The following is a 57671-nucleotide window of genomic DNA, read 5'->3' on the forward strand; positions in this document are numbered from 1 at the left end:
GGGCTGGCTGAGTGCGCAAGTCAACGACGACGATCCTCCTTGTCGCGGCACTGTCGATCGGAGGGCTCATGGTCACTCCCGCGTCCGCTGCCGCCTCCGCCATCACCCCGGAGCGGGTGTGCGGTCCCGGCTTCGCCCGGGTCGCCCACAGCAAGCAGGCCGTGAAGACCCCCTCCAAACGCGTCCTCGGCTACGTCTACCTGCTGTACAACCGCAGGACCGGCTACAACTGCGTCACCACGTTCAAGACCTCGAATGTCGGCATCCCCACCTTCACCATGGCCACGATCACGACCCAGACGCGAGGGGCCCACCCACGCGCGAGCGGGGAGAACGAGGGCCGGAGCGTGAAACACTACTTGGGCCCGGTGAAGACCTACGGCAAGGGCCGGTGTGTCAAATACATGGGGAGGATTCAGGATGACGGCCGCAATGCCGTCGAAGGCAAATCCAGCTGGAAGCGCTGGGGCAACTGCAGCTGAGCCGGGTGCGGCACCCGGCCTGGCCGACCATGTCACGGTCTGCCGTCGGCCGCGCGACTGACGCTGACCTGGGATCAGGGCGCGGAGATGGCTTGCCACGACCAGATCGCCCCCTACCTCAGTGAAGGCGTCTTCTTCGCCCATCCAGGCAGCCCGTGGCAGCGCGGCACCAACGAAAACACCAACGGGCTGCTCCGCCAGTACTTCCCCAAGCGCACCGACTGTCCGCTCACACCGAAGCAGATCTACGCGCCATCGAGGAACGCCTCAACAACCGTCCCAGGAAGACGCTCGGCTGGCGCACACCCGCTGACATCTTTCACGAATGTCTGGCACTATGACTGTCCGTCACCGTTGCGATGATCACTCGAATCCGCCCTAGAACCCGAGCGTCCATAGAGGGTCAGTTTTCAGCCGTCGCCGTCACCAGAGCGGCTGCCGCCCTCAATGTAGAGACCCGGCATGTTCACAGAACCTCGATGACCTCATGACCGCGCTGGCACCGGTCTCCAGCAGAATTGACCCGCGGCTGCAGGCCACCAAGTACGTCCGAGCTGTCATATCCGAGTTGCCCAGGGCAACGGCTGGACCATCGCCGAAGGGATCGGCGACCGTCGCCCGGACGCCACTCAGCGCCTGCTGAACCGTGCCCGCTGGAACACCGGGGACGCGATGAGCACCATCCGCCGGGTCGCCGTCACCCGGCTTGATGCGGCCGCCCGGCCGGGTAACTTGGCCCTCAGCGTGCTGGACGAGTCCGGCCAGGAGAAACGGCGTCGCCACGACGGGCGTCAAGCGTCGGCGGCATCAACACCGTCCACATGGTCTACGTCCGCGCCGGAGCCGGGCACGCTCTGATCGGCGCGCGGTAATGGATCCCCGCCGAGCAGATCAGCGACCTCGCCACTGCCATCACCACCGGTCTTCCGCTGCATCTGACCTTCGCCACCAAGGGCGAACTGGCCATCGACCTGCTGCGCGAGGCCTACGCTGACAACATGCGCCTGGACCTCGTGGCCGGTGACGAGGTCTACGGCACCTGAACCAAACTGCGCGCCTTCTGGAAAAACAAGGTCAGGCCTACGTCCTGCGCATCCGCGCCACCTTTGCCCTCACCCTCGGCGACGGCAGCTGCCCTACCTGCGAACAGGCCATGGCCAAGTCCCTGAGGCCCAAACGAACCTGGACCACCCGCTCAGCCGGTGACGGCTCCAAGGGCGAACGCACCTACACCTGGACCTGGATCGCCACCGCCAGCCCTGCCCAGTTCCTTCTGGTCCGTAAGCACCACACCAACCAGCGAACTGGCCTTTCACTAATGCTTCGCCCCCGACGGCCAACCGGTCACGCTGCCCCGTCTGATCGCCGCTGCAAAGCCGAAACGGTCGGTGAAGGAAAGTTTTGAGGCAGGCGAAAGCTGTTCGGCCTGGACGAATTTCAGGTCCGCATCTATGAGGCTCTCCTGGGGCATCTGGTGCTGGTCATGGCTGCCCTGGCTATCTGAGCGACCAGTGCCGCAGCTGCCCGGCACCACACCAGAGTCTCCACCGATCCCGGCGCGGTTCAGTCTTGATCTTGCTGAGGTCGCTGAGATCAAGCACCCGCCCAACTCGCCCGTGTCAGCGTCGACGGCCAGAACGGCCTCGTCGAGCTCGACAAGGAGACCGGTTTGCCTGACGAGACGCTCGAGTAGCCCACTGATGCGCACGATGCCCGACTTCAACAACGAAGTGACACTCACTGTAGGAGAACGGTTGCTGTCCAGCTGGGTTACCTGCTGACGTACAGACGCTACGCCTAGCCCGCATCGTCCCTAAGATCATCTCGTGCGTGTCCCGTGCCGGAGGGAAAGCGGCGGCTGTACCATTCGCGGCAACTGGGCTGCACAATGCGACAGTGTCTGCAACGCGACGTCGCGTTTCACATGGCTGGTGCCGGATCCATCGCCTTTGACCGCTCCTCGACGTCGTGGGGCTGGCCAAACGTGTATTCGATCGAATCAACCGCAGCTTTGGTGAGAGCCCGAGGTTTTGGGATGGTGGTCTCGGCCCATCGCGGCAGGTAAGGGACTCTCAAGTTGGCGAGAAGTTCGGTGTCCATCTCGAGTGCCGCAACAAGAACATGAGCGGCTAGCAGCGGTGGAATGGCGTTGCCGATTTGCTGGGCGATGGCGCCGCCACTCCACGGGTAGTCGACAGGGAAGGTTTGGAGCTGGCCCATCTCAGGAGGAGTGAAACGGGGGAGTTCATCACCTCTGGAGGTGACCACCCGGTTGCGAGAGATCTTTCCGGTGACAGTGGCAGAGGGCTCGTCGGACGTCCGTCGGCCCCGTGCCTTAGGGTCTCCTCCGGTTCCGTAATTGGAGACGACGACGAACCGAGTGGTCCGATCGAGCGCGTCATGCATCGTCACCCACGGCAGGAGACTGGCGTCTCCCAGACGACGAGAAACCCCTCTGCGGTACTGCCGGTATTCGGGTCTGGGCAGGGCCACGCTGCCTTCTCTACGAAGCGCGGCTTCGTGCGACCGGCGGGCGATCAGGATCGCGCGTCGGCGAGTCTGCGGCACTCCGTATTGCTCAGTGCGTAGAACGCCGTGAGCCACGGAGTAGCCCTCGGCCTCGAGGATTTCGTGCATCGCCGCCCAGACGGGCAAGACGGCTGGCACCTGCTCCAAGACGATCGCACCGTAGGGACGACCAGCGTCTTTAGCCTGAAGAGCCCACCGCAGAGGTTCGAGAACCAAGGCCGTTCGCTCGTCCGGCAAAGTCGACAGGTCCCTGGCCACGCTTTTGTCGCGGGCGGCCATGCGCTTGGCGAAGCCGAGTACGTCCTCGAGGGCACGACGTCCCGTACCGGTCCCGGCCACGGTATAGGTCTGGCAGGGCGGTCCGGCCGCGAGGACATTGGCCGTCGGGAACTTCTCGGGCCCAAAGTTGCGTACATCGCCCTGCTTAGTGTGCAGACCGGCTGCATATCGGGTGGCACACGCGTTTGCATCCCATTCGATGCCGACCACGGGTAGACCCAGCCATGTCGCTGCTACGTCGAGTCCGCCGGGGCCGGCGAACAAGTCCACTATCTCGACGTCGGGCACGTGATCTCCTGGTTATGGGATGCGCAGGGCCGCGGAGACTGTGTACACCCGCAAGCCTCCGAAGCCTCACCATGATGGCAGTAGCCACGGTGACGGGCTACTTGTGACGGGAACATGATCGTCAGAGAACATAAGGATCGTCTCTGGACGGCACTGGCTCAGGTTCCTCCGTGGCGGGATCGGATGGCCGACTCTGATTATGGCACGTGTGTTCGGATTTAGTCTGGTGGAGATCACATGTCGAAGCCTGCCTGTGCGAAGGGAGTCGGATGTCCGCCGCGCTGAGGATGCACGTCCCTGGACTCATCTCGGTCCTCGCTGTAGCCAACCGCAGGAACAAGTGGTGAGGTCTGAATCTTGGCTCATCGGTTCTCTCGGGTGGGAAGCCATCCCCCCAGGGCTTACGCCGTCGTCAGTCTGCCAAAGGGTCCTTCGGATAGATTGGACATCATGGGTTCGAAGGCAGACTCGTGGGCTTCGAGCGAGGCCGTGCGGGCGAGCATGCGGTCCAACAAGGGCCGTGACACCAAACCCGAGCTGGCCCTGCGGCGGGCGGCTCATGCTCTAGGGCTGCGTTACAGGGTTGCTGTCCGTCCCCTGGCCGGGGTTCGCCGGACAGCTGACCTGGTTTTTTCTCGCGTTCGGGTCGCGGTCTTCCTCGACGGTTGCTTTTGGCACGGTTGTCCCGAGCATCACAGTGTGGCCAAGACCAACGCTGCGTACTGGGCGGAGAAGGTCCGGCGAAATCGTGAGCGAGACGCGGAGACCGACCATGCGCTTGGAGAGGCAGGCTGGACGGTCATCCGGGTCTGGGAGCATGAGGACCCCGTGGAGGCGGCGCATCGCGTCGAGGAGGTAGTCCGCGCCGCGCGTGCTTCCCGCGCCACGGACACGCTCGATGCTCGAAGTGTCACGGTAGGAGAGCTTCAGTAGGCTTACTTTAAGCCCCAGGTCACGATGCAGCTGGCAGCACCATGCTGATCCACGTTTGCAGCGGCCATCGAGCATCACGGCAAAGGCGGCTGAGATGGCGAGCGGGATGAAGTATTTTTGGGCTTGCCTATCGGCGAAGTGGTGCCGCGGGCCGTCCGCAGCCCATGGGCCCAGCCGCCACCGGCGGATCGGCTTGTTGAGCGCCCCGGCAGGTGTCGTGCGAATCAGAAGTGCGAGCGTCCTGACACCACAGGGAGGGTTTCGTTCGCGCTCTGATGCGCACGCGCGAGTTCCTCAATCACACGCCTGTCCTGCGCCGAACTTGATCGAGTACTCGGTCGAGGAGGCCGGGCACATTTCCTCCTCCGAGAACAAGTTGACGGTCCAGCAGACGGTTAGCTGTCTCGCATGAGGTCTCGCTGACAAGCGCGCATCCGTGGCATGCCGATAGATTGAGCTGCGACGACCCTTGACGGTCACTCTCGATGCACACCGGATCATTCGAACAGACATCTGCATCACTCAAGGCTGCCAACAGTAGTGAAAGGATCTTGTCAGGCTCGCCCAGCCGAACGAGTCCGCCGAGAGTTCCCTGCGCATCTCCAGCAGCTGTATAGATCAGGATGCCTGCGGTGCGGTCGGGCCGATCAGAGTTGGCGTAGATACGCTCCTGGAGAGATGCTGATGAGTAGCCGCTCGCGAACGCGAGCCTGCGGATGAGTAGATGAGCGATTGTGTGCAACGCTATGAAGCGTGGCTCAGGCACATCCAAGCGGTGAGCCCACTGACTGGAATTTCGCCTGTTTACCAAGATACCGGCCCGTGCTCGGACTTCGGGCAAGCTCTCCCACTCGGACATCCGGTCCTCGTCGAACCGGAGAAAGATGCCCTCACCGAACATCTCGACGGATGGATATACCGGCTTTCGTTTCCGATCGGGACCGAGATCCGAAGGGATGAAATCGGCCTCGGCGCTGTGACGTCGAAAGCCCTTAAGTGCTCGAACTTCACGTACGCGGCGAACTTGGCCCACGCTGACGAGTCGACTTGTCAGAGCCGCGGGCCACACCGAGTCGGTAGGCACCTTCCATCCGTCGACGACGAAGTCGCCGTCGCTGTGGTCCCTACCGCCTTCGAGCTTCTTTAGGAACGCTGCCCACTCGCCGTCCTTCAGATCTAGTAGGGGAGCTTCTGCGGAGTCGTCACCACCGGCTGCGAGGCTGAGGACATCGTCCGCTGACACCCCGATCTCATCAGCGATCCACCCAGCCACCAGTTCTGCCTGTGGGCCGCCGTTGTCGGCGACCACCTTCTCGAAGTAGACGTGGTTGCGGATCTGATCCGCCTTCTCCATGGACTGCGGGCGCTCTTCGGGGATGTCGAGCGCTGAGAGGTGTTCGGCAATGTAATTACTAGTGGCACCGCGTTGGACAGCGCTGAGACGATGCTGGCAGACGTTGCCGGGCTTCGGCTCCTCCCATGGCTGGGCACCTTCGCATCGGATGCCGTCACGGTGTAGCGAATCGCCGCCGGCCAGCTCCGAGAGCGGGCGAAACCGTTTGCACCCGCCGCAGTGAATACGGAGCGAACCCAAGCCTTCCCCGCGTTGTGATGAGCGTACGAACTTCAGTTCCTTATAGGCGCGGCAGAAACGAACAGTGTCGGTGACGCCGGCATCATTGCCGCGGTGCGCCCACTTGAACCAGGGAATGTCCTGGATATGGCTACCTTTCTCACAGACAGCGACATAACGCATCGGTACAAGCGCTCCGCCGCATTCGCACCTGTTGGTCCAGCGGCCCTTGTTTCTGCCGGTGAGCTGCGAGAGCTTGGTGCATCGCTCGCAGAACCGCCAGGCCGGAAAGCGCCAGTAAAGCAGATGCGCCGTTTCCTTGGCCGCGCGTCCCGAGTGTGCGGGTGCTTGCCGAAGAACGCCCGCGCCCAAAGGGCCTCCGGCTCGCAAGCGTGCGCGGAGTCTTTCACAACTGATCTCGGGAGCAGACTTGCGGTCCCACCAGGAGGTGTCGGGCGCGATCAGGGACTCCCCGAGCACGTCGACGATCGCTCCCACACCGAACGGTGTGATCGTCTCGGACAGGCGCAGGTCATGCAGGATTCGTTCCACGGGTGCCTCCTTCCAGCGGCTCACGGACGTGGACGGCGACGTTCGGCTCGACAGACCGCATCGAGTCGGCTACGAGCCATCCTTCTCCGCGCTGGCCGAACCGCTTCAGCAGCGCTTCGTCGTCTGCTTTCCGACGGTCGTACACCAACGTGACTCCCTTCTCGCGTGCCAGCTTCGCTCGGCGATCCCAGTCATGTAGGAGTCTCCACACCTCTTCTTCGGTCTCCTCGGCCTCGATGTGTTCCGAGCGGGTCACCACGTCGACGAACGTCGCGACCAGCTTCTGTATGGCGCCACGCATCCGATCGTCATCAAGATCTAGACGCGATGCGGAGTCGTTCTCGGCAAGAGCTGAAAAGGACTGCCGCAGCAACGCCACTAGAGCCCCGGCCAGCGACCGTGCGCGGGACGCCAACGACCAAGGAGTAACACTCGTTGGTTCAACGCTGCGGTAGAGCGCTTCGTGATAGGTCCGGAAGGTCTCGAAGTGCGACCGGTCGCGCGCTCGATTCGACCTGAACAAGGTCGTGACGATGCCATTGTTCTGGCCACGACCGACCCGGCTGGTGGCCTGGATGTACTCGGCGGTCGTCTTCGGCTGACCGACCATCAGCATCAACGCCAGGCGAGGGATGTCGATGCCTACTGACAGCATGTTCGAGGAGAGGACGACGTCGATCGCTTGTTCGGTGTGATCGACGCTTCGTCCGAGCTCACGTAGGTCATTGGGGAGTTCCTCCGGCCCTCGCCGGCTGGTGAGCTCCAGAACTCGGTCTGCGCGGACACGGCGCAGCGGTAGGCCCAGCCGATCTGAACGCGGCTCCAAGCGCCCGTTCACATCGTCGACCACCAACGTTCCCGTGCGGCCGAGTTCACGAAGGCTGTTGTGATACATCACAGCAGTCCAATAGGAATCTCGCGTCGCACCTGCATCGGCGTGCCTGGCCAAAACCTCCGGAATCTCGATCAGTGGCGCGGTCGCGGCGATGACTGCTGACATCTGCGAGAGGGACTGCGGCATCAGTCCGACATATAGGCGACCCTCGCCACTCTCGACCGGGCGAGAGAAAAAGGTTCGATCGCCGTTGAGTCCTGTAGGTGGGTACAGTGCCACGCTTCGCCCGTACAGTCCTTTGACCTGCTCTTCCGATGCCCGGATCGTGGCCGTGGAAGCAACGATCTTGGGAGTCGCCCCCTCTCTACTCAAGAGCATCTGGATCACGGCGTCGAAGACGGAGACCGTCGTGCCGAGCGGTCCTGACAACAGATGCAGTTCATCCTGGATGATTAGCGAAGGTTGTCGGAACGTCGTGTCGAGGCCGAGGAGACTTCCCGCCTCCGGCCTGAACTGGAGACGAGCGAACTTGTCCACAGTCGCAAGCAGGATCGTCGGCGGCTCTTCATAAAGGACGTCGTCGACCACGGCCACGGGAAGCTCGTCACTGAACAGGCAGCTCCCATGGGTGCAGTGGATGGCGACATCACGACCGACGGCCCGAAAGCCGTATCGGCCTGAGTCGTGGACTCTGGCCTCAGGCAGAAGCGGCGCATCACACCACGGACAACTCTCGATTTGGAACTGGTTGGCTTCCTTGGGTTTGGCAGCCTTATGCAGGCGCTCTAGGGCGGCTTTCGCCTCGCTTCTCGTGCCAGGAGTGACCTCGTTGCCGACCCAGAGACCGATGGAAAACCGAGCCATGCCCTTCGCCCGCGGGTCATCGCGTCGGAGAATCTCCATCGCGCAGACGAGCGAGGCCGCACGCTGAAACTGCTGTGACGTGAGAAGGCGGAGCGTGTATCGAGTGATCACAGCTGTTCCGGCCCCTGCAATCCCGTGATCGATCCGGCGACGGAAGATCTCGATTGCCGCCAGGCCTAGGTAGGCCTCAGTCTTTCCACCACCTGTGGGAAACCAGATCAGATCGACGAGTTCTCGGTCGGCGTGCGTCTCGTCGACCGTCGACGCCAGCGCCACTAGAAGGAAGCCGAGTTGGAATGGGCGCCATTTGGGTTCGTTCACTCCGTCCGGGTTATCGCCATGTTTGATCGCGGTCTGACGCATCTGCAGTCGCATCGCGGCCATACCGAGCGCGAATGCAGTCCGCAGCGGCTCCTGTTCCTTCTCACGCAGCAGATTGACGCCGGCTTCCATGCGGCGTACAGCGGTGCGTGCACGGTCCGTGATCGTTCGTGCGACCGGTGCGTCAGGCCCGAACCTACTGACGCAGTCCTCCTGCTTGAAGACCCAGCTGGAAAAGGCCTGGACGAACACGTCCAGCATCGACAAGACCTCGTCCGGCTCTGTGTCGATCCGTAACAGATTGTCGAGCCGAAGGGCCTTGGCGGCGTCGGATCCGGGATCGAACCCCGTAGTCTCGATTGCGGGGACGACGAACGCTGGCACTGGGTCGAGGAAGACACGTGTGCACTCACTGTCGTTGAGATCCCAGTCGGCCGCCATGCCATGGCCTACCGCATACACCTTCCGGTCCCGGTAGCGGAGTCGCAGTTCTGCGGACTCGACGTCCGGGTCGAGCGACCTCGATCTGTCGTACTCGAGGATCTGCCCGTCAGGCGCGGGTGTCACGCTGAGCGCGACTTGAAAGAGCATCCGACCGATGTCGAGCCGATCATCGCCCGTGGATTCTGACAACACACGCACGTGCACCGTCACGAGGTGGGCGTCACCGTAGGGGCGCCATCTCGATCCGATCTCGATCGGTATGTCACCCTCTGTGACTTGGTGCAGGGGACGCTTGTGGGAAAGCTCGACTCCTTCGAACCGGAATGGGCGACGTTGCCAACGCGGAGGACCGTCTCCTTTGATCGGATGGTAGGTCCCTCCTGAGAAGTCGCAGGAGACGATGGTCCTGTCAGTGACGAAAGAGATCGCGACCGACGAGGGGCGCCAGTCCTCGGCGAGCGGCACGCCTGCGCCGTCCTCCTCCACATCCCCTAGGGTCACGTCAGCTTCAACCTCCGCCTGTTGGTCGGAGCCCTCGGGGTTAGGCACTGACGACTCGTAGGGGAACAACATCGCGACGGCGTACTGACGGTCTGGCATGTTGAAGACGGTCTCGTTGTCGCCACCATCTGGTCCGACGTATGCCGTTCGAAGGTGCTTCAGTGCGAGTTTCTGCGCCTTGGTCAGGGTCACGTCGTCACCTGCCGCTGTTGGAGTAGTTGTTGAAGGCGGCGTCTGTCGTCCCTGGACGCGACGATATGGAGTGAGACGCGAGCGCGTGTCACGGCGACATAGAAGGCCGCGGTCCCGGCTTGGCTGAAGGACGGAGGCAGGTCGCAGACGATGACGTGCTCCGCTTCGAGGCCCTTCGCATACTTCGGGCTCGTGACGACGAATCCGCGAGGCGTCAAACGGGGAGCGGCATTTGACGTTGTGCTGATGATCCAGATGCCTTCTTTGCGGACTCCGTCTGCCGCCAGCTGCTGCGCAATGGACTCGGCCTCGTCGACGTCAGGATCCCCGTCGGGGGTGTGCCATTGAACCCTGTCCCCGTGGACGATGCCCGGGTCTCCGACGTCTGCCCCGAGGTACTCCTGAACCATGTGGACGATCGCTTGAGTGTTTCGGACGTTGAGATCCAGGTCGACCGAGAGCGCCTCAGGGGCGATGATCTCGAAGACATCCTCGTCGAAGCCACCGTCGACGTGCGCTTGGTTGTTCATGTCGAGGAACATCCGCCACCGGCCCGCGGCTCGTCCACCGACGACGAGCGTGTCAAGTGTGTCCATTCCTTCAGCAGTCATCAGGTCCTGCGCTTCGTCGATGAACACGGCGTCGTAGACCTTTGTCGGCTTCAGCTGATCAAATGGGACGACGTCGATGTCACGATCGATCACATGTGCGGCGAAGAAGTCCCGCAACTCCGGAGACTTGAAGGTGATCAAGACGGATCTATTCTGATCCGCTTCCTGCTTGGCCGCCTCGACCAGGACGAGCGATTTACCCGTGCCGGCGCCGCCGAACGCCATGACTCTGGGGTTGCGCGCCAGCGAGGCGAGGACCCTGGCCTGGCTCGCTGTCGCACGGTTCTGCTCCTCGATGACCGCTCCACGCTGTGCGTCGATCACGGGCATGCGCGTGAATTCTCCGAACAGGCTGGTCCGCAAGTCATCGGTTCTCGCGCGTTTCCGGTCGGTGGGCGGCGCTTGTGCCACCGCCGCTATCGCATTGAGAGCTCGGGCCATCCTTTCAACGCTCATGTCGTCCTTCGCCAGCCAGTGGGTCGGCTGCCATTCGAGTGAGTGCGGGGGAGTTTCGATGTCAGGTGTGACGACGATGGCCTCTTGCACGAACCAGCCGACACCTTCTTGGCGAAGGATGTTCCTCAGCGCGTACATGGCGGACCGTGATTGTTCCATCGGCGAGCCGGCCAGCTTGTGCCAGTCGTTACGTCGGTCGATGCTGTACCAGACGCCGTCGTACTTTCTGACCCCTCCCCCCTTGACCTCGACGACGATCAAAGCCTTCTTCCACAGAATGACGAAATCCGCTTCCGCCTGTTGCTTGTAGGCATGGGAGCGCAATTTTACCGAATGGAAGGCCACCGCATCGTTGTCGCCGTCGATCTCTCGCAGCAACCGGGCGACCCGACGCTCGGCGTCGCTGCTTGCGCTTATTTCGATGTCCGTCAGGTCGGGAACAAGAATCACGCGCGCTGCTCCTGCCAGAGGTCCTCATACTCGCGGTATCCGAGCAACTCGTTGACGTCTCCGAAATTGTCAGCCATGTCCACGATGAGGCACTCGTCCTTCCCGCCGTTGGCAGGGCCGCGCAGGCCACGGCCCGCCATCTGAATATAAGCGTTCGGGCTGAAGGTCGGGCGCGCGATGTAAAGCGCGCGCACGCCCGGGGCGTCGAAACCCTGGATCAGCAGGTCGCAGTTCGCAAGGACGTGGATCTTATCCTTTTTGAATCTATCGATGATGTCTCGGCGCTCCTGTCTACCGGTCTGTCCGCTCACCGCCGCCGCCTCGATACCGCGATATCGCAGTGTCGCGGCGAGCACCTGGGCTGAAAGGACGTTCGGAGTGAAAACCAGCACAGGCCAGTTCTCGTCCAGGCTCATGATGTGGTTGACGAGGATCGACATGCGAGCTTGGTCCTGGCCGATGCGGTCCAGGACCGTTTGACTTACCCTCCGCTGTTTTGTGGCTTCGGCGATCTCATCCGGCCGGAGGACAACCTCGATACCGGGCAGCACCTCATGCTGGACTCGCGCAAGCACTCCGAGCTCTGCCAGTCGCTTGTACGCGTCTGCCTCGAAGGCATCGAGCTTTCGATTACCGAATCGGCTCGCAAGCGCAGCGGTCGCTGTCTCGGACGTGCCTTTGAAGGGAGTCGCGGAGAGTCCGACCAGAGGGCGTTCCCAGCCGCGGCCGGCCACGCCCAGCCAATTCAAGATTCGTGTGTACCGCTCGGAGCCGCCCGCGCGATGTCCCTCGTCGACGATGACTGCTGACGCGCTGCTCAGCCACTCGTATTCGGGACTGTCGAGGATGACATCGAGCTTCGCGTCCGTCGCGACGATGGCGCTGAACTCCGTGTCCGGCTCGTGCACGATGTTGCTCTCCCACAGACGCCCGATCGTCAGCGGACGCTCGTCCCCGAGCGCTCGCCAGACCGTGCTCCAGGTCTGCACAGCCTGTTCACAAAGCTCCAGCGACTGCGCGATCCACAGGACGGGGCCACGAAGGCTCCCCTCCATGAAGAGCTTGAGAACGGTCTCTGCAGCGACGCGTGTCTTGCCCGCGCCGGTTGGGAGTTCAACCATCGCCTTGAGATGACGACCGTTCGCTTCACGCAGCGTGAGCACGTCTTTGAGCTGCCGACTTATTTTTTGCTGGAACGGATGAAGGGGGTTGAGCTTTACGGCACCAGGGACGATGAATTCGTGGTCTTGGCGCTCATTGCGGCGGCCAGCGTATTCGCTACCGAATCCCATCTTTCGCAGCCATGAGATGGTCGCCGCGCCACCCGCCCATGTCGTCGGGACGTCGGGGAAACCCTCCTGCCGGAAAAGGTCGGCGAGAAGCTTGATCGAGTCCGATCCGTACACCGTCAGGAAGAGAGGGGCGACGGAGGTCTGGTCGGTGATCAGACTCTGTGCCTCGAGCGCCTGCCAAAGTCCCTTAGGTAGCGCATCCCGTAGGTCATCCGGACCGAAGTAGACATCAAGTCGGTCTGCGTCGGTCGTGGCCGCCTTCGCTTCCTGGCGAAGTGCTTGAAGGTGGTGGTCGAGGCCTGTCTTGAGAATTTTGTCGAGCTCAGCATTTGTGAAGCGCAGATCGAAGGCGTCATTGATGAAGCCGAGGAGTCGACGCTCGTCGGCGTCGCCGCGCACCACTAGATTCAGTCCGTCGAGGTGCCACGCGAGCGACTGCTCCTCGACACCGTCCTCGGTGGTCACCCGCTTGACCACTTGGATTGCCCGTGCGACCGTTGCGTTGATCAGCTTGTCGGCGGCGTGCGTGTTGCGAAGTCCGGTGAAGACGTCGACTACCCGCTCGCTCTCCTGGTCTCCCTCGATCACTATTGAGAACGCGAAGCTGTCTTCGAACCGGTGGCAACCAACCGATTTCACGAGTTCGACTGCCTGATCGTCCGTCACTCTCAGATACGGGCGCTGGCGTGACGAGAGGAATTCCTCCTGCTCGTCCGTCGTGGCGAGGTACACCGACGTCGGAGGCCGCGGCTCCGTCGCGCGCCTCACTTTGGCAGGAATGGTCGGGGGCTGAGTTCCCGGATAGGCGATGCGGCAGGCCGTCGTTATGAAATCGACGAGCACGGAATCCTCGATGCCCGGCGGGAACAGTTCCGCCTCGAGCGCTTCCTTGAGCACAGGAACGGGTATCGCGTCGAGCTCATCCGGGAGTTCCAATGCATCGGAGACCTGTCGCGGTCCACGGAACAGCGGTAGGAGCTTTTCATACTTGATGAGGGACGGCGCGACGACGTCGGTCGGCGGTCGGAACCCTCGGTTCGACCGCAGCAAACCGGCACGTTCCACTGCCCAACGAACCGGCGACGCCACAGGATAGGTCCTGCCCGTGCCGAGATCCTCACAGGTCCAACGGGAGTCGTCTGCTCCGAGTAACCCGACAGTCCAGTTCTCACGCAACTGCGGTGACGCCCCTGCGGCACGCAAGATGAACAACGTGGAGAACGGGCCCGGTCCTTCCCCGGGATAGAGGTCGATGTTGTCAATCGGTCGCTCGCCAGGACCCTGCTTCTCGTTGAGCATCGCTGTGACCCACTCTCGGTACTGTCCGAAAGATGGTTCATCCTCTGCGGAGTAGCCCCTTACGGGTCCGCGAATGACCCCCAGCCGATACGCCACGTCGGGCATGCAGCGCCGGCGGTCGAGGGTCCTCACCGCATGTTCGTCGCCTATGGACTCGTCGAGATCGAAGACCTGGCGCGGCCATGCCCATCCGCCGTCGCAGGTAGGGACCTTGACCGTGGCGGAGTGGCCGGTCAAGACCTTCGCCGCAAGGGAAGCGGGCACTCCTAGAACGGCGTCCCAGAGCTTGGAGAGTTCCTCGTCACCCGACGTGTCCGAGAGCCTTGCAAGGCGCGCGTTGAGAATCGCGAGCGGGTCGAGGTCTCGAAATCCGACTTTCCTAAGGCCGTCGTCCACCCCGCGTTGTGCCAGAAAGTCGGGTGAGACGAAGATCGCCCCTTCTATCTGGATACCCTCCTCCTGATGGAGGAAGACGACATCTTTATCCCTCAGGGTCCGCATGCCTTTGGTGGTCGGAATCACCTTGGCCTGATCGATATCGGGCAGATTCCCGTTGCCGCACACGAATTTGAACGCGTTGGCGGCGGACACCGCATCCACTCCTTCGGCCCACTCACGCAGCCAGGAAAGAAGCCCCCGTTTCGGCAATTCCTCCAGGGCGCGCTTCATGTCCCTGTCGTTGCCGTCGATGCGGCCGTGAGAGGCCGATGCCGCGAAGAGCTGCCGCAGACGAGTGACTCGCTGCTGCGAGGTGTAACAACGCCAATGCGGAACGTCCTTACCGGTATGCGGAGAGATGGTCCAGGCCCGATGGACATCTGGATGGACCCCGATGGAGAAGTCGAGGGGGCGAAGTTGGGATGCGCACGTCAGGGTGCCCGTAGCGTCGGGTATCAGCTCGCGGTTCGCTGACATCTGCGGTACGTGTGCGCAGAGCAGCTCGTCGCCGAACGACAGCGGCTCCCTTCCTCGCGCGGGCATGTAGTCGAGGTGAGCCGCAGGGTCGTCGGGCTCCGTCACCCGCGACAACATGCCGACGAACATGTCCGAGAGCGTCCCGAGTATCTCTCGGTTGTAGTCATTTTTAAGTAGGGTGGTCCTGTCGTCGTTCACGCTCCAGGGAGCGTTGAAGAGAGCAGAGGCCGAGGTCTGATCCTGAAGTGGAAAATAGGACCAGAACCGCCCGATGCGTTGCCTCGCATGTCGTTTCGGAATCGCGACGGTAACCTTGACCTCCGCGCGCGAAACGGCTTCTCCGACTTGCCTTCGAGCATTCGAAGACGGCGCGTGCATCCGATCTTCCACGAGCCACTCATCGCCGCCGCCGTCCGGATTCTCAATCTTGAAGACGCCATCACCGAAATCGCGAGACGTATGACTCGTCTCGAATGCGTCGGAGCCGAGCACCCTAAGCTTGACCTCCCGCACGGCACCGACGAAGAGGAGGAACTCCGATGAGAATCCCTCGATTTCTCCGCGAAGCCGCTCCAGGCTTGACGCATGCGGAAGTCTCACGACGGTAGCCGCCCACCCGGCAAGCTCCGCGAGAATGGCGTCTTCGGCGAACGCGGCGAACGGGTCGACGATGGTGGGGGTCCGAAGGATCGGGCGACGCTTCGCGGTAGACGCGATCTTGCTGATCTCGGCCCGAGCTGCGGACGAGTTGAACTCGAACGACACCGAGCGGCTGAAGACCTGCGGAGCATCCGAAACAGCAAGGACGGACTTGAACCCCAGTCCGAAGCGTCCGATCTCGTCACCTCGCTTGCCGCTGAGGTGTGCGTGTGTGATCGCGGTGAGCCCGTTCTTCGAGAACGGACGACCCGCATTGGCGCAGTAGAGGGTTCGACTCTCCGTGTCAAGTACGATTTCGACCCGGCCAGCGAATCCGCCTTGGTCATCGCTGATCCCCGACATGGCGTCGGCGGCGTTCTGCACGAGCTCGAGGAGTGTCCGATTGGCATATCCTCCGACCCGAATGGACTCCTCATGGTTCGCATGCTCGGAGATGAGGTGGGGGTTTGCCCGATAGGAGGCGATTGCCCGATCGAACTGATCCCCTACCTCTTGGGCAAGGCTTGCGTCCGACGTCCAAGACTGACGTGTCGTCACGGGCGCGCACTCCCCGCATCTGAGGTCTCCGCACCGGGACCGGTAGATCCGCTCGGAGCGGCTTCAACTTCTTCGGAACTGTGGACTGTTGGGCTTGGTGTCGTCTGGCACGCGAGGCCTAGGGACTCACCCGCGTGGTGGGCATGCAGGTGGGCATCGGACGGTTCGGCAACGACGCCGGCATCCCGCAGGCCGGCTCTATCCCAATCGTGCAAACCAGACTCCAACGTTGACTCGTTTTCAGCCAGACGTGCGCGGCGCCGCGAATCCGACTGCATAGGAATCTAGACGACGCGAGCGACAAAGACAGTCTCAAGGACGTCTCTTTTGGCTCTGGCGCTCATGCCGTGAGCTTCGGTGGGGCCCGGGGCAGCCCTTCAGTCATGTCAGGTGACCCACCTGGGGCCGGTTGGGATCTAGCCCCCCTTGCTGACCCTGTTCGCCTGGACCGCTTTTCCGTTCTGGTGCATCAGTGCACATAAAGACCAGAACGTACACATTGCAGGCGTTCTGTCCTTTCTGCGCCGCCCAGCTAGGCCCGCGTTTAAGCGGTTACTTCACTCACCCCCTATCGGGCACCTCCAGCCCATATCGGCGCACCTACTCCGCTTCCTACCCATTCCATGGGATATGGCAAGAGGAGACCAGCGCAACAATCTCCGACCTCGACTCGAGCCTGTAGGTCCTCCACCAGCCCCCGTTCGCGGCCTTGGGCGCTTGAACAAGGGGACAATCTACACAGGCTGATTGCCTCTGTCTAATGGGACAGAAGGCATTTCTATGGAATTATTCTGCACAATATAGTGATATACGGCCGCATAGGGGAGGGCAGGGTTCACAGAATGGTTGACCCGAACAGTGCCCTCGGTATAGATTCGCTCTCAATGCACGCCTTGTCGGCAGATCCCCAGGTAGTAGAGGCATTGGCGAGCGAACCGGCGTGTAGGTATTTCGGCGTGCCTCATATATCAGGGCTAAAGTCAGCTTGAGACGATCCTTCGTTGCTTTGGGGCATATCAGTTGAGGGCGAGAGCATGCAGTCAGATGGTTATGGTAGGCCAGCTGCTTAAGCGATCTGGGTAGGGGAATAGGGACGCGCTTCCCTTTTCTGAAGTTAATAGTTTTTGTAGCCTCGATACAGTCGTGCCGAGTGATCGTATCGTTGTACTCTTCGGCACAGCGAAGAGCCTTTCCAGGCGGGATTCGTACGGCTATTGGATCAATAAAAGCCGTGCCCCGGGCGGCATGCAGAGCAGAGGCGGACCCGGGGCTTACGACGTCCAGCATACCCCGGGGCGCCGCCGCACGTCAGCCATGCCTTCGGAGGTGCCGTCTTGCATATCGAACTGCCCGGATGGGTTGAGCGGGTGATCTCCGTACCGCGCTTCGCTCCATACCTCGGCGCGCTCCCAGGCGATCATCTCGTCGCGTTGGACCTGTATCAGTGGAACGTCCGGGCGTCCGAGGCGTTCTACGTGCCGCTGCACTACCTGGAGATCTGCTTACGCAACGCCGAGCACGACCGACTGCGGAACCGGTTCGGGACGGAGGATTGGTGGCGGGTGGCTCCCCTGGACGAGTACGAAACGGCCAAGATCACTGCGGCGAAGCAGAAGCTTGCCAGGAAAGGCGTCAGCCTGCCCTCCGCCGATGACGTGGTCACCGAGCTGTCATTTGGCTTCTGGGTGTCGCTTCTGAGTCGCAGGTACGACCGGCACTTGTGGGTCCCGGCCTTGCACGAGGCGTTCCCGCACTATTCGGGCAGGCGAGAGCCGCTGCGTGACAATTTGCAGGCCATGGTCCTCCTGCGTAATCGCATCATGCATCACGAGCCGATCCATCACCGGCATTTGGCAGCGGACCATGCCAAGATCTACAGGTTGCTGGCATACGTGGAGCCGCAAGTCATCGGCTCGCTGCAAGCCTTCGACCGGGTCCCGGAGGTCCTGGCCCAGCGACCGGCGGGAACGAAACCTTGACCTCGCCGCAGGTTTTCGCCTCGCGGTTGGAGATCGCGCGGCTGGCTCAGGCGAAACGCTCCACCGTGGGCAACTGGGAGCGCCGTCACCGAGATCATCCCGGCCGCTGCTCGTCGAATGAGAGGAGTTGTTCGCGGTCGAGGCGGTGTCGGAGCATTGCACCCGCTGGATCGCTTTGCCACGTTGGAGGGAAGACGTGGTGGGGGAGTCAGTGTAGAAATGATTATCCACAAGCCTGCGGCGTGGCGATTGGGTCTACTGTTCAGCCGCGAGGGTCACGAGGTACCCGATGAGTTTTTGGTCGCCCTGCGCTGGATTCCACCCGTCGGCGAAGGTCTGTGAGGACAGGACTCCGTTGACCGGGTGATATGCGTTCTCGTCGGGGACGCGTTCCAGTTGGGCGTGGACTGCGGAGATGTGGGTGACTTGGGCTTCGACGTGGAGTTGGTCAGCGGACGGGTCGCTGTGGTGATCCTCGCCCCAGTCGATCGTGGCGGCGGTCTCCTCGCCCAGCACTCGGGTCAGCCAGTCGCGGTCGACCGGGCGGAGGGTCCAGGAGACCGTTGCGCCGATGCGGAAGGGATCGCCGCAGCACTGCATCTGCCACTCGTCGACCCAGACGTTCCACTTCATCTCGCCAGTCTTGGCAGGACGGCGGTCCATGACAACTCCAGGTGGACAAACGACAGTTCATAAGATCGCCTCGCCCGTGAGGATCAGGGTCCACATGCGCTCCGCCTCGCAGCAGGCCCAGGGTCCGGCGTACGTCTCCTTCCGAGGCGCAACCTGGTGCGAACGGCGGATTACGTACGTACCGCCGGACGCGAGCAACTCGTACACGATCGCGCGGCACGAGCAGGTGTAGGCCAGGACGCGGACGCGGTACGGTCTCTCGGCCGTCCAGTCGAGTCTCGTCATGCGTCGGCCGGTGCGGGTGGGAGGGTGCGGGGCGAGCTGCGGGCAGGGCCAGATGTCCGGGTCGGTCATGGGGATACGGCCAGCATTGCCCAGACGATCTTGCCGCCGGTCTTCGGCCATCGGTAGCCCCAGCTCGTGGCCAGGTCGTTGACCACTTGCAGGCCACGGCCGCCGACCTCCCATGACTCGGGGGCGCGCAGTTTCGGGGGGTTGCGGTTGCAGTCCCAGACCTCCAGGACTACGTCGTCGCTCACTTGGTGCAGGCCGAGCCACGGGTCGCATTCGTACCCGGCGGACATGCCGTGCGTCAGGTCGTTGGGCTGGCGAGCGCTCTGGGTCGCCTTGATGGCGTTGGTCAGCAACTCGCTCATGACGAGCTGGGCGTCGTCAGTCAGTTCCGCGCGTTCCCAGTCGGCGAGGATCCGCGCGACGTACGTACGGGCGATCGAGACCGAGAGGGGGTGGGCCGGCAGGTCCGTGTACGTGCGGCGGGTCAGTGAGGTCTTCATCGCGCCGCCCAACGGGCAATGTGGGAGACGACGCCCTCGGCGCCCACCCAGGCCGACTGCTTGCGGCCGTGGCCCCAGGTGAAGAACCAGACCTCCTTGCGCTGGACGACCGTGATCTTCAGTCGAGTGGACGCCTGGTGGATCACCACGGCCGGCTCCGCCCGTACGGAGAGGTCGAGCAGCGAGCCAAGTCCCAGCTCGCGGAGGTCCCAGGCGAGACGTACCAGGTAGAGATACGCCTGTTGGCCATCGGACAGTGGCGCTGCGGTCATGCGATCACCGCCAGGCTCGTCGCCGGCGATGAGCACCGCACCAAGGTCACGTTCGTCACGCCGACCTCCCTCGTTGGAGACGCATCCGGCCGCTTTCGCGACAGGCGTCTCGTCTTGTACGACTGAGTGGAGTATCAGCATGCGCATTTGCTTCGGCGGATGGGGCATTTACCTGGAGAAATATAAAAGACAAAGAAAGACGCGATAACTACGTTGAATGTCATAGGGAAGTAGCGATATGGTCGCAGAGAGTAGTCGACCGTATCGGACGACGACGCAACCCCCCGAGGAGTGGCATGAGCGATAAGACCGGCAACCCGATGTCCCCTCGGGCTCGTTTCGCCTCTGACCTGGAACATCACCGTAAGGATGCGGGTCTGTCCCAGATCGCGCTGAGCACACGGATGCAGTGTCACACATCTCTTATCAGCCACATCGAAAGAGGACGTCGGACGCCTACACGCGAATTCGCCGAGGCCCTGGATCGGGTCTTTCAACTGGACGAGCATTTCGCGGGCCTATTGAGGGAGATAGCTCATTCACCCACTATTGGGTGGTTTGCGCGATGGGTGGAGGAGATCGAACCGCAGGCGGCCATCCTCCAATCCTGGGATCCGTTGCTGGTCCCAGGCTGCCTCCAGACACCGGAGTACGCGCGGACTCTCTTCTCCAAGGCCTCCCCCGCAGAGCAGGTGGAGGAGCAGGTCTTGGCTCGGACGCAGCGCCTGCAGATCTTCGACGGCCCCTCCCCTCCCGTCTACACGGCGCTGATCGACGAGCATGTGCTGCATCGTCCTGTCGGCAGCCCGGCCATCCTGGTCGATCAACTTCGTTACCTGCTCGAACTCTGTCGTCATCCTCGAATTACGATCCAGGTGGTGCCTGTCGATGCCGGTTGTGTAGCCGGTATGTTGAGCGCGTTCACGCTCGCTCGCCTGCGCAACGGTGCTGAGATCGTTTCGACCGACTCGTTCCTGTCCGGACATGTCACCGGTGATTACGATTCGGTCATGAACCTCAAGGTGAGATATGAAACCATCAGAGCGGACGCACACCCCCAATCAGTTTCCCAACGGGCGATAGAGGATGCGGTGACCAAATGGACGAATTCAATCTAGAGATGGCGGAATGGCGCAAAGCGACCGCCAGCGCGGACGTCGGTCAGTGCGTTGAAGTCGCGACCAACATGCCCGGCATCGTGGCCGTACGCGACAGCAAAGACCCGAACGGACCCGCTCTGGTCTTCACCCCCCAGGAGTGGAAGGCATTCCTCCACGGAGCCGGCCGCGGCGAGTTCGATCTCTGACCGATGACGGCCGCGACCAGGCATAGGAGCCTGCCTGGGAGCGGCCGACACACCGGAGGAGCTACAGGCCGGTCATCACCAGGCCCATGTAGTACCAGTAGCCGTTGCCGAAGATGTGCTGCGGGATGTCGATGACCTGTCCGGTGGCGAGCGTGGCGCAGGTGAAGCCCCACGCGGTGACCGAGCCGAGCACGTCGCCCTGGCCGACGGCGGGCGGGGTGACCTCGCGCAGGCTGAACAGCGCTGACCCGGTGGTGCCGATGGTGGTGGTCGGGTTGGCGAAGTTGCCGGAATAGGCGCGATCACCGTTGTTCATGGCGACGTACCGGTTGCCGCTGGGGTACATGTACCCGGCGAGGTTGATCCGGATCTCGTCGCCGTTGTTCTCGTCCGTGTCGTAGGCGTCGACAAAATTCACCTCCACCCTGCACGTGGAAGCCCTGGTCGTCGCGTCGGCGGGTGAGGCCGCGGGCACAGCCGCCGGGACGGCCAGGCCCGCCGTCAGTGCGAGCGCGAGTACGAGCTTGTGAGATCGCATGCCGTTTCTCCCTCTGTTGACCTGCGTTTCATGCCGATGAGCAGGAATCTCAGAGTGCGGCGGGCAACGGGGTGGGTCAGTGACCAAATGCACGCTCTATCCACGCCCTTTTACGCGGTCCCGCGACCAGAGCCCTTTTGCGTGAACGGCCGCACACCAACGACGCTGGACAGATCATCGATCCATGCGGATCATGGCTTACGTCCAGGTGTCGTTCGACAACGAGCTCAGCGGTTCCCGCCACCCCCCACACTCGAGGATCCGAGGATGACCCGTTCAAGAGCTCTGTCGTCCATGCTCGCCGCAGCCGCGTCCGTGCTGCTGATCAGCGGGAACGCCCAGGCCGACACGGACCTGCCGTTATCGTCCGCCGTCTTCCGCGCCACGCACAACAGCTATTCCGGCAACGTCGACGGTGCCAGAAACTCCATCACCTATCAGCTCGACCACGGCGTTCGCTTCATCGAGCTCGACGTCCATGACAACGGGTACGCCACGGCGCGCGACTACGCCATCGGCCACGACTCCCCCGGCGATCAGGTCGACCACGCCGGAAACCCGGCCTCGAACCTGCTGCGCGACTGGCTGAACGTGATCGACACGTGGTCCGAGTCGCATCCGACCGCCGCCCCGCTCGTCGTCATGCTCGATCTCAAGGACGATCTGACCGACAACCCGTCGTTCGCCGCCGGCAATCTGGCCGCGCTCAACCAGGAGCTCGTCTCCGTCTTCGGGCCGCGGTTGCTGAGGGCCGAAGACTACCCGGCGAGCCCTCCGCAGCTGGACTCGCTGCGCGGCCGCGTACTGGCCCTGCTTTCCGGCAACGGCAAGAGCCGCACGGAGTACAGACGTGACATCGGCCGCGACCCGGCGGTCGCGCTCAATGCGAACGGGCAGATCGTCGAGGTGCACGACTCCGGCTCGGGTGTGCTCTGGTATTGGACTGGCAGATACGACGACGGTCGGGTGACCTGGCTCCGCCATGGGAGGTATGACAACGGCAGGACGCCCGCTGTCGCGCTGAACGACAACGGCGACGTGGTCGAGGTTCACCAGTCCCAGAACGCGGCCACGCTGTGGTCTCGCGTGGGGCGTCTCGGCGCGGACGGCGAGATCAGCTGGTCCGCCAGCCGCCAGTACGACAACGGTGTCCTGCCGACGGTCGCGTTCACGGACGCGGCCGGCACCCGGCTGCGCGAGATCCACCGCAGCCAGAGCAACAGCCAGAACTGGGTGTGGGACGGCCTGCTGGACAGCGGCGCGTCGACGATTTCGTGGAGCGGGAACGCGAAGACCTCCGACGCCCGCTTCGACAAGACCACCTCCACCCGCGGCACATCGAGCGTGCGGGTGTGGACCGGAGCGGACGGCCCGACCCCGGCGCAGACCCTGCGCGTGGACACCGACCGCTTCACCGGCGACCGCATCCACTACCCGCAGATCGCCTTCGCCGAGTTCCAGAAGGGCGATGCCGCGGAGCTCCAGCAGGGCGCCCTGTTCTACGCCGCACCGGCGGGCGAGTCCGCCTTCATCACGTCAGCACGGCGATCCGGGCGGCTCGTACGCGGCTGGGGCTTCAACAGCGCGAACCTGGCGACGACCCCGCTAGCCAACCACCCGGCGACCGACCACCCCTACGCCCCCTGGTACGAGAGCCTCCTCACCCAGGCCGGCGCCGTACGGTAACGCCCGGAGTTCGTTGTGAGCCGGGGGCGTGAGCGACGCGTTATCGGCATGCCCATATAACCCAACAGGCCACGGCATTTTCCACGGCGAATTCCAACAACAGAAACGATACAAGAACGACATTGATTGTCATATCCAGTAGCGGTATCGTCGCGGAGGGTGATCAATCCGAGCAGGGCAGGGGATGCGACGACCAAGGAGCCGCGTGAACGAAAGCACCAGCCACCCGATTTCCCCCCGAGTGCGATTCGCCTCCGACCTGGAGCATCATCGCAAGAACTCGGGCCTGTCCCTGGTCGCCCTGGGCACCCGGATGCAATGCCACCCTTCCCTGATCAGCCACATCGAACGAGGTCGCCGACCCCCCACCCTCGACTTCGCCGAAGCCCTGGACCATGCCTTCCAGCTGGACCACCACTTCACCACCCTGTTCCGGCAGATCTCCCACTCCCCCGCCCTCGGCTGGTTCGCCCGCTGGGTGGAGGAGATCGAGCCGCAGGCCGTCATCCTCCAGTCCTGGGACCCGCTGCTGATCCCGGGCCTGCTCCAGACCCCGGAGTACGCCCGCGCCATCTTCTCCCCGATGACCCCCGCCGACCAGGTAGAAGAGCGGGTCGAAGCCCGGACCCGGCGGCTGCACATCTTCGACCGTCCCAGCCCGCCCGTCTTCCTGGCGCTGATCGACGAGGGCGTGCTCCACCGCCCGGTCGGCGGACCGGCGGTTCTCGTCCAGCAGCTTCGCCACCTGCTGGAGCTGGCTCAGCACCCCTGCATCACGATCCAGCTCGTGCCCGTCGCGGCGGGATGCGCCGCAGGGATGATGAGCGCGTTCTCGCTGGCACGGCTGCGCGGCGGCGCCGAGGTGGTGTCGGCGGACTCGGTGCTCGTCGGTGACGTCACGAGCGATCACGAGGCGGTCGCCCGCCTCAAGGTCCGCTACAACATCATCAGAGCGGACGCACACTCTCAATCGGTGTCCCAACGGGCCATAGAGGACGCGGTGACCACATGGGCGAAGTGAACCTTCGGTACGTGCCCGGACACCCCTAGCGGCGGCTCCCGCGAGCAATGGTCAAATCGATGAGTGTGGTCGGACATCCCAGGTCGGCCGTTGGAGCTGATCGTTGTACACGATGATGTCGGCGTGGTCGGTTGGGCGGGCTGTGGCGAAGTAGAGCTTTTGGGAGGGGATATAGCGGTTGTGCCAGGACCGTTCGATTTCGGCGGTGTCGGCGGTGGATCCGGCCGGCCCTGTGCCTCGGTCCCGGGCGCGATCTACCGTCTGCTCGAAGGGGACGGACACGAAGATGCGCAGGTCCCACCGGTCGATGAGTTCTGGGCGCAGCAGGAAGACGCCGTCGAAGAGCAGTACGGCGTCTGCGGGGGCGGTCGTGGCCGGCGGGGACGATGGGGTGTCGGTGTCTCTGTCGTAGACCGAGTGTTGGAACCTTCGGTCTCCGCTTGGGCCCAGCGGATCGAGCAGGACCCGGCACAGTGCGGCGTGGTCGTGGGCGTCGAAGTAGCAGCCTTCGGCCGAGTACCGGCCGCGTCGGTAGCGCTGTGCACGGGGGAAGAGGAAGTCGTCGATGGTCGCGCGGATGACGTCGCGGTCCTGCGCGCGCAGGACGACGGCGAGCTCGTCGGCCAGCGTGGTCTTGCCGGCGGCGGGCGGCCCGTCGATGGCGACCCGCAGCGGGTGCGCGGTCGTGACGGACCTGATCGCCTCGGCCAGCCGACCGATGAGCTCGCCGCGGGTGCCTTGGTCCATTGCTGCCTCTCTCACGGTGTCTCTGTTGAGCACCGCACGTCAGACTGCGGTCGCCGGCTCGGTCGACGAGGACGCCGCGTTCGACAGGTCTCCAGCATTACTCGGCTCCCGCATCAGGCCCACCGTTGCTGCCCCATCCTTCCGGGTGATCTCGCCTGCGCCCTGGATCCGGGAGTACGGTTCGAGCCAACAGCGGCTCGTCCCCGGGCAACGGAAATGAGAAAAGCAGTGAAAGCATGGATTCTCGTCGCCATCGGCGTTCTCCTGGCCGCGGTCGGCGGTCTGTGGACGCTTCAGGGGCTGGGCGTCGTCGGCGGGAGCGTGATGACCGGCGACACCACCTGGGCCGTCATCGGCCCCATCGTGCTCATCGTCGCTCTTGCCCTCGTGGTCATCGGAGTGCGCGGCCTGCGCGGCCCGTCCAACAGGCGCGGCGAATGACCTGCTGACGCAGCCGTGGCCACGGGGCCGGTCATCGCGAGCCGCCGGCGTGCAGGGCTTCCCGTTCCCACTGATGGCGTGGCTGCGTGTGCAGCCGCCAGTAGTGCTCGGCGATGTCATCCGGATCGAAGTCGGTGCCGGGGGCGACCGGGCCGGCCACGGTGACGCTCGCCACATGCACCCCGGCGGGCCCGTACTCCTGGTCGAGCAGCGTGACCAGGGTCCGGACGCCTGCCTTGCCCAGTGAGAGGCTCGTGTATCGCGGCTTGGGCTCGGGCATGCCGCCCGTGATGAGGAACGTTCCGTTGCCGCGTGCCGCCATCGCGGGCGCGACGTGGGCGGCGGCGTTGAGCGCGCCGACCACGTTCACCGCCCACGCCTCCATGTGACCGCGTACCGACAGCTCGCCCGGCGCGTCGGCCTGGATGATCGCGGCGTTGTACACGACGACGTCCGGCACGCCGTGCTCGTCGGCAGCCTCGTCGAGTGCGGCGCTCAACGCGACCTGGTCGGTGCTGTCGGCCTTCAGCCTGACAACCGGGACCCCCAACTCGGCCACGGTACGCAGCGTCCGCTCGCTTCGGGCGATCAGCGTGATCGACAGCCCTTCCCTGGCGAGCCGGCGAGCCACCGCCTGTCCTATCCCCGGACCCGCACCAATGATCACCGCACTCGGCACCGGCATCTCCTCACCTTTCGCGATCAGCGACACTTGGGACGGTAAGGCGTCACATCCATGTGAAGGTCAAGCGAAAGGAGCCGTATGCGGATCGGCGACCTGGCTCACGAGACTGGGGTGAACAGGCGACTGCTGCGCTACTACGAGGAGCAGGGCCTGCTCAGACCTGTCCGGCTGGTCAACGGCTACCGTGAGTACACAGAGGCGGACATCGCGACGGTGCGCCACATCCGCGCCATGCTCGCCGCCGGGCTCCCCACCGCGGTCATCGCCCGGGTCCTGCACTGCGTCCACGGTGATGACGAGCTCTTGGTGCCGTCCGGCTGCCCGACCTTCATCGAGGACCTGCGGCGCGAACGCGTTCGCATCACCGAGACGATCGCGCAGCTCCAGAGCTCCCAGGGGATGCTGGATGCGATCCTTGACGCGGCACTACGACCGCGCGCGTTTCCGAGGTCGTAGCCGCCACCGCGAGTGCCGCGAGGGCTACGGCGACGAGGTAGTAGCCGGGTGCCATGGCCTCCCCGGTGACGTCGACCAGCCAGGTGCCCACGAACGGCGCCGTGCCGCCGAAGACGGCCAGGGCCGCGTTGTAGCTGATGGCGGCGCCCGTCACGCGGGTCGCGGCGGGCAGCAGCTCGACGAAGAAGGTGTAGCTGCCGCCCCCGTAGACGCACAGGGCCGCGGCCAGCAACAGCTGCCCGACCACCGCGCTGCCGAACGAGCCGCTGGTCACGAGCATGAACGCGGGCAGCCCCACGACGGCGACCGCCGCCGCTCCGGCGACCAGCATCGGCTTGCGGCCGAACGTGTCGGACAGCCGGCCGCCGATCGGCAGCAGCACCGCGAACGACAGCAGCGCCACGGCGTTGGCCGCCAGCGATCGCATCGGGCTCAGCCCGACGACGGTCTGCAGGTAGGTGACGAAGTAGCCCACGAGGATGTAGAAGCCGAGGCCGGACAGCGCCATGACGGCGAAGATCTGGCCCAGCCGGGTCCGGTTGCCGCGCAGGCTGCTCCGCACTGGGCCGGCCTCGATCGCGTTCTCTCGCCGCAGCTCCTGGAACACCGGGCTCTCCTCGGTGCGGCGGCGGATGTAGAGGCCGATCAGCGAGAGCGGCAGGGCCAGCAGGAAGGGGACGCGCCAGCCCCAGGCGGCGTAGGCGGTGTCCGACACCGCGCCGGACATGGCCATGATGACGACCAGCGCGACGACGGACGCCGCGGCGGTCGCGCCGACCGTGACGCCGATCCAGGTGCCACGGCGTTCGTACGGCGCGTGTTCGAGCACGAACGACGGCGCGCTGACCGACTCGCCACCGGCCGAGAAGCCCTGCGCCAGTCTGCACACCACGAGCAGGACAGGCCCCATGATCCCGGCTGCGGCGTGCGTGGGAAGCAGGCCGATGAGCGCGGTGGCCACGCCCATGCACATGAGCGTGGCGTACAGCACCTTCCTGCGGCCGGTGCGGTCGGCGAGTGCGCCGAAGAACAGCCCGCCCAGCGGACGGGCGACGAACGCGACGCCGTACGCGGCGAAGACCGACAGCAGGCCGGTGGCAGGGTCCTGGCCGGGGAAGAACGCCTCGGCGATGGACACGGCCGAGAAGCCGTAGATGGCGAAGTCGTAGAACTCGACGAACTGACCCGTGCCTGCCCCGAGCAGCACGCGGCGCTGAGCCGCGGACGTGCCGCCCGGGGTGAGGAAATCACGGATCATGGAATCCTGTTATCGCAGGGGACGGATGCCGACGGCGTCGAGGTAGGTCGGGAGGTGGCGGATCCCGGTGGCGCCGCCCACGGCCGCGATGTATCCGTCAGGACGGATGAGCGCCCAGTCCCCCGGCGACATCCCGTACGCGTGGCGCACGTGGCCGCCGGTGTCGAGGATGTCCCGGCCGATGACGTGAACGCGCAGGCCGACGCGCAGCATCGGAAGGGTGTCCTCGTCGATTTCGTACCCTAGCAGGGTCCAGTGCGGCCCCTGGAACAGGCTGAACAGCCGCGTCGCGAGCCCGCCCGCGCCTGTCACGGGGGCGTCGGGGGCACGCTCACCGGCCTGGACGCCCTTGTCGCACGGCGGACCGCCCACCGTCAGGGACGAGTCCGGGTAGCCGAGGTCGAGCTGGCTCACCTCGCGGCCACGGCGGACATCACCCCTCTTGGACGCGTCGAGCAGCCGCTCCGACAGGCCCAGGACCGCCTCGGCGATCGGCCGGCGCTCCTCCTCGTACGTCGCCAGCAACGACTCCGGCGCGCCGCCGAGCACGGCGGCCAGCTTCCAGCCGAGGTTGTACGCGTCCTGGATGCCGGTGTTCAGGCCCTGCCCGCCGGTCGGGGGATGGCAGTGGGCCGCGTCCCCGGTCAGCAGCACGCGTCCGCACTGGTAGGTGTCGGCCAGCCGGGCGTTCATCTCGTAGACGGATCCCCACGGCACCTCGCGGATCACGATGTCGTCCAGGCCGGTGTGTTCGCGGATCAGCGCGGTGAGCCCCGCGGGCGACAGGTCGACGTCCACGCCGAAGGGGACGGCGGCCTGAAACTGGAACAGGTCGGTGCCGTACAGGGGGCACAGCGACAACTCCTTACCCCAGCGGTGCCAGAAGTCCCAGGAAAGGCCGTCCACCCGTACGTCCGCCACGAGCGCCCGTACGCCGAGGGTCTTCCCCCGGAACTCGATGCCGAGGGTCCTGCGCACGAAGCTCGATCCGCCGTCGGCGCCGACCAGGTATCTCGCCCGCACGCCCTGCGGGCCGTCGGGGGTCTCGATCGTGGCGGTCACGCCGTCGGCGTCCTGCTCGAAGCCGACGAGCGCGTGGCCGTACTCGGGGGCGTGGCCGAGCTCGGCCAGCCGCTCACGGAGCCGGCGCTCGGTGAGGAACTGCGGGACGAGCAGGGGGATGTGGTACGGCTCGTCCGGTGTCGGCTCCGGCAGCACGCCCGTGGAGCGGTCGACGGGGCCGTCGTCGGTGTAGAGCCGCAGTAACGGGTACTCGCCCCCGGAGGCGACGATCCGGTCGATCACGCCGAGGTCCTCGAAGACCTCCTGGCTGCGGGGCTGGATGCCCTTGCCCCGCGAGCCGACGAACGGGTGCGGCGCCTTGTCGATCAGGCGGAAGCCGACGTTCCTGCGGGCGAGGTCGATGGCCAGGGTCAGTCCGGCCGGACCGGCTCCACAGATGATCACATCGGGTGACATAGCTGGTCTCCTTCGCTGGAAATTATGTGTAGTTTGCACGGAATCTTGGCTGTGGTCAAGTAACGCCGCACGTGGGATCGTCATAAATCTATGCATGAGGAACCCATAGCGGTGAGGTGGACTGAGCGGTATCCTCGCGTTGATCCGTCCGCACCCGTTCACGTAAAGGCAGCCGTAGCGACATGGCCTCCAAGCACCGCCGGCAAGTCGCGCTCCGGCGCCTGCACGAATCTCTGGTCGACCTGGTCTCGTTCACCAACCTGCCGCGCCGCGACGAGGAGCTCATCGCCGAGGCCGGGATCGAGCTCGACCAGGCCCTGTTCCGCCTACTCGTGGGCATCCATCGGTACGGGCCGATCAGCGTGGGCGAGCTCGCCGACCGCATGGACCGCGACCACACGACCGTGAGCCGGCAGGTGGCCAAGCTCGCCGAGCTCGGCCTGGTCGAGCGGCGGGCGAGCCCGGCGGACAAGCGGGTCAAGGAAGCGATGATCACCGCTGCCGGCCTCCGCGTCACCGACGCGCTCGACGCCGCCCGGCAGCGGCTCAGCGCCCCCGTGCTCGAGCAGTGGAGCGACAGGGATCTGCTGGAGCTCGAACGGCTGATGCGCCGCTTCGCGGACGACCTGCTCTCGATGTCCGCCGTGGCGAAGGAGACGGACCCCTGACCAGGCCGTACGCACTGGAGCCGAGAGACACGCGGTCAGCTGGACGACCGGGGTGATCGCGCCCTGTCGGGGCAGGGGCTGTCGTTTGAATGTCTAACCGTGCGGGTTCGAGCTGAGGGACGGCGGGAAGCGCAGCACCCAGCGGCGCTGCCACGGGGTCTCGACGGCCCGATGGTGGTGGTGCTCGCGGGTCCAGGCGACGGCGTCGGACGGGTCGAGGCCCGCCAGGACGGCGAGGCAGGCGACGACAGTGCCGGTGCGTCCGACGCCGCCCCCGCAGGCGACCTCCACGGCGGTGCCCGCCCGCGCCCGCTCGTACAGCGCGCGGATCTGCCGCACGGCCAGGTCATGATCGCGGGGCAGCAGGAAGTCGGGCCACTGGATCCACGCGTGTGACCACCGCAGCTCGCCCTCGTGGCGACGGCGGAGCCGGTCGGAGCCGAGGTACAGGCCGAAGTCGGGCGCCGGGCCCGCCGGCAGCGGATGGCGCAGGCCGCGACCGCGGATCCACGAGCCGTCCGGGAGTTGGAGAGCGCCTGCGAGCAGCGGTCCGCTCACCGGCCTGCCGATCGGGCCGGTTGTTGCGCTGTCCCTGGGGTCTTGCATCGGGTTCTCCTCGTGTCTTTCACTGGGCTGCGCCGCCCAGGCGCTGCCGGGCGCGATGATTGGCGACATTGAGCCGGTTGCCACACAGGTCAGGCATGCAGTAGATGCGGCGCCCCCCGCGACTGGTGTCGACGAACACCCCTCGGCAGCCCGGGGCCACGCAGGCGCGGAACCGGCCGTGGCCGAGGGCCCGCACGGCGCCGAGCAGCCCGACGCCGATGAGCGCGGCCAACTCCTCGGCCACCGACGCGCCCGGCGCGGTCGGGACGTACCACTGCCACCGCCCGTCGGCATCGCGGTCCAGCACCGGGCTGAGACCGGCCCGCCTGGCCAGCACGGCAGCGCCCGCGACGGCCTGCTCCTCCGTCTCCGTCTCCACGACGCCCCTGGCCTCCCGGCGCAGCAGGTGCACCTCACGGACGTCGTCACCGGTCGGCTGCCGCCCATCCGCCAGGGCGTCGAGCCGTACCCCGTGCTCCGCGAGGAACCGCGTCAACGCTTGGGGGGTCGGCAAGGCGTCCCCGGGCGTGGTCTGCACGGTGGGTGAGGTGTTGGCCAGATCACCCGCCAGGGCAGCCCCCACCGCATAGTCGGTGATGGAGATCCGCATGCCTCACCTGCTTCCTGGTAACCGAATAAACGAAAGCATAACCCTTACATCGGGTCGGCACATCAGCTCACCGCAGTGCGCCGAACCGACCGCGTCGGGACGCCTCAGAGGGCGCTCAGCACGGCGTGCCCGCCCGGTTCGCTCTCCAGTCGCCACCCGGGCGGCCACCTGTGGGTGTCGGCGGGTCGTGCGACGGACGCTCCGTGCAACCGCACCTGCTCGGCTCCATGCGTGTACGCGAAATCAGCCGGTCCGCCGAACGTGGCCCGGTCGAACGAGGTGGCACTGGTGAAGGTGGCGCCCTTGAACATCGCCTGCTGGTGGAAGACGGCCTCCACGAATCCGGAAAGACCGGTGAACCTAGCCGCAGCGAATCCGGCGTTTCCGTGGAAAGCCGCCCCGGTGAACCTGGCATCGCCCCCGAAACTCACCAGGCCGAACGAGGCATGCCCCCCGAAGACCACCTCACTGAAGCCGGCCCGCCCTTCGAAGGATGCGAACCCGAAGATGGTGTCCCTCTCGAAGGTCGCCCCGCCGAATCTGGCGGCACCCGCGAAGACGGTTGAGGTGAACTCCGCGGCGCCCAGAAATTTTGTCTCGCCGAATTCGGCATCGCCGGTGAAGGACGCTGTGTCGAAGGAGGCCGTATCGGTGAAGACGACTCCGCCGAACCTCGCGTCACCGATGAAGGTGGCCCCGGTGAACGTGGCCTCGGCCATACGGCAGCTCACGAAGTCGGCGTCGCAGAGGACAGCACCGGTCAGGTCGAGCCGGATGCCTGGCCAGAACCGCGGATGGGAATCGGCCCCTCTCCTCCACCGCGTCTTCGGCGGCTCCCGGTAACGGAGGTGATCGGCCAAGATGCGTTGCGCGGTGAGGCGTACCTCCCGCTCCTCCCGCACGTCGCGACCGGCCGCGCGCGCGACGGGCGCGCGAGCGCGGGCCGCTCGTTGCGCGGCCCGGATCCTCGCGTCCCGGTCCCGCGGTGCGGCCTCGTCGTACGGCATGCGCAGATACGCGCAGATCACGTCCACGATCGTTTGCCGGAGTGCGGGCGTGTTCTGGGCCAGTTGCTCCAGCGCGTAGAGCCCTGCCAGCCGGACCGGCGCATGAAGATGGCCGAGTTGTTCGGCGGCCTTGCCGTACCTGTCGGTGTCGTGGCCACGCTCGCCGAGTTGAAAGGTGCGCCGTGCAGTGTCGGCGTTGCGCGCGGTGTAGAACACGGCCATCAGGGCGGCCAGCCCGGTGCCGACAGCCAGTGCCCGGCCCCTGATCGCGTCCAGTGCCGCCGCGAGCTTCTCGCCCTGCAGCCCGTGCACCCCGTCGACATGCGCCAGCCACCAGGGCGCACCCGGGCCGAGTATCCAGCCGATCGCCATGCTCAGCAGCAGTCCGCTCATAGCGACGATGATCGTGGCGGGTCTCATGTCACCAACCTGGCGCAAAGGGACGCTCGTGGCCAGCCAACTGGACGGACCCACCGCCGGTCAGTACTCCCGCGCGGATCGCCGACTACCTCGGCACGTACCTGGCCGGCCTGCCCGGCGACGGCCGCGTCCAGCTGGACGGTGCGGTCACCACCGAACCCGACACCCACGAGCTCAACTATTCGGCTAGCGCCGAGTGGTTGCAGACGTTCCACGCCTTCTGCCGCGCCGCCCCGCACGGGTTCACCTGCGGCTGAGCATCGGAGGTGCACGGCAGACTGGCAGGCATGGAGGAGCAGGTGTTGCTCGGTGGCCGGGTCAGCGGCGCGGTCCGGGTCGGGGATACGGTGCGGCGGCCGGTCGGTCCCGGGGGTCATGGCGACCCCGGGTTCGTCCGCGAGCTGCTGGTCTTTCTGGAGCGGGCGGGATGGGCGAGCGCGCCCCGGTTCCTGGGGGGTGGACGAGCGGGGGCGGCAGGTTCTGAGCTTCCTGGACGGGCACGTCGCCTGGGACTGGGAGGCCGGTCAGCCTGAGGCGGTCAGTGGCGATGCCAGTCTTGCGCGGGCCGGTGAGTTGACCCGGGAGCTGCATGACCTGACCGCCGGCACGGCTCTCGCCGGGGAGAGGGAGACGGTCTGCCACAACGATCTGTGGCCGGGGAACATCGTCTACCGTGACCTTGGGCAGGGGCTGCGGCCGGTGGCGTTCATCGACTGGGACCTCGCCTCGCCTGGTGAACGGATCCACGATGTGGCCCGGTTGTGCTGGCAGTACGCCGGGTGGTGGGCAGGCGGTGACCCGGCCGAGGTGCGGCGGCGCTCCATGGTGATCTGCGATGGGTACGGGCTGGTCGACCGGTCCGAGCTGGTCGAGACCGTGTTGTGGTGGCAGGACCGCTGCTGGCGGGGGATCGACCAGGCGGCCGAGGCGGGGGATCCGGCGATGGTACGACTGCGCGCCTCTGGTGCGGTGGAGCAGGTCAGGGGCGCTCATGCTTGGGTGATGCGGCATCGCGAAGAGCTTTATTGAGCCGGGCGTGATGGAGTTCGCATATCGCCTGTACCGGGCAGTGAGGCTTGGGTATCGTCCGGGGCGTGCACCTTGGCACTCGGTTCCATCTCGTCGCCGCCGCGTTCGTCTTCCTGACCGTCGTCACGGCGTGTTCTGCGGACGATAGGCCAACGCTGAATGAGGCTACGAAGCAACTCGTCAGCGACGGCGACGAACTACTGGCTTCCTCGGATATGACCCAGTTGGGGACAGCGAAGGCAACCGAACGAGCCGATCAGGATCGGCGAACGTCCTGCGCACCTGATGAGGTACAGCGGTTCTACCGGGCCGAAGGCAATATCTCTGGCCCACCTGATTTCCAATCTCCAGCCACCACAGTCGCCCTGCTCAAGGGCAAACTTCGCTTCATGGGCTATGCCGAGATCATGGACGAATCTGATCTCGAGGATGAGCATCTGGGCGTGGCCGTGGTACGTCACGCGACCACCCGACTGACTTTCATGATCGCCGTCCGAGCCGACCCCGAACCGGGCATCATGATCGTCGGAAAGACCGAATGCTACCCACGCGGTACATAACGCAGAGAAAGGCGTTACGGACTTTCACGGGCCTGCGCCGCTTCCTCCCGTAGTTGCTGCGCCCGCCTGCGCAGGTTTCGGGCAGTGGCTGCGCAGGATTCGCCGAGGTTGACGATCTCAAGGTGAAGTTGCCTCCCCTGCGCGGTGTAACGGTCAGCGGCCTGCCCCTTCCACACTGCGGCGCTCCGCTCGGGGGTGGTCGGAATGCCGTTGAAGACGTCCGCGAGTTCTTTGACGTACCCATCGAAATCTCTGGCCAAGGACTCTTTCTGGGCCGCTTCCCGCAGCAGATCTTGCTGTACGGACATGACCGGTTCTCACCCTCCCCGCTTCTCAAGGATCTTGAGCAGTGCCGCATGCAAGTGGCCACTGGTCTCAAGGCGGAGGCGGAATTTGTCCGAAGCGGACAGCGCCATTTGATCGTGCTGCTCCAGCGCACGCAGCGTCCAGGCATGTTGCTTGTCTATCAGCGCGTCCGCCACCTCCTTCGCGGTCAATGGCGTCTTTCCGTCCATATAGTCTTGGAGCAGGTCGCTGATGTCGCCCTTGGCCTGGTCAACGCCTTGATCCCGTCCAGTCGCCACCACCGGCGCACGAATATTCCACCATTTGTTGATCGCATAGCCGACGGGCATCGTCAGCACTTCGGCGATGAACTCGTTCGTCTGGTCGTCGTTCCATTCCACATGCGTCGACCCGCTCAGAAGCAGACTCGCCAGCCCGCCGGCTTTCGCGCTACGCACCGTGTATTCGTGTCGTTCAGCCTCATCCCCGAAGGGATGGAACTTACCTATGTCCAAGCCCTGGACGTATTTCTGGGACTCAGCCTGCAGAATCTTCACCGCTGCCGGGTCCTGCATCACCGCGCCGATGAACCGACTTCCTACGTCAACTTTCAATCCATTCCACGGTGGAGCTGGAGCGAACTGTCCGGGCAACGCGCCCTCAGCGGTCTCCTTCGCATGTCCCAGTCCGAGCTCCCCCAGATACGGCACCACCTTCCTGGCCAGCACCTCGTTGATCGGGGAGTTCTTCAGAGAGTCGAAATGCCCGCCCACCTCATCGGCCCCCTCCGCCCCCAGCGCGTTGACAACGTTGAACAACGCCCGGGTCCGCTCCCCCTCGTCTCCCCGCCCCAGCGCCTTGTCCAGCGCACTGGCCAGCACGTCCTCGAATCCCGGCATCCCGTTCAACTTCACCAGTCCAGGACGTAACAGCAGCGAAGCCGCCTCCTTGTCCCCCGCCAGCAGGCGCCGCAACGCGTCCGGGTCGGCGTCGAAGGCCTTGACCAGCCAGTAGCTGTTCCAGTCGAGATGCGGCGAGGAGGGCTGGTGCCCCGCCGTGCCCAACCTCAGCAGCTCCCGGCCCGCCCTGTCGTGGAACTTCGGCGACTGCTTGCCCAGCGCCAGCATCGCGGACAGCATCGCGGGGTGCTTCAGCAGTTCGTCGTCCCAGTCGCCGCCGAGCCGCCCGTCGGTGTCCGCCGTCGCGTAGAGCTCGGCCAGCGGGCCGAGGGAGGCACGCGCGCGCTCCAGCTCCTCCGGGCTCAGCCCTCGGCGGGGACCGTTGACGTTGACGTCCATCCACTGGCTGAAGAGCAGGCTGTACGTCTTCGGCCCGAGAGCGGTGAGCAGGGCCTGGGCGTACGCGGGGTCGATCGCGCCCTGGCCCGCGGCCGTCATGGCGGCCTCCACTCTCCGCCAGCTCTCGGGCGACCCCTCCGCGAGGTGCACCGCGAGGATGGCGAGAAGGACGGCCCCGGCGCTGCGCCCCTTCTCCGCGGCCTCGGCCCTGCTGGCGAAGGGCAGGGTGCCGGTGAGGAATCTGCCGTCGAGGCGGGTGTCCTCCATGCGGGTGATGGTGGCGATCCGCCATTTCAGGTCGCGCTGGGAGTCGTCGAAGAACGCCCAGGTCCTGTGCATGGCCGCCGTTCCCGCCCCGCCGGCCCAGTCCGCACCGGCCTCGGTGATGGCGCTCTCCAGCGGCGGCCGGGTACGGCCCAACGCGGCCTTGGCGCGCTCCAGGTGCTTGATCAGCATCCCCGCCCCGCTGGGGTCGATGCCGACGAACTCCCCCATGACACGCTCCAGCCAGGTGTGGGTACGGGGCGGAAATCCAAGGTAACCGCGTCACTCCCCCGTTGCCATGAAATATCGGTAGATAGTGTTAACCTGGCGCATTGTTGTCCGGATCCAGCGGTCGGCATCCCGATGGGTGCCGACTCCTTGCGGAGCTCCACGGCGGGCGGCCGTCAGGGGCAAACTCCGAGAATCGCACAGACCTTTCGGGCCATTTCCTGCGCTTGGGACATGAGCTGGTCGAATCCGTGGTCAGATGTGTAGATCAGCAGGGCTTTGCCTGATCGGGTGACGACAGCCAAGGGTGGATAATCGCCGCCGGTGGGGCCGGTGACCAGCACGGATTCCTCTCCGGCGCCATAGGGCTCGAACGTGTGGCGAGACTTCTTCCGGGTCTCAGGACAGGAGACGAGGCGATTGTCCGGACACTCGCGAAGGCCGCCTTAGCAGTAGGCAGACTCTCGTAGAGGACCAATTGCTCGGTTGACCATGATGGCGCCGATGATTTGGAGGAGATGGTCCGCATCGAGGTTCGGCCATCCGCGTAGGACCAGCCGCCGCAGGAATCCATCGAGAGATCCTGGCCGATGCCCTCAGTTATGGACCACCACTCCTCATCCCGCGATATTTCGTCTTGTGGCGCCCTGGCGGCTGCCTCGGTCAGCAGGAACCCCTGAGGGATCATGAAGTCCCCAGTCGCCGCTGCAGCACTTGATCCCGGCTCAGCGCCGATCCCGACCAGAAGCGCAAGCACTACCAAAACCTGGCGCAACACATCTCCGTCCCCCGGTTCAGCCAAGCGTGGGAGGACTGTACCGGGAAGGTATTGCGCCTCACCCGGATCCGCCCGACAGGCGGGGCCCACTGCCTGAACGTCAGCCTGTGGACCGGTAGACAGCGTCGGTACCTTGCCCACCGATGAGCTGAACCTGGTTCTCCTCCCTGAGGAGAACCAAGGCGTAGTGCGTCTGACGCCGGGTCAAGTCTGTCTCAGCGGCGAGTGCGGTCAGGGAAGCCGGCCCATGAGTGTTGAGCCGGTCGAGGAGTTTCCTGGCGTTCGCCCTACGGCTCCCGTACCTGCGTGAGGTTTCACCAGCAGCGTCAGGAACATGCTCTTCGACGGCCGCAGACGCTCTCAGACGGTAGGTGCGCGCTCCCCCGTCGCCCAGCGGTTCGGCCAGGCCCGCGCGCACCAACCCGACCAGAGCGGCCGTAGCTTCACGGGAGTCCATGGGGAACGCCTCACGCAGAGTCTTGTTCGTCCAGACCGCGCCATGACGCATCGCCACGAGTGCATGCCTTTGCGCGTCGGTCAGCTTGATGCTGCGGGATGTCCGGGCAAGCCAAGAAAGATCCTCCGGCGCGAGCAGGGCGTGGTTGGACATCTGCACGGTGAAACGAATTCCTTGATCATGAAATCGGGGAGGCACCATTCCAGCTTCGTGCAGGCTGCGAAGAATAGTAGGGATGCCCGAGGCGAGCGCCTCGATGACGCGACGGTCCCGGCCCGACCTGACGTTCTGACAGATGCGCGCGAGCCAGGTGTTTCGTGTGGAGGTGACTCCAGTGACACCGAGCTGGTCGACGGTCAGCCCCCACAGCCCGCCAGGATTGCTGAGCAGGAGCTGGCGCTGGTCGAGTTTCAGCGTGATCGCCTGACCCAAGGCATGCGGACCGAGATCTCGGTGGACCAGAGCGTTGGACAGGAGCTCGCGTACGGCTTCGGCAGGATATTCGGGCTCGTCGTGACCATGACCGTCAACGCCGAATCGGATCCGGGTCCGGGTGTTGCGCTGAACCCAGCGCAACGCCTCATCGAGCACCAGCGGGATCGGGCCATCGAAGCGCTGCGTATCCTGCGCCCGGGTGCCTGGGGGATCACCCGGGCCGGGAGCGACACTCGCCTGGATGACGGCGTTCGGCAGGAACTGCTGAGGGTGAACACCGAGAGCGAGGAGACCGGCGACCGTCGGCAGACGCTGTGGCCCCGCCGTCACGCCGGTCCGGAAGAGGATGTCCTCGTCGGACAAGCGGCGCAAACTCGCAGAGGAGCCTCGGCACGACTCGATATAGGCGTGGACCAGGTCGGGATCAAGGTCGGAGCCAGTGGCCTCGGGAATGACCGCTTGGTCGAATCGAGGAGTGCCGCGATGAGCCAGGAAAGCCTGCTCCTCCACCTGAGACAGCCGGTAGTCCCCATCGTGCGCTCGTAGGTAGGCCCTGCCTGTCGCCCTGACCCGACAGGGTTTGGCCACGCTCGGCAGCTCATGGATTTCGGCGACGACCAGAGACGCTCCTTCGAACTGCACGGTCTGGACAGTGAAGGTAACCGGCGGATCAAGCGCCTGCCTGGCCATCGATGCGAGGGCGGCCTTGCAGGCCGACACGTCGTGGACGCCCGTCGCGGTGAATCCGCTCGCCTCATCCAGTCCCAGGATCAGCAGTCCGCCGCCCGGCATGTTCGCGAACGCGGCGAGCGTCGCGGCAACGGACTCTGGAAAACCCTTCGCCGCGTGCTTGACCTCGACTTCCGCAACGTCGCCACCCTCCGCCCGCAAGTCGGCGACGATGTCGGAGATTGGAATCACGTCCATGCACCAAAGTTACAATCCTCTTTACAATCACCGCAACAATCTTCGAATTGTAAAGGTCCGCCGGATGCCGCCGGCCGCTCGCGCCAGCCTGCGCTTGGCGTCCGATCCCCCAGGGGGATCACAGCCTGTCGCTACGGTAAGGATTACCACAGTTACTTACTGTGCATGATTGGGTGCGTCCCGTGACGAGCGGGATGGAGACGCCGTCAGGCGCCTCCCCGGTACGGCACGACCACTCCCCCAAGGAGCACAGTGAAGAGACTTCTCCTCGTCCCCGCCATCGCAGCCGGGATCATCGCGATCACCGCCGGCGCCGCCCACGCCTCGCAGTACATCGCCTACGAAGGCCGCGGCTTCCACCGGCCGGTCCGTCGTCATCGACGCGTGTGGGGTGTCCAACATCCCGTTCCACGGGTCCTACAAGTGGTACGGCGACGGCCAGTCCGGACGGATGTACAACCAGCGCGACGCGAAGGGCGTGATGCACTTCGAGCTCGCCTCCAACCGGAACGCGGAGCAGCGGACCCCTGTCGGCTGGAAGAGCATCTTCATCGTGTGCTGACCGTGCGGCGTCCACCGGGTGGGCAGACCCGGTGGACGACCTGCAAGTCCTGGCAGGCGCTAGCCGGACGTGGGTCGTACCTCGTCGTACTCGACCGCGTAGTCGTTCTGCGAACGGTCCTTCAGGGCGAAGGCGGCGGCGATGCTGATGAGCCCGCAGATCGCCATGTAGACGGCGATGGCGAACGAGCTCTGGTAGGTGGCGTACAGCCAGACGGCGATCAGGGGCGCGGGTCCGCCCGCCGTCACCGAGGCCAGCTGGTAGCCGAGCGAGGCGCCGCTGTAGCGTAACCGGCCGGTGAAGCTCTCGGCGATGAACGTCGCCTGCGGGCCGTACTGGATGTCGTGGATGGGTGCGGCCAGCACGATCGCGAGGAAGACCAGCGCCGGGACGCGGGTGTCCAGCAGCGGCCAGTAGACGAAGGACCAGCCCACCATGGCCGCGGCGCCCACGATGTAGAGCCGTCTGCGGCCCACGAGGTCGGAGATGTAGCCCCAGAAGGGCACGGTGAACAGTGACACGACGCCCGCGACGATGACGTACAGGTAGACGTCGCCCGCTTCGAAGCCGAGGGTTCTGGTGGCGTAGGTCAGGATGAAGACGGTGAAGATGTAGAACGGCGCCTGCTGACCGGTGCGGAGCAGGGCGCTGAGTACGATCTCCCGCCAGTTTCTGACGATGACCTCGCGCACGGGGACGCGCTCGACCTTGTTCTCCGCGAGGAGCTTGGTGAAGACCGGCGTCTCCAGGATGCCGAGCCTGATGTAGAGGCCGACCCCGGCCATCACGATGCTGAGCAGGAACGGGATGCGCCAGCCCCAGTAGGGGTCGAGCGGCTGGAACACCTGCAGGGCCGCATAGCCGAGCACGAGTCCGACGGGGACGCCGAACTGCGGCCAGCTGCCGAGGAAGCCGCGCCGGCCGCCCTGGGACTTGCCCCATTCGGTGGCGAGCAGGACGGATCCGCCCCATTCGCCGCCGACGCTGATGCCCTGGAGCAGGCGCAGGAGGGTCAGCAGGATGCCGCCCCAGATCCCGATCTGCTCGTAGGTGGGCACCAGGCCGACGAGTGCGGTGGCGACGCCCATGGTCAGCAGGGTGACGATCAGGGTGGCCTTGCGGCCGATGCGGTCGCCGTAATGGCCGAAGATCGCCGCACCGATCGGGCGGGCGGCGAAGCCGCCGAAGTAGGTGCCGAGGGCCAGCAGGAGGCCGGTGGTCGGGTCGCTCGTCGGGAAGAACAGCTCCGCGAAGATGGTGCTGGCGGCGAAGCCGTACAGGAAGAAGTCGTACCATTCGACCGAGGTCCCCACGGCGGACGCGATCACCGCCCGGACCAGTTGACGTCTGTTCTGCTCGCCTGTCGTGTCGGGCCGTTGATCAGTCATCTACCGCTCCTCCGGTAGGCCCCGCCTTGCCCGTGACGCTATATCAGGTGTGATCGTGGGTCACCATCCAGCGGCAGACTTGGTTGGCGAGCAGGGCCGCCATGGTGAGGGCGGCGGCCACCAAGGCGAAATTCGGCCAGGCGAACTCGCCGCGCACCACGTAGGTGAACACGGACACGGTGAGCACCCCCGCGGTCCAGGTGAAGGCGGCCAGCAGGGCGACCGGTGCCACGCGTCTCGGCAGCGGTGCGGCCCCTGCCAGCAGCGCCACCACCAGTACGTCAGGTACGAGGAAGGGGTTGGCCGGGCGGTGGGCGCCGTCGACCGCGAGGTAGACGGCCATGATCACGGCGATGACGGCGGCGACGACTCTGGCGACGGACACGAGGGATACGGATGGTGGTGGCTTCACCCGCAGGATTCTGCGCCGTGCGGACCACGTACGGAAGCGTGCCGGCACCCGTTCGCCACCGTGCTACCCGCACCATGGGCGTACGGCTTGCCGTACGGTCTCACGCGTTCAGGTAGCGCAGGACGGCGAGCACGCGGCGGTGGTCGTCGGGGCGGGACGGCAGGGCGAGTTTGGCGAAGATGTTCGTGCAGTGCTTCTCCACTGTCCGCTCGGCGATGGCGAGGCGGTCGCCTATGGCCTGGTTGGTGCGGCCCTCCGCCATCAGCGCGAGCACCGCCCGCTCCCGCTCGCTCAGGTCGCGCAGCGGGTCGTCACCACCGGCCCGCCGCCGTACGAGCTGGTCGATCACGATGGGGTCGAACGCCGAGCCGCCCCGCCCGACCTGCCGCACGGCGGCCGCGAACTCGGCCAGGTCCGACACCCGATCCTTCAGCAGGTAGCCGACCCCCTCGGCACCCCCGTCGAGCAGTTCGACCGTGTAGCTGACCCGTACATACTGGGACAGAACGAGCACTCCGGTGCCCGGGTGGGCGCGCCTGATCTCCCTGGCCGCGCGCAGTCCCTCGTCGGTCCGGGTCGGCGGCAGCCGGATGTCGACCAGGGCCACGTCGGGCCGGTGCCTCACCACCGCCGCGAGCAGCGCGGGCGCGTCCTCCACCTTCTCCGCGACGTCGAACCCGGCCTCCGCCAGCAGCCGCGACAGGCCCTCGCGCAGCAGCGTGTTGTCCTCGGCGATGACTACGCGCACGGCAGCGCCGCCCGGATCCGGGTACCCGCGCCCGGCGGGCTCTCCACCACGAGCGTCCCTCCGTTCGTCTCGACCCGGGCGGCGAGCCCGCGCAGCCCGGACCCGCGCTCAGGATCGGCGCCGCCGCGGCCGTCGTCAGCGACCTCCACCAGCAGCCACTCCCCTTCACCGGCGATCCGCACCTTCGCCCACCCGGCCGAGGCGTGCTTGGCAAGGTTGGCCAGGGCCTCGGCGACCACGTAGTAGGCCGTCGTCTCGACCTCCGGTGGCAGGCCCTCCCCGCTGTGGTCCATGCGTACCTCCAGAGGCACCGGCACCACCGCGGCCAGCTCCCCGACCGCGCCCGCCAGGCCGCGCTCGGTCAGCACCGGCGGGTGGATGCCCTGCGACAGCGCCCGCACCTCCTGCAGTACGGCCAGCGCGGTGGTCCTCGCCTCCTCGATCAGCGGCCCGGCACGCTCCGAGCCGAGCGCCGACTCGGCGAGGCTGAGCGTGATGGGGATCGACAGCAGGCGCTGTTGCACGCCGTCGTGCAGATCCCGTTCGATGCGCCTGCGCTCGGCCTCGGCGGCGCGCACCACCTCGGTACGCGACTCGGCGAGCTGGTGCAGGCGGGCCCGCAGCTCGGCGGTGAGCCGCTCGTTCGCCAGGGCGAGCGACGCGGCGGCGCACCCGGCCTCGATCAGCTCCGGGTCCTCCAGCAGAGCCGGATCATGCACCAGTACGGCCAGCGGTCCGCCGCTGTCCACCCGGGTCGTCGCCCGGTCCGGCTCGTCGGGCAGCGGCCGGCCGTCGACGTCGACGTACCGGCCCGACTCCGGCACCCAGTAGCCGACCTTGAGGAGCGGGTCGTGCAGCGCCTTCGCGAGCGCCTCCTGCAGGCCGGTCCGGCGGTGCCCGTCGCTGAGCCGGACGACCAGCTCGGCGACACCGCCGCGATCGATCCGGCGGCGCAGCAGGCCGGCGAGGTAGGCCAGCGGGATCCCGGCCAGGGCGAGCTGAGCGAGCGAGGTGAGGTACGGAGGTGGGGCGCCGACGGCCGTCACCGGCTTCTGCACGATCAGCAGCGCGGTCGCGATCACGGCCGCCACCAGCACCGGAGCGAGGAACCGCCGCGCCGCCGCGCTGCTGCGACGTAACCGTACGACCTGTAACCAGATGACGGCCGCCCCGAACAGCACCAGCGCGAGAATGCCCGCTCCCTGGATCGCCTGGCTCGCCTCGCCCGAGACCGTCGCCCGCAGCGCCATCGCCGCCGCGCACAGGTAGGCGAGCCCGACCACCGCTCTGGCTGCCGCACTCGTCAGACGCCCCGCCGGGAAGGCCACCACAAGATGCGCGAGCACCGCAGGCCAGACCCCGATCACCGCCCCGACGCCCACCCCCACCGGCCCGGTCAACGCCGGCCAGTCCCGTATCGGCCCACCCCACGACAGCCCGTTCGGCACGTACCCGTGCCCGAGCTGGGTGGTGGGTGCCCACTGCGGCTGCCCGAGCTGATGCAGCGCCCACAGGGCCCCGAACGTCGCCAGAAGCGGGCCCAGACGGTTACGTGAGCGCAGCCGCCAAGCGACCGCCCCGGCACCGAGATAGCAGACCGCGACCACGCCCACCGTCACGAGCGTGAGCGGCTCAGCGGACGGAGGCGCGAGCACCGGCCCGGCGGTCCCGTTCAGCAGAATCCCGGCGGTCAGGAGCACCCCCTCCCCGATATGCCCTAGGCCTACCGGCTCCTGGCCCAGGAACCACGGTCTGCCGGCCTCGGAACATGATCCCTCCCGGCGGGCCAGGGCCCCGAGCCCGACAATACTGCAGCAATCTTTCGTACGACCTCCGCCCGGAAGCAGGCGTCAGCCAGAGCCGGTCGCCCTGTCTCATCACCGTCAGTCGGCGACGGCGACGAAGCCCGAGCCGGGGCGGTAGTGCGGCGACTGGTGGCGGAAGTAGGTGTTGTAGACCTGGCAGTAGCGGCCGCCCTTGGCCAGCAGGGTCGCGTGGTCGCCCTCCTCCACGATCTGGCCGTGGTCCAGCACGATGATGCGGTCGACGTGCTCGATCGTGGACAGGCGGTGCGCGATGACGATGGAGGTCCGGCCGGCCAGCACCACGTCGAGGCCTTCTTGGATCTGCGCCTCGGTCAGCGGGTCGACACTCGCCGTGGCCTCGTCCAGGACCACGATCGCCGGGTCCTGGATGAGCAGCCGGGCCAGCGCGACGAGCTGCCGCTGCCCCATGGACAGCGCCCGGCCGTGCTCGCCCACGTCGCTCCGCAGGCCGTGGGGCAGGGCGTCGATCCAGTCGCCGCCGCCGACCGCCACCGCCGCGGCCCGCACGTCGTCGTCGCTCGCCTCCGGCCGGGGGTAGCGGATGTTGTCGGCCACGGTGCCGCTGAACAGGAACGGAGCCTGCGGGACCGCGCCGATCTGCCTGCGGTAGTCGCCCAGCTCCAGGGTGCGGATGTCACGCCCGTCGATCAGCAGCCGGCCGTCCTGGAACTCGTAGAACCGGGTGATCAGCTTGCTCAGCGTCGACTTGCCCGCACCGGTGTGGCCGACCAGCGCCACCGTCTCACCGGCCTCGATGAGCAGACCGAAGTTGCGCAGCACGGGATGGGCGGAGTCGTAGCCGAAGGTGACGTTCGCGAACTCGATCCGGCCCGCCAGCCTGCCCACCGGCTCGGCGGCGGTCTGCACCACCCGGGGCGGGGCGTCGATCAGGGCGAAGACCCGCTCGGAGGCGGACAGGCCCTGCTGGAACTGCGACCAGAAGGCGGCGATGGACGTCAGCGGGAACCAGAAGAGCGCCACCCCCTGGAGGAACAGATACCAGTCGCCCGCGGACAGCCCGCCGCCGAGCACGGTGGTGCCGCCCAGCTGGACGAGCGCGACCGTGGCGAGCCCGGCGACCAGGAACAGCACCGGGAAGATCCCGGAGAAGACGTAGCCCTGCCGGAGCGTCACCTGGTAGCTCTGCTGGTTGATGGGCCGGAACTCGTCGTAGACCTGCTGCTCCTGGCGGAAGTTCTTGGCCACGGCGATGCCGCCCATGGTCTCCTGCAGGTTGGCGTTGACCCGGCCGAGCGAGCGCTGCGCCTTGCGGGTGCTGCTGCGGGCCAGGCGCCGGAAGAGCAGCGCGAGCCCCATCACGACGGGCACCACGAGCAGCGTCAGCAGCGCGAGCTCGACACTGCGTAGGAACAGCAGAACCGTGACGAACCCCACCATCAGCACCTGGCTGATCAGGTCCATCGTCAGGGTGGACACGGTGGCGAAGTCGTCGGTGTCGGAGGTCACCCGGCTGACGATCCGGCCTGACGGCGTCTCGTCGTAGAACGACAGGTCGCGGGCCAGCACCGCGTCGAAGGCGTCCTCGCGCAGCCGCAGGACCACATCGCCGGTGACCCTGGAGCTGTTGGACTGCCGTACGAAGTTGAACAGCCAGCCCAGCCCGCCGACGACCAGCAGCCCGGCTGCGAGCTGCCAGCCCACGTCGGTGATCGTGCCGGCCTCGATCGCGTCCACGGCCTCGCTGACCAGCAGCGGCACGGCCGCCTGGCTCATCGACAGCAGCACGATCATGGCCGCCACGAGCAGCATGGCGCCCAGCTTGGGCCGGAAGTAGGACAGGATCCGGCGCAGCAGGTCACGGTCGTTGTAGGTGCGGTCGTAGTCCTCGGCGTCGAGGCCGTCCATGATGAAGCCCATCAGGGCGCCCCTTCCTGCTCGCCGGCCATGACCGTGTCGGCGACCTCGTCGTAGTGGGCGAAGATGCGCCGGTAGAGGCCGCTGCGCTTGATCAGCTCGTCGTGTGTGCCGTAGTCGACCAGCTCGCCGCGTCTGAGCAGCAGCACCTTGTCCGCCCAGCGGATCTGGGAGAGCCGGTGGGTGATCAGGAGCGTGGTGCGGCCGTCGAGGATGCGGCCGATCGCCTGCTGGATCTTGTCCTCGGTGGCGGAGTCGATGGCGCTGGTGGAGTCGTCGAGCACGAGGATCGCCGGGTCGGTGAGCAGCGCCCGCGCGATGGCCAGGCGCTGACGCTGGCCGCCGGAGAGCGTCACGCCGCGCTCGCCGATGACGGTGTCGTAGCCGTCGTCGAGCTCGGCGATGAACTCGGCGGCCTGGGCGTCCTCGGCCGCCCTGATCACGTCCTCGCGGTCGGCGCGCTGCCCCAGGCTGAAGGCGATGTTCTCGGCCACCGAGCGGGAGAAGAGCACGATGTCCTGCTCGATGGTGGAGATCTGGGAGCGCAGCGAGTCGAGCTCCCAGTCGCGCAGGTTGACCCCGTCGACGAGGATGCGGCCCGAGGTGACGTCGTAGATGCGCGGCACCAGCTTGGTGAGGGTGCTCTTGCCGGAGCCGGTCTCGCCGACGATCGCCACCGTCTCCCCCGGCCGCACGGTGAACGTCACCCCGCGCAGCACCGGATCCCCGTCGTCGTAGCCGAAGGTCACGTCGTCGAAGACGATCTCTCCGGTGATGCGGGCGGTGTGGCCGTCCGGGCGCTGCTCCAGCTCGGTCTCGGCGTTGAGGACGGTCAGGATCCGGCGCGAGGACACGATGCCGAGCTGGACCAGCGAGAAGGTAAAGATGGAGATCTGGGTGGGGAAGCCGAGCATGCTCATCAGCCCCATGAACGCCACCAGCTCGCCGATGGTGATCCCGCCGGCGGCGTGCAGATAAAGGGCGTGCCAGAGGGCGCCGGCCATCGCGAAGGCGAACAGCAGCGTGGGCAGATAGCGGGCCTGGACCAGGCCGTTGCGTACGAACGAGTCGCGGTAGCGGCTGGCGCGGGTGCGGAACAAGGCCCGCTCCTGCCCTTCCTGCGCGGTCACCTTGATGACCTCGATGCCGCGGACGGCCTGGCTCAGCCCCGCGTTGAGGTCGCCGAACTCCTCGCGCATGCGGGTGGCCACCGGGTTGAGCTGCCGCATGTAGTGCCAGAGGGCGAAGACGAACAGGACCACGAAGGTGACGGGCACCAGCAGCAGCCGCGGGTCGATCGTGGCGATGAAGACGAGCGGCACCAGGCCCTGGATGCCGGAGTCGACGATCAGGTCGATGCCGGGCGTGACCATGATGGACAGCTGGCGGATGTCGTTGGCCGCGCGGGCCATCAGATCGCCGACCCGCTGCCGGTTGTGGTAGGTCTGGCTCTTGCCCAGCAGGCTCACGTAGAGCTCGTCGCGGGCGTCCCGCTCCAGCCGCTTGGCCAGGACCTCGCTGGACAGCCGGGCGACGAGGTCGAACAGGCCGCGGGCCAGCATGATCGCGAGCAGGGCCAGCGAGACCAGGCCGAGCGCGTCCATCGGCTCGCCCCGCGTGCGGAGCACGGCGTCGAACGCCTGACCGGTCAGCTGGGGGACCATGGCGTTGAGCACCACCATGATCAGTGACCCGCCGAGGAACCCGGTCAGGTGCACCCAGTGGCGGCGCAGATGCGACCAGAGCCACCGCACCGGGCCGCGCCGGTCATACGGCTGACCGGAGACGGAGAACTCCGAGGTGGTGGTGGACACGGCAAGGCCCCCTGGCCATGGGTGGGTGGGCGTCGAACCTGCTTTCTATCACCGGGGTCCGACACTTTCCCAACGCTTTTCGCCCGGGGCTCGCTCACGCCCCGATGTGCACGTACGGCGCCCAGGCCAGCGGACTGCGGAAGCGGGGCAGGGCGCGTAGCCGGGCGACCGCCAGGTGCAGCGCCACCGCCGGTTCGGTGCCGCTGTCGCCGGCCAGTGTCCCGTACACGTCCGCGGCCACCCTGGCGGCCGAGGCGTCGTTCAACGACCAGAGGGTGCCGATGACGTGCCGGTAGCCGGCCAGGTGGAAGGCGGCCGCCAGGTGGATGGCCTCGTCGGTGAGCGTGGTGTCCCCCTGGGCGGTCTCGCAGGCGGACAGGAAGGCCAGGTCGCCGTCGACCACGCCGGCTTTGACCAGGTCGAGCACGGTCAGGTCGGCGTCGTGCAGCGCCAGATGGCTGGCGGACGGCTCCTGGGGGTTCTGCTTGCCATGGCAGGCGAAATGGACCCACGGATGCGCCGGGACGGCGTCGAGCACGGCCTGCCAGGTGGCGGTGGCATCCTCCAGCACGAGGGCTCGTCCGCCCAGGGTGTCCCTGATGGCCCGGATCTCGTCGGGGACGGCGGGCAGGTCGCGGTAGCGGCCGTCCTGGCGCGGGGTGACGCGCAGCCCGGTCACCAGGGCGGCGGGGGCGGGCGGAGCCGGCCGCTCGGTCCTGGCGCGGAGCAGCGCCTGCAGGGTCGGGGTGTAGGAGGACACCACGTGGTCGCCCACCCAGGCGGCGTTCGCGCCAGGGCGGTGCCGGCCGGCGGCGTGCAGCGGGAGCGTGGCGAGCGGGCCGGTCGGGCACCACCACACCCGCGGAAGGTTCCCGCCGCGCAGGGCCGTTGCGTCGGGCACGGGCAGCGCCAGCGCGTCGAGCACCGGCAGCGCGACGGCCTCCCACAGCCATTCCAGGGTGGACAGCATGGTCTGGTTCGCGTTGATCCTGGCGGCCAGGCCCTGCCGGGCGGCGCCGAGCGCGTCATGGAAGGCCGTCGCCCGTTCGACGGCCTCCTCCTGGGTCAGTCCGGGCAGCGGGAGGGTCCGCACGCCCTCGGTGGTGAGCAGCAGCGCGTCGCAGCGGGTGCGGCCGACGTTGACGATCACGACCGGGCCTCGGTCCGCGGCCTGGAGCAGGGTCTCGATGTCCGGAGGCCGCAGGAACCCGGCGAAGCCCGGCAGCTCCCTGATGTAGTCGATCAGCTCGGTGAACCGGGCCGTGGCGCGCCGCCGCCGCTCCGCCTCCCCCATCCGGTCCGCACCGCCCTGGGCGGTCAGCTCGCCGGGTCGCAGCGGTCCGGCCGACCGGAGATCGAGGGCGGCGCTCACCTCGTCGAACTCGGCGGCGAGTCGCGGGTGCCCGGCGTGGAGCTCGCTCCTGTCGCTCCTGGTCTGCAGAAGCTGGGCCCACAGCACGCTTCTCCCCTGTTCGAGCAGCTGGACCGCGGCCCTGGGCGAGTCGCAGGCCAGCGCGGCCGCGGCGGCATCACCGGCCAGGCCGGCGACCCGCTTGAGCTGGTTCTCCTGGGACCGGCGGCCGAGGCCGCGCCAGGTCACCAGGGGAAGCAGGTCCTGTACGCAGATCCGGTAGTGCTCCAGCGCTTCCACGGGCCGGCCGTGCCGCAGGGTGTAGGCGGCGTAGTCGCGGTTGCTCTCCAGCCGGGACAGGGTCCCGTTGGAGGTCACGCTGGCGGCCAGGCGGTAGGCGTCCATGGCCCGGTCCCGGTCCCGGCGACGGCCGCGGCGCTCGTACCGTACGTTCAGCACCAGGCCGAGCTGGGCGGCGCGGGATCCCAGCGCGGGATCGCCGGGCGGGGTGGCGGCCACCGACGCCTCGATGGCCCGGATCGCGGACCGGAGGTCGCGCGCCCGGCCCGTCCGCCCGAACCGCAGCAGCCTGCCGACACCGACCAGGTGCTGTTGACTGGCCCACGACGGGTCGTCCTCCGCCGTGGCGGCGAGCGCCTCGCGGCCACGGCCGATGATCTCCGACAGGTCGTCGGCGCTGTTGGCGTCCGGGCGCTCCAGATACAGCAGCGACAGGCCCTTGCTGACCACCGGCCGGTAGTAGTGGCCTGCCGGCAATGCCGCCAGGGCCGCGCGTCCGGCTTCGATCGCCCCGTCCAGGTCCTCGGGACGGGCGTGCTCGTCGAAGCGGAGCCCGAGCATGCCCGCCTTGTTGTACAGGTTGACCGCCAGGTGCCGGTGGTCGGAGGTGGGCACCGCCAGAGCCAGGTCCATGGCGTCGATCGCGTCATCGAGGTCGTCGAGGTCGCCTCGGTGCTGGGCGCGCTTCCACAGGTTCTCGCTGAGAGTCTCGTACGCCAGCCTCCGCCATGGTGAGTGAGCCGGCAGCGCGGCCAGCACGGAGCCGACGATCTCGACGCACCTGTCGACGTCGGGGGCGTCGCCGGTCACCAGGAACCGCTGCGACAGCATGACGGCCAGCTGGAGCTCGCAGAGCGGACGCCACGGATCGGTGTGGGCCAGGTCGGCGAGGACGGACGTGATGACGTCCATGGCGGCGTCGACGTCGGCTCGCCCCCCGACGCGCTGGCCGCGCATGCGCAGGGCGTCGGTGAGGTAGATCGCGATCATCGCCCGGTCCGCGGCCCGGACGGGCTGCCGCCAGGCCTGCTCACCCGCCGTGACGGCGGCGTTCAGGTCGGTCTGCGATCCGGTCAGCTCCGCCCGTAGTTTCAGCACCTCGGCCAGCCCGCCGAGGGCGAGCGCCCTGACCGGGTGATCGGGCGGCAGCTCCGCCGCCGCCTCCTGGAAGGCGGCGATCGAGTCGCGGATCGCCGCGACGTCCCCGGTGAGGAGGAACCGCTGTGACATCGCCCTGGCCAGAGGGAGTCGCGCCAGGGCGCGCTGGTCTCCCGGCGGCGCGAGCCGGACGGCACTCCTGGCGGCTTCGATGGCGGCGGTGTTGTCGTCGGCGGTGTTGTCGGCGGCGCCGCCGATCCTCGCCCGCTCCTGCAGGGCCTCACTCAGCTCCGCCGCGTATTCGCGACGCACCGGGTGCCCCACGGGCGCCGCGTCGAGCGCCGTCCGGTAGGCGGCGATGGCCGACTCCAGATCCGCCGGGTCGCCGTCGCGCCGGTAGCGGCGCACCCTCGTCCTGCCGATGACGTGCTCGACCATCCTCCTGTCGACGTGGTCCACCCCGATGATCCCGGCTGCCTCGGCGACTCCGGCGAGCGCGGCGTCCAGGTCGGCGCGATCTCCGGTCGCGTCGTACCTCGTCGTCCGGGTGCCGGCCATCTGCAGCAGCAGGTGGCCCCTGAGGGGGCTGCCGGCGGGAACGCCGTCGAGCAGGCTCGCCTGCAGGCTCAGGCCGCGATCCAGGTCCCGGCGGTCACCCCGGTGGGCGTACCGGGCGGTCAGCGCACCGCTCAGGCTGATGCGCAGGCCGTCGAGCTCACCGTCGTCATGGTCGTCGTCCAGCAGCCGGTCGGCGGCCGAGACGGCCGCGTCCAGTTCCGCCAGGCTGCCGCTGATGGCCTTGAAGACCTGAGCGTCGACCCGCTCCCTCTCGTCCTCCAGGTCGTCTCCCCGGGGGAGGTCGTCCTGGTCGCCGGTGATGGTGAACCGTGCCCTCGAAGCCTTGTACAGGTCTTCCCGCAGCTCCTCGTCGCCGGGCGTGTCCACCAGGGCCGCGCGGAGGCGGGCGACGAGGTCGTCGACGTCGTCCAGCCGTGCCCCGTCGGACATCCGGTTCCACAGGAGCTTCCGCAGCAGCTCAGCACAGCTCCGCTCGTACAGGGACAGTCCCGGCCGCGGATCGCCGAGCGCCTCGCGCAGCACCCCTATGGCCCGGTCACGGTCGGCGGGGTCGCGGCCCTCCTCGTAGAACCGGATCGCCGTCATTACCCCGTACTGCAGCAGGGCGTGCCGGCGATGGGGCCAGTCGGCCGGCATGCTCTCCAGTGCGGACCGGCAGGCGGCGATGACGGCGGTCAGGTGCTCGGGGCGTCCGGTCAGGGCGTAGCGCTGGCCGAGCGCCGCGATCCGGGTCATCTGCGGTCCCCACAGCAGCAGACCGCGGCCGAGATCCATGCGCAGGACGGCGTCGACCGTGTCGACCGCGGTCCGCGCCAGGTCCTGGTCCTGGGACTCGACGGCTCTGGCGCTCGTGACCAGTGCCAGCCGGTCAAGCCGGGCGGCCCTGTCAGCGAGCGCGTCCGGGCCCAGGGCGGCGTCCGGGGGGCTGTCCTCGGCCCGGTCGGCCTGGTCGACGGCCTGCCGGCACAGGGTCAGCGCCTCGGCGAGATCTCCCTGGCCGCCTCCGCCCAGCAGGCGGCGCCTGGCGATGGCCATGCCGAGTTTCGACCGGGCCCGTGCCGACTCCGGCGTCAGCTCCACAGCCTCCCGGTACTGGTCGACGGCGGTGTCCACATCGGCTTGGCCGGCGTCGGCGTCCCACCGCGCCATCAGCGCATCCGCCGCGTCGACCAGCAGGTCCGCCCGCTCCGGGGCTTCCCTCGACGTGCCGTCCAGGTCCGCGAGGACAGCGGTCACGGCCCGCTCCAGGTCCTCCCGCGCGCCTCTCCGATGGTGGCGTAACAGCAACGCCATGCCGTACGGCGCTCCGCCGTCCGTCTCGCGCAGGGCGATGGCCTGGTCGAGAGCGTCGTTGTCGTCGTCCCACTCGAAGCGGATCACCAGCTCGGTCGCGTCCATGGCACTCCAGAAGGGGGGATCCGCCTGAACGTATATCGCCGGTCCCGGCTTGTGATGGAAGATGCCCATGGCTGTGGGGAAATCCGAGGATGGACGGTGCCGATGACCGAGAGCGAGGCGCGGGCGTGGCTCTGCGCGGAGCTGCCCTCGTTGCGGCGGGACGCCGAGAAGGGCGGCTGGACCGCCGCTCTGGAGGACATGCTGACCGCACTGGACGAGGGAGGCACCGCCGTGGAGGTGCTCGCGCTGCTCGATCCCGGTGTTCCGGAGGACCGCGCGGATGAGGCTCCCTTCCTGCTGTTCGGCGTCGCCGGTCAGGAGCTGCGGGGTGACTACACCTGCCCCGACGGCTGGTGCGGTCGCCGCGCGGGCCGCGACGACGGCAACCGGCCGCCCATGTGCCGGCTGCGCGGGCGGCCCATGCGCTTCACCGAGGACTGAGCGGTGATCGACGGGCTGCTCACCGAGCTGGGCAAGAAGGTCACGGAGCGCTGGCTGACGCTGATCCTGCTCCCCGGCCTGTGCTTCGTGGCGGCCCTGTGGTGTGCCGTCCTCCTGGGGCACTCCCACGCCGTGGACGTCGCCATGCTCATCCAGCGGACCCGCTCCCGCCTGGCAGGGACCGGCGGTGACGCGGTGACGGTGGTGGTGACGGTCGCCGTCGTGCTGCTGGTCGCCGTCGCGGCGGCGGGCCTGGCACGGCTGGCGGTCGGCGCGATGGAGCGGCTGTGGCTGCTGGAGCGGCGTGGGCGCAGGGTGACCTGGCCGGGCCGCCGCCTGGCGCTGGTGGACGAGCGGGTGCGGGCCGAGTATCACGGGCTGCGGGCGGCCTTGGTGTGGCCCCGGCTGTGGTCGCTGCTGGAGGAGCATCAGCGTCTCCCGGTGCAGCAGGCCAGGACCGGTCTGGACACCGCGGCGACCACGATCGGCTGGGGGTTGCTCTACGCACTGGCCGGCTGCGCCTGGTGGCCCGGCCTGCTGATCGCCGTCGGCCTGCTGATCGGCGGCGCGACGCGGGCGCGGCGGTGCGCGCACGCGTACGCGACGCTGGTGGAGAGCCTTGTGGACATCCGCCAGGGTGAGCTCGCCCTGGCGCTGGGCATGGAGCTGCCGCACGGACTGATCACCGCGGACGAGGCTGGCCAGATCAACGCCCGTCTGCACAAGGGCGGTCCCGACCATCCGGTACGACGCCGACGGCTCAGGAGGCCGGGCGCTTGACCGCCCTCCGCCGAAACCCGCGAACACCGTACGCGAGCCCGGCGGCCAGCACGATCGCGCCCGCCGTCAGCGGCACCCAGTCGCCCAGCAGGACGTATGGGGTCGTCCCGCGATAGAGCGGCACGTCGACCACGAAGCCGCCCCGGTACTCCGGCGGGAACCAGGCCAGCCGCGTACCGTCCGCGTCGAAGGCCGCCGAGGTGCCGTCGAGCTCCACGAGGACCGCCGACCGGCCGGTCTCGACGGCCCGGACGGCCTCGAAGCTCGCCTGCTGCGGCTGCGCCCAGCTGCCGTGGAACGTGGTGAGCGAGCCCTGCACGATCGTGACGTCCGCGCCCATGCGGAGGAGTTCGCGCCGCATGTCCGGGAAGGTCGACTCGTACGAGATGAGCGGTCCGACCCGGTGGCCGGAGACCTCCAGGATCGTCAGCCGGTCACCGGTGACCCGGTCCTGGGCGGCCGCCGCGGTGTGGTCGGTGAGCCGCCCCAGCAGCGGCCGCAGCGGGACGTACTCGCCGAACGGCACCAAACGCTGCTTGACGTAGGTATTCACCAGGCCGTCGGCCGTGTACTGGTAGGTCGACTTGGCTATCTGCCCGGATGGGTCGGCGGCGTCCACGTTGACCAGCAGGTCGCCGCCCGTCGCGGCGGCGGCCGAGCGCAGCCGGGGGGCGAGGCCGGGGCGCTGGGCCGGGTCGAGCCCGACGCTGCTCTGCCCCCACACGACCACGTCGGGATCGCGACCGGCGAGCTCATGGGTCAGCCGCAGATGTGCCGCGATCCGCTGCTCCGCCCCTGGTACCGGCCCGGTCTGCACGCCCGCGACCCGCATGGCGCCCACGGGCACGGGCTCGGGCCGTACCAGCCCGAAGCTGACGGCGGCCACGGCCAGGGCGGCGGCCGCCCCCGCCCCGGTCAGCCGGGCGCGGCGGCCGACGGCGGGCAGCACAGTGGGCAACACGGCGGCGGCGAGCCCGACGTTGACGGCGACCAGCACGAAGCTCAGCAGCCACACCCCGCCCAGGGCGGCGAGCGCGAGCACCGGCCGCACCTGCCACTGGCTCAGCCCGAGCAGCCCCCACGCGCCGCCCAGATGCTTCCAGGAGCGCACCGCCTCGACCCCCACCCAGACCGACGGCAGCACCACCAGCGCCACCGCCACCCGGGCAGGTGACGGATTCCTGAGCAGACCGTAGGAGACCATCCCGAACGGCGCCCAGAGGAGGCCGACCGTGCCCATCACCAGCGGCGCGAACACCCCCAGGGAGGGGAGCAGCCAGTGGACCAGCGTCACGAAGAAGCCCACCCCCGCGCACCAGCCGCGCCACGCCGCCTCGCGGTACGTCCCGGCCCCGGCCAGCAGGACCAGCAGCGGAACCAGCCCCACCCACGCCCACCACCACGCCCCCGCGGCAGGGAAGGCGAGCGCGAGGCAGGCCCCGGCCGCGACAGCGAGGCCGCGCGGCGTCCATCGAGCGAGCACACTGGACCGCTACCCGGCAGCGTGTGGCCGACCCCGGCGGAGCTGGACCTGATTGAACGCGGCCGGGGAGTTGTTCATACTCCGAGAAACACCCGTAGAGGGAGGGACTCATCATGCTGTACGTCTTCGGCTTCGAGCGCATCGGCGTGGCCGTGAGCGACATCTACTTCCGCGACCCGAATCCGAACAAGGGCCAAGAGGGCGCCGAACGGGGAGTCCGCCTCGAAGTGCGGGAACTCGCCCAGGGGGAGTTGAAGGGCACCGTCTATTCCGCCCGCCCGATCCACGTCGACCGGCCGATCTGGCGGGTGGACCTGCTGGAGTCCGTGGAGGGACGGCCCGGCAGCTTCGACCGGACCCATCATCACCCGGTCTTCACCGGATGGGACCCCGGCCCCCGTGTGTTCGCCAGGGACCTGTCCAGTGATCCGCTCAAGTGGCTCGAAGGCCGGTTGTCCGACCTGGACGGTGTGCTTGAGCAGGCGGGCACCGGCCAGGACGCCGCCGGGGACGCGGACGCGCTGCGCGCCTGCGCCCCCGAGATCATCGACTGCGTCGAGCGCCTGCTCGCCAAGGTCAGGGCGGGCGAGCTCGGCAGGGCGCCGGCCGACGGCACCGCCCTGGCCGTACGGGCCAGCTGGCTCTAACGCTGCCGGGCAGGCCGGACGACGATCTCGTTGACGTCCACGTCGGCCGGCTGCCCGATCGCGTACGAGATCGCCTGGGCGATGGCGTCGGGCGCGATGGTCTCCGCCCGGAAGACGCGCATCTTGTCCTTCGCGCCGGCCTCGGTGATGGTGTCGGCGAGCTCGGACTCGACGACGCCCGGCGAGATGGTGGTGACCCGGATGCTCGGGTCGGACTCCTGCCGCAGCCCTTCGGTGATCGCCCAGGCGGCGTACTTCGTGGCGCAGTAGACGGCGGCGGTCGGCGACACCTGGTGGGCGCCGATGGAGGCGACGGTCACGAAGTGCCCGCCCCCCTGCCGCTGGAAGATCGGCAGCCCGGCGGCGATCCCGTGCAACAGGCCGCGGATGTTGACGTCGATCATCCGGTCCCACTCCTCGACCAGCAGCGAGTCCAGCCGGGACAGCGGCATCACGCCGGCGTTGTTGACGATCACGTCGATCCGGCCGTGCCGCTGCACGGTGTCCTCGGCGAACGCGACCACGTCCGCGCCGTCGGTCACGTCCAGGCGGCGCGTGTCGACGCTGCCGCCCGCGTGGCTGATCTCCTCCGCGAGCGCCTTCAGGCGGTCCTCGCGGCGGGCGCCGATGACCACGTGGTGGCCCTCGCGGGCCAGGCGCAGCGCGGTGGCCTGACCGATGCCGCTGCTGGCGCCGGTGACCAGGATGATTTTGGAGTTGCTCATGTACGTCCCTCGTTTCGTTTCTCGTGCCCCCGGGCATGCCGGGGCGTGCGGCATCGACCCGCGTGCTCGGCGGGTTCGGTGACTGCGGTGGTTGTTCGGCGGTTGTTCGGCGGTTATTCGGCTGTCGACCGCTCGGCGGCGGCCGGGGGCGCGGGCTCGGCGGTGAGGCTGCCCAGCAGCGCGAGGGCCTGCTCGGACGGGCTACCCGGCTCGGCCTGGTAGACGACCAGTTGCTGGCCGGGGGCGCCGTTGACGGTGAACGACTCGTAGTGCAGGGTCAGCTCGCCGACCAGGCGGTGGTGGAAGCGCTTGGTGTCGTGCGTCTTGTGGCGGACGTCGTGCCGCGCCCACAGCCGCCGGAAGCTTGCGCTCCGCAACGACAGCTCGCCGACCACCTCGATCAGCGCCGGATCGTCGACGTCCGCCCCAGCCACGGCCCGCAGCCCGGCGACCGTGTTGACCGCCGCCCGCTCCCAGTCCGGGAAGAACTCCCGGGCGTCCGGGTCGAGGAACACCAGCCGTACGAGGTCCGCGCTGTAGGTGTGGCCGGCGTACAGCGCGCCGCCCAGCGCGTTGTGCGCCAGCACGGTCAGGCGGCAGCCCAGGACGATGGCCGGGGTGTGGGACCAGCCCGTCATCATGCGCAGCAGGTTCGGGCTCACCCGCTCCTGCCGTGGGGCCCGGCGCCGGCGGACGCCCGGGTTCGCGAGCTGGTGCAGATGCGCGACCGCGTCGTCCGTCAGCCCCAGCGCGCGGGCCAGCGCGTCGACCACCTGGGCCGACGGGTGCCGCTCGCGGCCTTGCTCCAGGCGTACGTAGTAGTCGGCGCTGACTCCCGCCAGCATCGCGACCTCTTCCCGCCGCAGTCCCGCCACCCGTCGCCGGCTGCCGGCAGGCAGGTTCACGTCTTCGGGCCTGATGAGCTCTCGGCGGGCTCTCAGGAACTGGCCGAGCAGGTTGTCCCTGTCCATGTGCTCCAGGTTAGGCCTGGTCCACGGCTTATGGGAGCGCGGAAGGGGGCCGGGTCACTCCTAGGCTGACCACTCCTGCGCCGGCTCTCCCTTCGGTGCGTTCTCCTTCGGTGCGTTCTCCCTCGGGGCGTTCTCCCTCGGTGCGTGGCGACGGCTGGACGACAGCGGCAGCATGACCTCCACCTGCGTGCCCGCGTCGGGCAGGCCGCTGACGACGCAGATGCCGCCCAGTTCCGCCGCCCGCTCGCGCATGGACCCCAGCCCGACCCCGGCCCGGTGGCCCTCCGGCAGCCCTCGGCCGTCGTCACGGACCGTCACCCGCAGCACCGAGTCCTCCCGCTGCAGGACGACGGAGGCCGTACGCGCCTCGGCGTGCCGCCGCACGTTGGTCAG

47 protein-coding genes and 2 pseudogenes (1 of these 49 cut by a window edge) are annotated in these 57671 nt (G+C 67.2%); 17 read left to right on the top strand and 32 right to left on the bottom strand.

Features of this window, described 5'->3' with window-relative positions; all coding sequences use genetic code 11:
- The first annotated feature begins 68 nt into the window (after window positions 1-68).
- Window positions 69-482, top strand: a complete 414-nt coding sequence (locus tag ACIBQX_RS41075) for a hypothetical protein (protein ID WP_397014415.1) — start codon at window positions 69-71, stop codon at window positions 480-482.
- A 39-nt stretch (window positions 483-521) separates the two neighbouring features.
- Window positions 522-823 (top strand): annotated as a pseudogene (locus tag ACIBQX_RS41080) (IS30 family transposase); the annotation flags it as partial.
- 974 nt (window positions 824-1797) lie between these two features.
- Here ACIBQX_RS41080 and ACIBQX_RS41085 read toward each other — a convergent pair.
- Together ACIBQX_RS41085 and ACIBQX_RS41090 are read right to left on the bottom strand one after the other, a co-directional pair.
- Window positions 1798-2205 (bottom strand): hypothetical protein, encoded by a 408-nt coding sequence (locus ACIBQX_RS41085; protein ID WP_397014417.1) that lies wholly within the window; start codon window positions 2203-2205, stop codon window positions 1798-1800.
- Between the two features lie 197 nt (window positions 2206-2402).
- Window positions 2403-3578 carry a DNA cytosine methyltransferase gene (locus ACIBQX_RS41090; RefSeq protein WP_397014419.1) on the bottom strand — a complete coding sequence of 392 codons (1176 nt, stop codon included), beginning with the start codon at window positions 3576-3578 and terminating at the stop codon, window positions 2403-2405.
- Between the two features lie 450 nt (window positions 3579-4028).
- Between ACIBQX_RS41090 and ACIBQX_RS41095 the strand changes: the two genes are divergently transcribed.
- Window positions 4029-4511, top strand: coding sequence for a very short patch repair endonuclease (locus ACIBQX_RS41095; protein WP_397014421.1), 483 nt, complete (start codon window positions 4029-4031; stop codon window positions 4509-4511).
- Window positions 4512-4809: 298 nt separating this feature from the next.
- On the opposite strand, the gene drmB is transcribed toward ACIBQX_RS41095, so the two are convergent.
- Genes drmB through ACIBQX_RS41115 form a run of 4 tightly spaced genes read right to left on the bottom strand, consistent with a single transcriptional unit; the run spans window position 4810 to window position 16013 of the window.
- Window positions 4810-6636, bottom strand: coding sequence for a DrmB family protein (gene drmB / locus ACIBQX_RS41100; protein ID WP_397014423.1), 1827 nt, complete (start codon window positions 6634-6636; stop codon window positions 4810-4812).
- On the bottom strand, window positions 6617-9793 hold the full coding sequence (locus tag ACIBQX_RS41105; protein ID WP_397014425.1) for a helicase-related protein: 3177 nt from the start codon (window positions 9791-9793) through the stop codon (window positions 6617-6619). Before ACIBQX_RS41105 ends, drmB begins: the two co-directional genes overlap by 20 nt.
- On the bottom strand, window positions 9790-11310 hold the full coding sequence (locus tag ACIBQX_RS41110; RefSeq protein ID WP_397014427.1) for an NERD domain-containing protein: 1521 nt from the start codon (window positions 11308-11310) through the stop codon (window positions 9790-9792). The genes ACIBQX_RS41105 and ACIBQX_RS41110 overlap by 4 nt, the downstream gene beginning before the upstream one ends.
- Window positions 11307-16013, bottom strand: coding sequence for a sacsin N-terminal ATP-binding-like domain-containing protein (locus ACIBQX_RS41115; RefSeq protein ID WP_397014429.1), 4707 nt, complete (start codon window positions 16011-16013; stop codon window positions 11307-11309). Before ACIBQX_RS41115 ends, ACIBQX_RS41110 begins: the two co-directional genes overlap by 4 nt.
- A 1334-nt stretch (window positions 16014-17347) precedes the next feature.
- Between ACIBQX_RS41115 and ACIBQX_RS41120 the strand changes: the two genes are divergently transcribed.
- Window positions 17348-17992: a hypothetical protein gene (locus ACIBQX_RS41120; RefSeq protein ID WP_397014431.1), complete on the top strand. Its 645-nt coding sequence runs from the start codon at window positions 17348-17350 to the stop codon at window positions 17990-17992.
- Between the two features lie 255 nt (window positions 17993-18247).
- On the opposite strand, the gene ACIBQX_RS41125 is transcribed toward ACIBQX_RS41120, so the two are convergent.
- The 4 genes from ACIBQX_RS41125 to ACIBQX_RS41140 are packed head-to-tail and all read right to left on the bottom strand — an operon-like array spanning window position 18248 to window position 19691.
- A complete protein-coding gene (locus tag ACIBQX_RS41125; RefSeq protein WP_397014433.1) occupies window positions 18248-18655 on the bottom strand; it encodes a DUF6578 domain-containing protein in 408 nt (135 codons plus the stop codon).
- A 27-nt stretch (window positions 18656-18682) separates the two neighbouring features.
- Window positions 18683-18979 (bottom strand): hypothetical protein, encoded by a 297-nt coding sequence (locus ACIBQX_RS41130; RefSeq protein WP_397014435.1) that lies wholly within the window; start codon window positions 18977-18979, stop codon window positions 18683-18685.
- Window positions 18976-19419, bottom strand: a complete 444-nt coding sequence (locus tag ACIBQX_RS41135) for an ATP-binding protein (protein WP_397014437.1) — start codon at window positions 19417-19419, stop codon at window positions 18976-18978. The genes ACIBQX_RS41130 and ACIBQX_RS41135 overlap by 4 nt, the downstream gene beginning before the upstream one ends.
- Window positions 19416-19691, bottom strand: a complete 276-nt coding sequence (locus ACIBQX_RS41140) for a hypothetical protein (protein ID WP_397014439.1) — start codon at window positions 19689-19691, stop codon at window positions 19416-19418. The genes ACIBQX_RS41135 and ACIBQX_RS41140 overlap by 4 nt, the downstream gene beginning before the upstream one ends.
- A gap of 296 nt (window positions 19692-19987) precedes the next feature.
- Here ACIBQX_RS41140 and ACIBQX_RS41145 point away from each other — a divergent pair, with 296 nt between their 5' ends.
- Together ACIBQX_RS41145 and ACIBQX_RS41150 are read left to right on the top strand one after the other, a co-directional pair.
- Window positions 19988-20809, top strand: a complete 822-nt coding sequence (locus tag ACIBQX_RS41145) for a Scr1 family TA system antitoxin-like transcriptional regulator (RefSeq protein WP_397014441.1) — start codon at window positions 19988-19990, stop codon at window positions 20807-20809.
- A complete protein-coding gene (locus ACIBQX_RS41150; protein WP_397014443.1) occupies window positions 20791-20997 on the top strand; it encodes a DUF397 domain-containing protein in 207 nt (68 codons plus the stop codon). The genes ACIBQX_RS41145 and ACIBQX_RS41150 overlap by 19 nt, the downstream gene beginning before the upstream one ends.
- 61 nt (window positions 20998-21058) lie before the next feature.
- Here the strand turns inward: ACIBQX_RS41150 and ACIBQX_RS41155 are convergent, their stop codons facing one another.
- Window positions 21059-21535: a hypothetical protein gene (locus tag ACIBQX_RS41155; RefSeq protein WP_397014445.1), complete on the bottom strand. Its 477-nt coding sequence runs from the start codon at window positions 21533-21535 to the stop codon at window positions 21059-21061.
- A 267-nt stretch (window positions 21536-21802) separates the two neighbouring features.
- Here ACIBQX_RS41155 and ACIBQX_RS41160 point away from each other — a divergent pair, with 267 nt between their 5' ends.
- Window positions 21803-23221, top strand: a complete 1419-nt coding sequence (locus ACIBQX_RS41160) for a hypothetical protein (protein WP_397014447.1) — start codon at window positions 21803-21805, stop codon at window positions 23219-23221.
- Between the two features lie 205 nt (window positions 23222-23426).
- Window positions 23427-24242, top strand: a complete 816-nt coding sequence (locus tag ACIBQX_RS41165) for a helix-turn-helix transcriptional regulator (RefSeq protein ID WP_397014449.1) — start codon at window positions 23427-23429, stop codon at window positions 24240-24242.
- Between the two features lie 51 nt (window positions 24243-24293).
- On the opposite strand, the gene ACIBQX_RS41170 is transcribed toward ACIBQX_RS41165, so the two are convergent.
- Window positions 24294-24989, bottom strand: coding sequence for a cytidylate kinase family protein (locus ACIBQX_RS41170; RefSeq protein WP_397014450.1), 696 nt, complete (start codon window positions 24987-24989; stop codon window positions 24294-24296).
- A gap of 228 nt (window positions 24990-25217) precedes the next feature.
- On the opposite strand from ACIBQX_RS41170, the gene ACIBQX_RS41175 reads away from it, so the two are divergent.
- Window positions 25218-25430: a hypothetical protein gene (locus tag ACIBQX_RS41175; RefSeq protein WP_397014452.1), complete on the top strand. Its 213-nt coding sequence runs from the start codon at window positions 25218-25220 to the stop codon at window positions 25428-25430.
- A gap of 31 nt (window positions 25431-25461) precedes the next feature.
- Here ACIBQX_RS41175 and ACIBQX_RS41180 read toward each other — a convergent pair whose 3' ends face one another.
- On the bottom strand, window positions 25462-26115 hold the full coding sequence (locus tag ACIBQX_RS41180; RefSeq protein ID WP_397014454.1) for an SDR family NAD(P)-dependent oxidoreductase: 654 nt from the start codon (window positions 26113-26115) through the stop codon (window positions 25462-25464).
- A gap of 78 nt (window positions 26116-26193) precedes the next feature.
- Here ACIBQX_RS41180 and ACIBQX_RS41185 point away from each other — a divergent pair, with 78 nt between their 5' ends.
- On the top strand, window positions 26194-26571 hold the full coding sequence (locus tag ACIBQX_RS41185; protein ID WP_397014456.1) for a MerR family transcriptional regulator: 378 nt from the start codon (window positions 26194-26196) through the stop codon (window positions 26569-26571).
- Here ACIBQX_RS41185 and ACIBQX_RS41190 read toward each other — a convergent pair.
- Both ACIBQX_RS41190 and ACIBQX_RS41195 read right to left on the bottom strand, forming a co-directional pair.
- Window positions 26477-27829: an MFS transporter gene (locus ACIBQX_RS41190; protein ID WP_397014458.1), complete on the bottom strand. Its 1353-nt coding sequence runs from the start codon at window positions 27827-27829 to the stop codon at window positions 26477-26479. The genes ACIBQX_RS41185 and ACIBQX_RS41190 overlap by 95 nt on opposite strands.
- A 9-nt stretch (window positions 27830-27838) precedes the next feature.
- A complete protein-coding gene (locus tag ACIBQX_RS41195; protein ID WP_397014460.1) occupies window positions 27839-29308 on the bottom strand; it encodes an FAD-dependent oxidoreductase in 1470 nt (489 codons plus the stop codon).
- 182 nt (window positions 29309-29490) lie between these two features.
- On the opposite strand from ACIBQX_RS41195, the gene ACIBQX_RS41200 reads away from it, so the two are divergent.
- Complete coding sequence (locus tag ACIBQX_RS41200; RefSeq protein WP_397014462.1) at window positions 29491-29976, top strand: MarR family winged helix-turn-helix transcriptional regulator; 486 nt, start codon at window positions 29491-29493, stop codon at window positions 29974-29976.
- A gap of 93 nt (window positions 29977-30069) precedes the next feature.
- On the opposite strand, the gene ACIBQX_RS41205 is transcribed toward ACIBQX_RS41200, so the two are convergent.
- From ACIBQX_RS41205 to ACIBQX_RS41215, 3 genes are all read right to left on the bottom strand, one after another.
- The gene (locus ACIBQX_RS41205; RefSeq protein WP_397014464.1) at window positions 30070-30582 is read right to left on the bottom strand and encodes a protein-tyrosine phosphatase family protein; all 513 of its coding nucleotides are present in this window, start codon (window positions 30580-30582) and stop codon (window positions 30070-30072) included.
- 19 nt (window positions 30583-30601) lie between these two features.
- Window positions 30602-31192: a CGNR zinc finger domain-containing protein gene (locus tag ACIBQX_RS41210; protein ID WP_397014466.1), complete on the bottom strand. Its 591-nt coding sequence runs from the start codon at window positions 31190-31192 to the stop codon at window positions 30602-30604.
- Window positions 31193-31296: 104 nt separating this feature from the next.
- On the bottom strand, window positions 31297-32619 hold the full coding sequence (locus ACIBQX_RS41215; protein WP_397014468.1) for a pentapeptide repeat-containing protein: 1323 nt from the start codon (window positions 32617-32619) through the stop codon (window positions 31297-31299).
- 456 nt (window positions 32620-33075) lie between these two features.
- Between ACIBQX_RS41215 and ACIBQX_RS41220 the strand changes: the two genes are divergently transcribed.
- Window positions 33076-33648, top strand: a complete 573-nt coding sequence (locus ACIBQX_RS41220) for a phosphotransferase (RefSeq protein WP_397014470.1) — start codon at window positions 33076-33078, stop codon at window positions 33646-33648.
- A 65-nt stretch (window positions 33649-33713) separates the two neighbouring features.
- Entirely contained in the window at window positions 33714-34208 is a 495-nt protein-coding gene (locus ACIBQX_RS41225; RefSeq protein WP_397014472.1) for a hypothetical protein, read from the top strand.
- A 14-nt stretch (window positions 34209-34222) separates the two neighbouring features.
- On the opposite strand, the gene ACIBQX_RS41230 is transcribed toward ACIBQX_RS41225, so the two are convergent.
- From ACIBQX_RS41230 to ACIBQX_RS41240, 3 genes are all read right to left on the bottom strand, one after another.
- On the bottom strand, window positions 34223-34516 hold the full coding sequence (locus tag ACIBQX_RS41230) for a hypothetical protein (RefSeq protein ID WP_397014474.1): 294 nt from the start codon (window positions 34514-34516) through the stop codon (window positions 34223-34225).
- A gap of 9 nt (window positions 34517-34525) precedes the next feature.
- Window positions 34526-36286: a hypothetical protein gene (locus ACIBQX_RS41235; protein WP_397014476.1), complete on the bottom strand. Its 1761-nt coding sequence runs from the start codon at window positions 36284-36286 to the stop codon at window positions 34526-34528.
- A gap of 875 nt (window positions 36287-37161) precedes the next feature.
- Window positions 37162-38880 (bottom strand): ATP-binding protein, encoded by a 1719-nt coding sequence (locus ACIBQX_RS41240; protein ID WP_397014477.1) that lies wholly within the window; start codon window positions 38878-38880, stop codon window positions 37162-37164.
- A gap of 367 nt (window positions 38881-39247) precedes the next feature.
- Between ACIBQX_RS41240 and ACIBQX_RS41245 the strand changes: the two are divergent.
- Window positions 39248-39442 (top strand): annotated as a pseudogene (locus ACIBQX_RS41245) (MiAMP1 family antimicrobial peptide); the annotation flags it as partial.
- A 59-nt stretch (window positions 39443-39501) separates the two neighbouring features.
- Here ACIBQX_RS41245 and ACIBQX_RS41250 read toward each other — a convergent pair.
- From ACIBQX_RS41250 to ACIBQX_RS41280, 7 genes are all read right to left on the bottom strand, one after another.
- Window positions 39502-40830 (bottom strand): MFS transporter, encoded by a 1329-nt coding sequence (locus ACIBQX_RS41250; RefSeq protein WP_397014479.1) that lies wholly within the window; start codon window positions 40828-40830, stop codon window positions 39502-39504.
- 43 nt (window positions 40831-40873) lie between these two features.
- Window positions 40874-41215, bottom strand: coding sequence for a hypothetical protein (locus ACIBQX_RS41255; RefSeq protein ID WP_397014481.1), 342 nt, complete (start codon window positions 41213-41215; stop codon window positions 40874-40876).
- Between the two features lie 127 nt (window positions 41216-41342).
- Window positions 41343-41990, bottom strand: coding sequence for a response regulator (locus ACIBQX_RS41260; RefSeq protein WP_397014483.1), 648 nt, complete (start codon window positions 41988-41990; stop codon window positions 41343-41345).
- Window positions 41981-43690, bottom strand: coding sequence for a sensor histidine kinase (locus tag ACIBQX_RS41265; RefSeq protein ID WP_397014485.1), 1710 nt, complete (start codon window positions 43688-43690; stop codon window positions 41981-41983). Before ACIBQX_RS41265 ends, ACIBQX_RS41260 begins: the two co-directional genes overlap by 10 nt.
- 183 nt (window positions 43691-43873) lie before the next feature.
- On the bottom strand, window positions 43874-45694 hold the full coding sequence (locus ACIBQX_RS41270) for an ABC transporter ATP-binding protein (RefSeq protein ID WP_397014488.1): 1821 nt from the start codon (window positions 45692-45694) through the stop codon (window positions 43874-43876).
- Window positions 45694-47505 carry an ABC transporter ATP-binding protein gene (locus ACIBQX_RS41275; RefSeq protein ID WP_397014490.1) on the bottom strand — a complete coding sequence of 604 codons (1812 nt, stop codon included), beginning with the start codon at window positions 47503-47505 and terminating at the stop codon, window positions 45694-45696. Before ACIBQX_RS41275 ends, ACIBQX_RS41270 begins: the two co-directional genes overlap by 1 nt.
- A 94-nt stretch (window positions 47506-47599) precedes the next feature.
- Window positions 47600-52231, bottom strand: a complete 4632-nt coding sequence (locus ACIBQX_RS41280) for a CHAT domain-containing protein (protein WP_397014492.1) — start codon at window positions 52229-52231, stop codon at window positions 47600-47602.
- Window positions 52232-52333: 102 nt separating this feature from the next.
- Between ACIBQX_RS41280 and ACIBQX_RS41285 the strand changes: the two genes are divergently transcribed.
- Together ACIBQX_RS41285 and ACIBQX_RS41290 are read left to right on the top strand one after the other, a co-directional pair.
- The gene (locus ACIBQX_RS41285; protein WP_397014494.1) at window positions 52334-52672 is read left to right on the top strand and encodes a hypothetical protein; all 339 of its coding nucleotides are present in this window, start codon (window positions 52334-52336) and stop codon (window positions 52670-52672) included.
- Between the two features lie 3 nt (window positions 52673-52675).
- The gene (locus ACIBQX_RS41290) at window positions 52676-53452 is read left to right on the top strand and encodes a hypothetical protein (protein WP_397014496.1); all 777 of its coding nucleotides are present in this window, start codon (window positions 52676-52678) and stop codon (window positions 53450-53452) included.
- Here the strand turns inward: ACIBQX_RS41290 and lnt are convergent.
- Window positions 53433-54935: an apolipoprotein N-acyltransferase gene (gene lnt, locus ACIBQX_RS41295; protein ID WP_397014498.1), complete on the bottom strand. Its 1503-nt coding sequence runs from the start codon at window positions 54933-54935 to the stop codon at window positions 53433-53435. The genes ACIBQX_RS41290 and lnt overlap by 20 nt on opposite strands.
- Window positions 54936-55048: 113 nt before the next feature.
- Between lnt and ACIBQX_RS41300 the strand changes: the two genes are divergently transcribed.
- Window positions 55049-55582, top strand: coding sequence for a hypothetical protein (locus ACIBQX_RS41300; protein ID WP_397014500.1), 534 nt, complete (start codon window positions 55049-55051; stop codon window positions 55580-55582).
- Here the strand turns inward: ACIBQX_RS41300 and ACIBQX_RS41305 are convergent.
- The 3 genes from ACIBQX_RS41305 to ACIBQX_RS41315 form a co-directional block, all read right to left on the bottom strand.
- On the bottom strand, window positions 55579-56307 hold the full coding sequence (locus ACIBQX_RS41305) for an SDR family oxidoreductase (protein WP_397014502.1): 729 nt from the start codon (window positions 56305-56307) through the stop codon (window positions 55579-55581). The genes ACIBQX_RS41300 and ACIBQX_RS41305 overlap by 4 nt on opposite strands.
- A gap of 113 nt (window positions 56308-56420) precedes the next feature.
- Complete coding sequence (locus ACIBQX_RS41310; protein WP_397014504.1) at window positions 56421-57278, bottom strand: helix-turn-helix transcriptional regulator; 858 nt, start codon at window positions 57276-57278, stop codon at window positions 56421-56423.
- 60 nt (window positions 57279-57338) lie between these two features.
- Window positions 57339-57671 carry the 3' portion of a sensor histidine kinase gene (locus tag ACIBQX_RS41315; protein WP_397014506.1) on the bottom strand. Its footprint extends 1812 nt past the window's final position, so the window shows 333 of its 2145 coding nt (coding positions 1813-2145); its start codon lies off the right edge, out of view — the gene reads right to left on this strand; it ends in the stop codon at window positions 57339-57341.

Source organism: Nonomuraea sp. NPDC049714, from assembly GCF_044465295.1.
Classification (GTDB): domain Bacteria; phylum Actinomycetota; class Actinomycetes; order Streptosporangiales; family Streptosporangiaceae; genus Nonomuraea.

Coding starts and splice junctions, on each gene's coding strand:
- ACIBQX_RS41285 (WP_397014494.1), top strand. CDS start 52,334: ATGACCGAGAGCGAGGCGCGGGCGTGGCTCTGCGCGGAGCTGCCCTCG.
- ACIBQX_RS41195 (WP_397014460.1), bottom strand. CDS start 29,308: ATGTCACCCGATGTGATCATCTGTGGAGCCGGTCCGGCCGGACTGACC.
- ACIBQX_RS41205 (WP_397014464.1), bottom strand. CDS start 30,582: ATGCAAGACCCCAGGGACAGCGCAACAACCGGCCCGATCGGCAGGCCG.
- ACIBQX_RS41160 (WP_397014447.1), top strand. CDS start 21,803: ATGACCCGTTCAAGAGCTCTGTCGTCCATGCTCGCCGCAGCCGCGTCC.
- ACIBQX_RS41235 (WP_397014476.1), bottom strand. CDS start 36,286: ATGGGGGAGTTCGTCGGCATCGACCCCAGCGGGGCGGGGATGCTGATC.
- ACIBQX_RS41215 (WP_397014468.1), bottom strand. CDS start 32,619: ATGAGACCCGCCACGATCATCGTCGCTATGAGCGGACTGCTGCTGAGC.
- ACIBQX_RS41280 (WP_397014492.1), bottom strand. CDS start 52,231: ATGGACGCGACCGAGCTGGTGATCCGCTTCGAGTGGGACGACGACAAC.
- ACIBQX_RS41075 (WP_397014415.1), top strand. CDS start 69: ATGGTCACTCCCGCGTCCGCTGCCGCCTCCGCCATCACCCCGGAGCGG.
- ACIBQX_RS41135 (WP_397014437.1), bottom strand. CDS start 19,419: ATGAAGACCTCACTGACCCGCCGCACGTACACGGACCTGCCGGCCCAC.
- ACIBQX_RS41250 (WP_397014479.1), bottom strand. CDS start 40,830: ATGACTGATCAACGGCCCGACACGACAGGCGAGCAGAACAGACGTCAA.
- ACIBQX_RS41140 (WP_397014439.1), bottom strand. CDS start 19,691: ATGACCGCAGCGCCACTGTCCGATGGCCAACAGGCGTATCTCTACCTG.
- ACIBQX_RS41125 (WP_397014433.1), bottom strand. CDS start 18,655: ATGGACCGCCGTCCTGCCAAGACTGGCGAGATGAAGTGGAACGTCTGG.
- ACIBQX_RS41130 (WP_397014435.1), bottom strand. CDS start 18,979: ATGACCGACCCGGACATCTGGCCCTGCCCGCAGCTCGCCCCGCACCCT.
- ACIBQX_RS41230 (WP_397014474.1), bottom strand. CDS start 34,516: ATGTCCGTACAGCAAGATCTGCTGCGGGAAGCGGCCCAGAAAGAGTCC.
- ACIBQX_RS41095 (WP_397014421.1), top strand. CDS start 4,029: ATGGGTTCGAAGGCAGACTCGTGGGCTTCGAGCGAGGCCGTGCGGGCG.
- ACIBQX_RS41305 (WP_397014502.1), bottom strand. CDS start 56,307: ATGAGCAACTCCAAAATCATCCTGGTCACCGGCGCCAGCAGCGGCATC.
- ACIBQX_RS41190 (WP_397014458.1), bottom strand. CDS start 27,829: ATGATCCGTGATTTCCTCACCCCGGGCGGCACGTCCGCGGCTCAGCGC.
- ACIBQX_RS41170 (WP_397014450.1), bottom strand. CDS start 24,989: ATGGACCAAGGCACCCGCGGCGAGCTCATCGGTCGGCTGGCCGAGGCG.
- ACIBQX_RS41155 (WP_397014445.1), bottom strand. CDS start 21,535: ATGCGATCTCACAAGCTCGTACTCGCGCTCGCACTGACGGCGGGCCTG.
- ACIBQX_RS41300 (WP_397014500.1), top strand. CDS start 55,049: ATGCTGTACGTCTTCGGCTTCGAGCGCATCGGCGTGGCCGTGAGCGAC.
- ACIBQX_RS41270 (WP_397014488.1), bottom strand. CDS start 45,694: ATGGGCTTCATCATGGACGGCCTCGACGCCGAGGACTACGACCGCACC.
- ACIBQX_RS41240 (WP_397014477.1), bottom strand. CDS start 38,880: ATGGACGTGATTCCAATCTCCGACATCGTCGCCGACTTGCGGGCGGAG.
- ACIBQX_RS41210 (WP_397014466.1), bottom strand. CDS start 31,192: ATGCGGATCTCCATCACCGACTATGCGGTGGGGGCTGCCCTGGCGGGT.
- ACIBQX_RS41185 (WP_397014456.1), top strand. CDS start 26,194: ATGCGGATCGGCGACCTGGCTCACGAGACTGGGGTGAACAGGCGACTG.
- ACIBQX_RS41150 (WP_397014443.1), top strand. CDS start 20,791: ATGGACGAATTCAATCTAGAGATGGCGGAATGGCGCAAAGCGACCGCC.
- ACIBQX_RS41180 (WP_397014454.1), bottom strand. CDS start 26,115: ATGCCGGTGCCGAGTGCGGTGATCATTGGTGCGGGTCCGGGGATAGGA.
- ACIBQX_RS41145 (WP_397014441.1), top strand. CDS start 19,988: ATGAGCGATAAGACCGGCAACCCGATGTCCCCTCGGGCTCGTTTCGCC.
- ACIBQX_RS41310 (WP_397014504.1), bottom strand. CDS start 57,278: ATGGACAGGGACAACCTGCTCGGCCAGTTCCTGAGAGCCCGCCGAGAG.
- ACIBQX_RS41200 (WP_397014462.1), top strand. CDS start 29,491: ATGGCCTCCAAGCACCGCCGGCAAGTCGCGCTCCGGCGCCTGCACGAA.